Raw genomic sequence first — 51,020 nt, 5'->3', positions numbered from 1 at the left:
ACCAGATGACCTGATTATTATGAGTATTATCTATAATATAAGATTTTAAAGGGTTATAATGCCCTTCAAATGGTATTTGGAGGTTCTCCCAGTGACCTGATTCTTTGTTGGGTAAACTCCCCACAAAAATAGCCATTCCCAGCAATGAGTAGAACACAACCATAATTAGAAACACTATAGAAACAACAGATCCATGATTATTTTCCAGATATTCATATCCTGTTTGCACAGTAAATGAAGCCAAAATTGCCATTGGCAGAGCAGAAAACTGTAAACCTCTTAAGAAATCCCCATTAAATCCGAAGAAACTGAAAATAATCACGATAAGGATGTAAGTTATGAATAATTTAAACTGTCTGTAGTTAATTTTGTACAGTAAATATAACCCAACAGAACCAACTAGAAAAATGGATGTTTGTATGTAAAATGAGGGTAGAGTTGGATCGGCACACATAAATGTGGGGTGCAGGAGTGAATAGAAAAATCCCCCAGTGACTAACCGGTCCCGGAAGTAAATCCAGTATCCCATCCAGAAAAGCCATGAAGGCAGGAGTATGGCAATAATCTTCAAGTTGGTTTTATTCCTATAATTATCAGCCAAAAATAGAGGTATAAATGAAGTAATTGACATCATATGCGTCCATAAAGCTATTAAAGAAGTGATAAGTGCTTTTTTCTTATCTCGCAGGATGTAGTATATGGTAAGCACTGCTAAAATTGGGACGAAACTTGCAGGTATTGGCACACTTAATGGGAGGACTGCTGGTACAAATAATGCAAAAAATCCTGCAAAAAATCCTGCCATATCCCCATATTCTTTTTTAGCAAAGCAGATGGCAACCCCCACTGTTATTAAAATTTGCATAAAACACATCACAGTTTGAGCGAATCTCACTCCACCAATATACCAAAAAAATGCACAAACTGCATTAAATAATGGCTGGTGCCATATCGGCCTTCCCATAGGGTAATAAGTTAAATTACTCCAGAATAGACCAATAAGTGGATTTTCAAGAATTTCACGTGCCCGGAGAAGGTGAAAGTCTGTATCACCCCCCACTGGAAAAAGATAATAAGGACGTAGAATGAGGATTAAGAAAACTGCAATTAAAGGAGTGAAAGGAATTAACAGTTTTACCTTATCCATAATCTTCAATACATCACCGTATTAATTTTTTAAGCTATTAACAAATTATTGGGATCATATTATTTATCAATATACTGGTCAGTGAATTATACTCCCATGGTAAAATTGATTAAGTACCAGTTAGATAATATAACAATTACTGTATGAAAATTGAAATGAATATTTAAATCTGAGGTATTATGGCATTATTTAAAAATCCATGGGGATCCAGTGACAAGGTTAACTTTAAAAATATATTTTTTGGAGTTGACTCACAAGAAAATATTAACCAACCTAAAGTCTATGATAATGTTACCCTAGGGGTTAGCTATAAATTCAGATCTAAACCTCCCATAATTGGCAAAAATGCTTTACTTCGATCCAACACCGTCATCTATAATGATGTAGAGATTGGTAATGATTTTCAGACCGGCCATGGAGTACTGGTTAGAGAAAAAACATACATTGGAGATAAAGTACTCTTGGGAACAAATACTGTGGTTGAGGGTCACACAGAAATGGGAAATAATATAAGTATCCAGTCCAACGTTTACATTCCCAAGAATTCATTAATTGAGGATCATGTATTTGTAGGTCCCTGTGCCTGTTTTACCAACGACCGATACCCCCTGAGAGTGGATTATAAACTTAAAGGCCCCATAATACGTAAAGGAGCATCAGTTGGAGCTAATGCAACTTTCTTATCAGGGATTGAAGTTGGAGAAGGAGCTATGGTAGCTGCAGGTGCTATTGTAACCAGAGATGTTCCCCCGTACTATTTAGCCATAGGTGCACCTGCCAAATTGAAGCCCCTGCCTAAACATTTCAAGACTTTGAATAAAATTTGAACTCTCTTATAACTATTTTCTCCAAAAATAGAACTCTTTTTTACTCTAATAATTGATTAAGGAATCGGATTTAAACTATACTACATTTTTTTAGAAATTTATATTAATTAATTAAGACTCTATTTGTATTATATGAAGATCTCTGTAATAATCCCCATGTTTAATGAGGAGGAAAATGTTCAGAAGACATTAAAAACCGTGGAGAAAGTTCTTAAAGAATTTTATAATGATTATGAAATTCTGGTGGTGAATGACGGTAGTGAGGATAATACCAGCAATCTGGTAAAAGATTATGCTGCCGAAAACCCCCATGTCATTCTTTTAGAACATCCCATTAACATGGGAATGGGCCGGGCACTTATCACTGGTTTTGAATATTCAAGTGGGGATGTAATTGTTACTTTAGACGCTGATCTAAGTTACGATCCATCATACATTCCAAGATTAACCGAAACTCTCGATTCTGCTGGTGTGGATATTGTAATTGGGTCGCAGTACATGTCCGGGGGGAAGACTGAATCCATACCATTTCACAGACTATTCATTAGTAAAATGGCCAATAAAATCGTGGGTTACGCACTCACAGGAAATATTAGCACAGTTACAGGCATCCTAAGAGCTTATCGCAGGGAAGTATTGGATTCTGTAGATTTAGAATCTTCAGGTACAGAAATTAACCCGGAAATACTTTCAAAAGCCAATGCAGTTGGTTTTAAAATAAAGGAGATCCCTGTGGTTCTGAAAGGAAGAAAATACGGCGAATCCAAGATAAAAATCAAATCAACAACCATAGCCCACCTCCTATTTACATTCTACGAAAAACCAATGCTGCTATTCGGATTAGTAGGGCTTACTTTATGTATTATTGGAATAATTAGTGCACTATACCTATTTTATTTATATTTAATTGGTGGTTTGGACCCTACCCGTCCGTTAATGCTCTTCATGGTGTTAACCATCCTTTCAGGGATTCAAATATTAATATTCGGATTTGTAGCCACCCAAATAAGTCTTTTGAAGAGGGAAATTTATCTGGTTCAAAAGGAAAATAAGTTGCTTAGAAAAAAAATAAAATAGAAAATCGTTTTTTCAATACGATTAAAAGAGATTTATGCCACATATCCGAAAAACCGGTGCTACCAGGCATTTTGAATATTATTTAAATAGTATTAGTGATCCTTATGAATTATCCTCATGTAACCATAATTATCGTGAACTATAATGGTTGGCAGGACACCATAGAATGCCTGGAATCTGTTTACGGGATAGAATATCCAAATTTTTCACTAGTGCTGGTAGATAACAATTCAAAGGATGGTTCTCATGCTAAAATTGTTGAATATTGTAAAGGGGAACTGAAAGTTGAATCAGAATTTTTTGAATATAACCCTGAAAACAAGCCTATAACTATACAAGAATTTAGTAATGATAAGAGCCAAAAACAAACTATAGATCACCAGAGTCGCACTTTAGATTCTGATTCTTTGATTTTGATAAAGAATAAAAAAAACTATGGATTTGCTGAAGGAAATAATATTGGAATCAGGTTTTCCCTCAAAAATCTGGAACCGGAATATGTTCTACTTTTAAATAATGATACAGTAGTTGGAAAAAATTTCCTGAATGAATTAGTGAAAGTAGGAGAAAAAGAGGAAGAGATTGGTATTTTAGGTCCGAAGATTTATATTTACCACCAACCCAATGTAATCTGGAGTGCTGGGTGCAAAATATCCTGGAAGTTATGTCGGGGCGTGCAAATTGGCACCAAGCAATCGGATCATGGACAGTTTGATGAGCAAAAAAAGGTGGAATATGTTAGCGGCTCTGCCTTCCTTATAAAAACAGAAGTAATCCATAAAATAGGTTTGATGGATGAGAAGTACTTTTTATACTTTGAGGAAAGTGACTGGACCCTCAGAGCAAACCAGGCAGGTTATGAAAGCCTTTATGTTCCCAGTGCCCATGTTTGGCATAAGGTTTCACAATCCGGAGGAGGGATTAGCAAACCAGCAGGTTTATACTACATAACCCGTAACCGGTGGATCTTCATGAAAAAATGGGCAAAAAAGAGTGATTACACAATTTTTGTAATTTACCAGATAGTGGGATTAATCCTACTCCCGATCTCACTCAGTATCTATTATCATAATAAACACCTTTTTTCCACCTATTATCGTGGATTTTTTGATGGAATAAAATCTTAAATATATTCAATTACTGCGAATAAAGACTATTAAAGTTGATAGAAGTTGATAGAAATTTTTGACACCAAAAAAACCATTAATTAATTAATGAGGGTTTAAATGGGAAAGTTACCATTAATTTCTGAAAACCAGGATTTAATTGTGGTTTTAATCATTTATTCAATTCTTGCTTTATTTTCCATTAATTACTACCATTTTAATCTCGGTGCCGATGGGATATCTTATATTTCCATTGCATTGAAATATGTTAACGGAGACTGGGCCAATGCCATTAATGGTGTCTGGAGTCCTCTTTATTCATGGTTAATGATTCCTATACTTTTAATCAGTTACAAACCCGCTTATGCACCATATGTAACCAGGATTGTATCCTTAATTGTTGGATTTTTCACCATAATAGGGATCAGTCGGTTGAGCTCAACTTTTAATTTAGATACTCCTATTAAAAGAGCAGTGCTAATGACTTCAATTCCCATGATTTTATTTTTCGCCATATTCTACGACACTCCTGATTTGCTAGTGGCATGTTTGCTAACCTATTATTTTAGCATAATTTTCAAATCAAATTATGTCGACAAGTGGATTAATGGTGTTTCATGTGGCTTTATCGGAGCTATGGCTTTTTTAAGTAAAAGTTATATTTTCCCTTTCTTCTTGGTTCATTTTACCCTTTTCAACATTTTATTCTATTTTAAATCTTTGAATAATAAAAAAAAGGTTAAAAAGAATCTTATTCTAGGTTTGTCAATTTTTGTGATTATTAGTGGGATTTGGGTGGGTCTTATAAGTGAGAAGTACGATAAAATAACTGTCAGCACTGCAACAGACTATAATCATGCAGTTATGGGTCCAGATTATCCTGATTATCCCATTTATAATATGGGCCTAATTAAACCTACAAATCCAACTGCTAACAGCATATGGGAGGATCCTTATTTTGTAAAATTGAAAGATTGGAGTCCATTTGAATCCTGGGAAAATTTCTCCTACCAATTAGAACTAATTTCTAAAAATCTCTACCTGGTAGTTGTGACTATTGAATACTATTCCATTCTATCATTAGTTATAATCATAATCAGTTTTTACCTTATTTTGAAGTCAGAGATGAATAAATCTTTTAAAAATAAATTAACATACATATTAATTACTATTGCGATTTATTCTGCGGGATACTGTTTAATATTCATTCAAGAACGTTTCTTATGGCCTGTTATTATCCTGATAATGTTAAATGGTTTCTATTTGACAAAAATTCTTTACGAAACTGAAAAAATCGATTCAAGATTAAGAAATGTTCTTCTAATAATTTTGGTGTTTTCATTCATGTTAAGTCCAGCCTATGAATTGTTTGTGTATCCCCACACTGATGATGGTATCTACTCTTTAAGTCAAACATTGCAGAGTGATTTTGGTATTCACGGGAATATTGCATCCAATGGTAATTGGGAAAAAACCTTGCAGATTTCTTATTATTTGAATAGCCAATACTACGGACTTCCCAGGAATGTTAATAACTCTGCAGAATTAGAGAAAGAATTGTTGGCCAGTAATATTACCTACTACTTTGTTTGGGGTGATTCCAGCAATGTTCGATTTTTAAATTATAATGAAATTACTAATGGTAAAATAAATGGACTGCGAATATATGCTCAAATTTGACGAAATCATATAAAAATGATTTATTTTGACTATTTTCCTAATCCCAACCAATAATAGAGTTTTTGGTATGCAATCTGCAAAAATAAAGGGTAAACTGTACTCCAACTCCCAGTTGAAGTGTATATCCATTTGTAGTCGCCCTTATATTTTTGGACGAGTTTCTTCAGAGTTGAATAATATCCTTCCGGAGTGAAGGAATAGCCCGGCGATGCATGGTAACCTCCCAAAGGAATCACATAAACATCATAACCAGCTTTTTTAACACTTAAACAGTAATCTACAGCATATAAATGCCAATCGTCACAAACCTCTTCATCAAACTTAATTTCTTCGAATATTTTTTTGGGAATGATAAATAGACATTCATCCAGTGTTTGAACTTTTACAGGTTCTTCTATTTGAATTGGACCTGCCAATTCTGGTGGATGCCCAGTAGTAATGTTTGAAATCATATTTCTATCATATTTACCTGCTAGCCCAACTATTCCCACATTTTCAAGATTTTTGATAATCTCTTCCGCATCAGCTAACCATGTGTCAGACTCCAAATCGTAATCTTGATGAATGAACATCAGATAATCACCTTTGGATTTGTTTCCACCATAATTAAGGGCTTCTGCAGCTGAATTAAAATTTTTATGCTTGTTATCTAATAAAACTAATTCATAATTAGCTGTCTGAGAATCTAAACTCTTTAAAAGGCATTTTTCAAGCAAAGTTCTATTATTATAAACAGTAATAATTGAAATCATTATTCCTTCCCGATTGTAATAAATTTTAATTAAGTTTCTAATTGGTTCAATTTCCCTTCACTAAGTAAGTCAAAAAATTTAAACTGATCAAAAGAATAGTTCTCAATTGATTGTGTCAAAACTTTTTCCAAAACATCCGTACAACTTTCCCAATCGTATTCTTCAGCTGTTTTTAAACCATTTTTAACCATTTTTAAGGATTCATTGGGATTTTCTATTGCATAGATAATTTTGTTGGCTATATCCAGAATTTTTCGAGGCATTGTTACCAATCCGTTTTGATAATCAATAACATAATCTTCAGTCCCAAAACTTGTTGTAATAATTAAACTCCCACAAGCCATAGCCTCTATTGGTGGAAGTGGAAAACTTTCGTACCACGATGTAAGCAATACTATATCTGTTTTTGAATATAAATAAGCTAAATCTTTATTAAAAATTGCACCAATATATTTAAAATCTGTTTCATATTTTTTAGAAGGAGGATCAATCCCAAATACTTCCCATCTCAATTTTATGCCCTTTTCCTGAAGATATTCTCGAGCAATTTTAACTGCTTTTACAGCATCATTAAAACCTTTCCATTCCCTTTTTTCATCCAAATAACTTAAAATTCTCCACTCATTTTTATAGACATACTTATTCTGAGGGTTTTCATATGGTTTAAAAATCTTTAAATCGATACCAGGTTTCACTAAATATGCTTCTTTATTGAATTTTTCTTTCATTATCTTTTTAAGCCAACTTGAATTTGCAATTTTTATTAAAGGAAGATAGTATGTATTTCTCGCGATCAAGCGATTTTTTTTATCAGAAACAAATAATTCTTCAAAATGCTGCATATGGTACAAAGGTACAGTTCTATCTGATAAGTAATAAGCAGCATATGCAGTAAGATAAAATGTGGCTACAGTGATATCAGAAGTTTGCCAATTATCTATAAGGCCATTTAAGTTTCTCTTATCTATAATACTTTTATAATATTCCAAAATACTATTGGGAATAATATTAAAAAGATTTTTTTTAAAAAAGTTTAAAAAATTATTATTTTCAGATTCAGTTCCCAACTTATATCTCCAAATCCCAACTTCCCATTTGATATTTTTATCAGGAAAGACAGCATGAACTTCATGCCCTCGTCTTACTAAATTATCCATAAAATTATAAAGAACGATAGAACCACCTTTATTTCCCCAGCCCAATAATAAATATGATATTTTCATTTAATTTTCTCCTCAAAAATTCTTAATGCCCTTTGAACAACAATATCCATATTGAAATATTTGAATTCAGCTAACCTACCTACCAAAATTAAATTTCTTACATCTTGTGCTCTTTTAGCATATTTTTTATAAAGTTTTTCGTATTCAGATTTAGGAATAGGATAATAAGGTATGTCCTGTTCATTGTCACAAAACTTTGGATATTCTTTGACAATTGTAGTATCTGGCTTTTTTTGGCCAGTGATGTGTTTGAACTCTGTGATTCTAGTAAAATTGAAATCATTAGGATAATTAACTGTTCCAACTTCCTGGTAAAATTTCTGCTGAATATTTTCAAATTCAAAATTCAGAGACCTATAAGGTAATGGACCAAATTCCTTATCGAAAAGTTCGTCAATTCTACCTGTGAAAACTAATAAACCTTTGAATTCAGTGCCTCTTATATAAATATTTCCATCTTTTATTTTTAAAAGATTCTTAGAATCCGTATTAAGCTTTAAAATTATATTAGAATGATTCAACATTCTTTCGAACATTAGGTGATAACCTTCTTGAGGTACACCCTGAAATATGTCTTGAAAATAACGGTTATCATAAGAAACAAATATGGGTACTCTTTCAGTGACAGAAGGATCTAAATCTTCAGGTTTCATCCCCCATTGTTTTTTTGTGTAGTTAAGAAATATTTTATCATAAACAAAATCAGCAAGAAACTTCAAATCCTTATCAGGGGATTTTTTAAGTTTCAATATCGAAATTTTTGCACCATAACCAAATTGATTGATCAACTTGTTCTTCAAATTGTCTGCAAAATAATTTGAAAAAAGTACATGTAATGAGTTTAAATTAAAAGGTATCGGCACCTTTTTCTCATCTACAAACCCTAATACTCTATGCTCATAATCATGCCATTCTGTAAATTTTGACAGATATCTCCAAACATTTGTATCATTAGTATGAAAAATGTGAGGCCCATATTTATGCACTAATATTCCATTTCCATCATAGAAATCATAGCAGTTACCACCTATATGATTCCTTTTTTCTATAACCAGTACTTTTTTGTCCAATACATTGGCTATTCTTTCTGCAATAACTGAACCCGCTAGTCCCGCTCCAATTACAATATAATCAAACAATTTATCTACACCTCAGCATTATAAAAGATTTGAAAATTATTATTCAATCTTTATATTTATCGAGATTTTAATTACTTTTTGTAAGTAGATGATATTAACATTTATGAGATGAAATTCTTAAGAACTCGAAAAGTGCGAATTATAATTATTATCCCATCACACCCACATATTAAAAATAATCCAAAATAATTAGATTAAGTGACAAATAATTAATCTAAAAATTTAACGAACTTCACAGATTTCAAAAGAAATTAGTATATAAAATCTAACTATAAGAAATCTAAAAATAGGATTTCTTAAAAACCTTTTAAATTATTAATAATGTTAAAAAAAAAGATTTAATTGTTTATTCTCTGCAAATAACCGTAATTGTCGAAAGATGGATTGAACTTATTATTTAATGTCGAAGTAGTGTTTAAGGAAAACACTACAAAATAAGATCCACTTTGAAAAAGCACATTGAAAAGACCTTATTCGATATAAAAATAGTGCTCCAAGTCAGATCCAGTTATCTCACCATAATTAAATACTTATTATTTAAAATATTCTTCTCCAGCTGATTAGATTTATTCCTAGAACAAAACAAATAAATAATCAAAAAAAAAAGGTTTCTAAAGATGATGAGCATATAATAATTGCAAATAGGTAAAAAATCAAAAATAACAATAAAACAATCTATAATATTTTTAATCTTCTTAATGAAAGATACATTAATAGACAGATAATGAGTTCAGTGATTACAACAGTAATAGCAGCACCCATAGCTCCTAGTATAACTATCAAAAATATTAATAGGAATATGTGAATAATTCCTGTAAATATCACAATTTTTGTGAATTTCTTTTGATAACCAAATGCTACCAGTCCCTGTATCCCCAATATATTGTTCACTCCTACCGCAAAGACAATGAAAACCATTACTTGTAATAGAGGTATGCTTGATGTGTATGCACTGCCTGCCAAAAGTTCTACCAATAAAGGTGAGCAGAAGACAAGAAGAACCGAAATTAAAAAAGATAATAATCCAATTAACATTAAAATTTTCTTAAATTGTTTTATTGCTTTTTGTTTGTTTTCTGATTGAAGTTTAGAAATATATGGATAAATAGCTTGACTTATTGGTGATATCAAGCCCTGTAATGCCTTGACAATTGTTTCAGCCACTGCATAATATCCTAGAATATAGTTACTTACAAAAAACCCTAAAATGAAACGGTTAGACGTGGTATAAAGACTTATAGCCATATTGGAAATGAATAAATGCCAACCATCTTTAAGTTGGTTTTTAATACTTTCCATAGAAGGTTTGCAAAATTTTATATTGAATTCTCTATGAACGAGACTCAATGCATATAACCCCACAATTATGGTGCCCATAGAATTTATTAACGGGACATAGATGTAATCAGATTTATTTCGCACAAAAATGAATAGGAATATTGTGTAAATCAACCCAATACAAATATTTAAGATACTGATGTATCTCATCTTCTCCATCCCTTGAAAAAACCAAGTAGGTAAAAGCAAATTACCAAAAACAAGACCAAATGTAAAGAAATACAATAACCAATCATTTCGAAACTTATCAAAACTAGAAACAATAAAAGTCATAAGACAAAAACTTATAATCATTAAAATAGCTTTTGAAACCATTACAGAGCTATATATCTCTGAAACTTTGGAATTATCATTTCGATTTATAGAAATTGCCCTTGTAGCTGATAGGTTAAACCCATAATCAGTTAAAATTTGGAAGTAACCAATAAAAGCTAGTGCAAATGCTAAAAGACCATAATTATCTGGCCCTAAAACTCGAGTTAAATAGGGGAAAGTGATTAAAGGCATAAGATAATTAAACCCCTGCAAACCAAACAATGAAATAATATTATCTATAATTCTCTTGTAATCATCATTACTGAAAATTTTTCTAATGTAATTAAACATATGCAGACCTTGGGTTACCTTAGGATATTTAAATAAATATTCTGATAATAATTAGCAATTTTATTCCAACTAAACTTATTTTTCACTGATTTGTAACCATTATTTGAAAGACAACTTAAAATCCCTTTATCATTGATAATTTTTATAATGCAGTAACTTAATGCAGTAATATCTTTTTCTTTCACCAGAAAACCATTTTTCCCATTTTCAATAATATCAGAAATCCCCCCTACATCCGACCCAATAACCGGCAACCCACAAGCCATAGCTTCTAATAAAACCACACCTAACCCTTCCGTGTTCCCCTGTGAATCCACAATGGAAGGTAAGACAAAAAGGTCTGCGGAATTGTAAATCATTAATAGTTCTTCATCAGAAACATTCTTAACAATTTCCACCTTATCTGCAAGCTCCAGTTCATAGATCAGTGATTTCAATTTTGATTCCAGTGGCCCGGATCCCACTATTTTTAATCGGACATTTTCATGTTCCTTTAAAACCAGTGGCATGGCACGTATTAGATACTCGAATCCTTTCCTTTCAATTAAATATCCAACTGAAAGTATTTGAAATATATCCGGGTCTTTGTAAACTTCCAGTGGCCTGAAAAAGTCTGTTTCCACCCCGAATGGTATTACATCAATCTTTTCCCCATCAAGGCCGGCTTCTATGGAGAAATTCCTGGTTGCAGTGCTGTTGGTAATGGTTTTAGAGGAATTATTCACCAGCCAGCGCAGAGCAAAAAGCATATGGTAACGTTTAGATAGATGAACCTCCTCTCCGTGGATGGTGTTAATGTAGGGAATTCCATAGACTTTTTTAAGGAACAAAGCCCCCAGTCCATTGGGGATAGGCCACTGGACATGTATAATATCCATATTCTTCAGTTTCCTTAGTGAATAAAAGACATTGAAAAAGAGGTAAGTTAATACTTGAATTTTAACCAAAAACCCCTCTTTAACATTATCGATCATTCCCGACCTTCCAGAAAGCTTTTGGTATCTTCGGGGGTAGAAATAGTGGAATCTTTCCACATGTACCCCCTCCAAGTGGTAATCTGTTTCACCACCAGTGTAAGGTGCCAGCACGTGCACTTCATGCCCCTTTTTGGCTATTTCTCGCATGAGTCTGTGAACGAATATTCCATGAGGATCATCCTCAAAATCAGGGTAAGCAGAAGTTATAACTCCTATTTTTATTTTAAACACCACTTAATCAATTGATTATCACTGCACTCTTTTAAATATTGTTACTGAGCCAAATCTGGCCACGACTTGGTAATTTGTGAAGTTCATTCCTTCCCAAGCACACATATAGTAATCAGGACGAATTCTATTAAGTTCATTATTCAAGGCATTTTTATCATCAGCAGTGAAGTTATAGTCCTTCACACCCTGGTATAAACTCTGATTGTCCCTGAACATTGGCATTTTCCCTACATTAGTCTGCAGGTACCATCCAAAGTAGGGCCAGTAATCTGCATAGATCACTTTAGATTTATATTCTGGGTCATTTACCTTTAACCATCCACTGGCATCAGAGACATCCTGGTTGAATACTTTATTTTTCTGATTAACATGTTCTATCTCTGAAAGTTGTATGGCTACCTGTGATAGCATGAGCAGCACCAGAAATGCTGAAAAAATATACAGGGTTAAATTTTTATTTTTATAGTTGAACTCAAATTCCTGGGTGAAAAAATTCAGTCCTCGTGTCAGGAAATAAGCCACTGGTGGTGCCATGGCTATGAAATATCGGTGGTCCTTGGCAATGTAAACACTTTGGAATATGAAAAATGCCATGAACCATGAAAAGAAGAGGAGATCCCATCCCAGATCAACTTCCAGATTTGAAACAGTTTCATAGATTAGAATAGTAATGGCAAAGAAAATTATTTCACTTACCATATAATGCGTCTTTCCAAATGTTAAAATGAAAACTGCTAATAAAACGATAGTTAAAATTAATTTTAACTCAATTCCTTTCTTCAAACTTTTAATTTTTTCTAAAAACCCTGGTTTAACTTTTTTGTAAGAATGAACAAAGAAAGCAAATATACTTAAAAGGATGATAATCCATGATGCGGTACCAATGTAATAGGGCATATTTTTAACAAAATAAAGTGAATCAGGGTTGTATGCGAAGTGCATTGTACTGCCAGAACCACTGGAAGTACGTAAAAAGTCCAGAAAAACATATAACACATTTCCAAATTTTGCACTGAAAAAGATGAACAGGGGAACTAAAATCATGATTCCCAAAATAAAGGCTAATAGAATATTTCTAGGATTCTTAATTTCCTTGCGATTTCCTATAATATAGGCAAGTATAGGGAAGATAACCAGAGCCATGTTAAAACGAGTTAAAAAAGCCATTAAAAACACAGGTAGGACTAAGTAAAAGAATTTAGAATTTTTCCTAACTCCTAGATAAGTTAAGTAAACAGCCCATATGGTGATGCATACACTGGAAACATCTGTAAGACCTGCTCCTGCAAAGGTGATGATTATGGGAAATGTGGCAAATAGTAAAGACCCAACACAACTTATAACTGCATTGAATCGTTCTTTTAAGAACAGGTAAAGTCCGATGCAACCAAAAATGTATATAAGCCCATCTATTATGGAACTTGCCCCATAATATAATCCATCAAAACGGAAGTAAAGGGAAGTTAAAAAGGGTAGAAAAGGCGGTCTTAGAATATCTGAATAACCTATAGACTTTCCGGCAAATAAAGCAGCATTAGAAAGGAAATCAAACCCATCAAACTCAGGACCCACAATTAACTGAATATTAACACGAAAATAGGTTATCAGACAGACAGTTACTATTAAAAGCAAAAGGAAAACAATTTTGGAGTTATTATCCTCAAATTTTTCAGTTTTCATATAGAAAGCACCCAACTATCATAACTGTCTTTTGTAAATGGTTATATACCCAAACTGTTTTATTAACCTATAATTAGTTAAATTTAACCCTTCCCTTACTGTCAAGAAATAATCAGCATTATCAGAGTTCAAACTGTTTTCATAATCCTCTTTATGGTTAAATAATTGAACTGCCCTCACATTTGTCTTCAGATACCAGCTGAAGTAAGGCCACTCATCAGAGGATATAGTTTTCTCAATGTAGTGAGGATCATTAACTTTTAGCCATTCACTGGCCATCTTAATATTCTTTAATTTTTCTGCATTTTGAGATTCACTATCCAGTATTCCCTGCATATAATCTACTGCTGATATTAACATCATAACAACCAGCAGCAGGACTAATATATTGTATATAAGGTTTTTATTTTGGTTTTTGAATCCCCATATTTTTTTAATTCCACTAAAACCTACAATTAGAAAATAGCTTAAAGCCGGAGCCATAGTGATAAAGTAACGATCATCTTTTATGGTGTATACGCTGTGGAATATGAAAAATGCCATGAACCAGGACAAAAACAAAAAATGAAAGTCCAAATCATGAATATTACTATTTCTCAATAGATCATATGATAGAATGCACAGAAAAAGAAATAAAATCTCACTAAACAAGTAATTTACACTTGCAAAGGTTAAAATAAATAGCGAAAAGAGCAGAATGAGCGCTGAAATCTTTAATTTTGCCTTAAATATTATTTTGGACTTGAATAAATTACTAAATTTTAGTTTAATACGATTAAAGTTAGTTATTATCCATACGAAAATGCTTAAAACTATTATGGAAATTATGGTCATCCCTGCAACCCCTATGTAGGATAGAATGTTTTTTATGAAATACAGGGAATCAGGGTGGTAATATACGTAGTTAGTGGGCCATGCTTTTTGTGTGGTAGCATAAAATGAAGAAAAAGGTTCTAATGGATTGCTAAATTGGTGGTAAAAGAACAATAGAACTAGCAATCCAGGTAACAATGATACTAACACACCTCCCAGGAAGTGCTTCAGGTTTATTTCATGACGGTTTACTGCTAAGTAGAAGAATATGGGAAAAATAATGAATCCTGCAGGATAACGAGTTAAAAATGCCAGTATTGCCAGGGGAAATGACAGGTAAAAAAACTTTGGATTATTTTTAACTGCTAAAACAGTAGTGTATAATGCCCAGATTGATAAAGACACGCTGGGAATGTCTGAAAGCCCGACTCCAGTAAACAAAAGAACTATGGGAAAGGTGCTAAACAGTAAACTACCTAGAAAACTTTCAAGAGCCTTGAATTTCATTCTTAAAAATAAATAAAACCCATAAGCACCTAAAACTAAAAATAAAGCATCTAAATAGAATATTACAGATTCAGATACTGCAAAGAAACGGAAAAATATCGAAGTGAAAAATGGAAGTAGGGGTGGTCTGGTTAAATCGGAGTATCCGAATCCCTGACCAGCAAAGTACATGGCATTTGCTAGGAAATCAAATGTATCCCATATTGGGCCGATTTCAATTTGAATCTGTACCCGATGATATGCTAAGAGCGTTACCAAAAGAACTAAGGTAAAGCTATAAATCAATGAATCATGATTTTTAACATATTCTCTGAAATTTTGATCCAAAGCCAAATAATCCCTCATTATCAGATTTATTTCTAATAATCCTGTTTTACGAGTTTATATATTAATTAATTTAAATTATGAAATTTATACCACATAAATTTGAATTACTTTCTTTTAAAAAATTAGTGAGTTGTCTGAATTTAATTATTACGACCTAATTATTACACTGAATTTTTTTAGTTTTGTGATTTGAAGTTTTTTCGTCCATTTTTTGATTATTTAATTATTGAAGAGCCTTAAGAAGATTTTATGTAAATCGAAAGGAAAAATTTGTTATTTGTTAGAAATAAACCCCCTCATTCATCCTGGGAATCATAGCCATCAACACACACTGCTCAGTGTTGCCTGTTCGATCCAGAAGTCCCCTGGTGAGGTGGCTCACAGCTCCTTTCTTTTGCCCCAACCGGTCTACACCAGTCACCTGATCCATAACTTCACCCACTTCTTTACCAGAGAGTACCTCTTCAACCACCAGGGGAGGGTATTCAAAACCAGCACTAACTCCCAGTGTTGATTTATCCCCGTCATAGATGGCACACCACTGCAGATCCAGGTAACCAGTTATGCTGTGGGGTACTTCCAGTAAACCGGACTCAATTCCCACTGAAAGGTCAACTTCCCTGGAGTATGCATTCTTAGCACGGTTAATAGCCCCCTGAACAGTTATTTCCAATCCTATGGGCTGGTCCGGAACACCAGAATCAACATCCTTAGCTTCCACTGAAAGCTGTGAATAAATATTTTCCAGCACATTCCGGGTAGCCTTCAACTTCACCGGATTTTTGGAACCAACTATAACCTTCATATATTTACTCCTTTTTATCTCATAAATCCTTAAAACTAAATAAATACTCCTCTAATCATTACTTAACATTGAATCTATATAAAAACCTTGATTGGATGATAGAACTGGAAAGGTATGTTAATAACACATTTTAATTATTTAATTCTTTCATACAATTTAAAGTCTCCTGACTGTTTGATCAGCTTATAATTGGTTAAATTCAAGCCTTCCCGGCGTGAGAAGTAATAATCCGCTTGATGAGCATCCAATTCGCTGTTGTATGCTATCATATCCTCTATGGTAAAATGGTAATCTTGAGCTCCGGTGTAGAGTACCTGGTTGTTTCTGAAACTGGGCATTTTACTGATATTTCGCTTTAAATCCCAGGCAGTGTAGGGCCAGTAATCAGAATATATGACCTTTGCTTTATATTCAGGGTCATAATTCACCAGCCAGGCGCTAAGTTCTAGGGAATTTTCATTCATTTCCTTTAAATAAACGTTCTCCTCAGGGATGGTGGGTAAATATGCAAAGATAGAAACCAATGTTAATATTATGAGTATCAGGCCAGATATTTGTTTCGTGTTCCTTTTTTTAATACTGGATTTGAATTGAGAAGTTGATAAGGTAAATCCTCGCATAAGGAAGTAGGCAATTGGTGGGGTCATTGACAGGAGGTACCTGAAGTCTTTTATCACATAAACACTGTGGAATATGAAAAAAGCCATGAACCAGGAAAAAAATAAGAAATCAAAGTCTAAATTTTTGAATTTGAAGTTTTTAAGTAATTCATAAAGGCAGAATAAAAAACATAGAAATAGTAATTCACTTATCATGTAATGAACGCATTGCAGTGTCAAAACAAACAGTGCAAACCATAATATAGAGAGAAAAAGTTTCATTTTGCCGTGTTTTGCAGTTAATACAGCTTCTTTATATGTTATATCATTCTTAGATTCTTTAATTATCTTTCTATTTTTAATTTTTCCATATGAAAATGAAATTATCCCCAATATAATGAATATTAATACAAATAATCCTTCTGGCCAGGTCCATTGTGGGATAATCTTTGCGTAATAGAAAAAGTCAGTGTTGTAACAGAAAACCATGGAAGAAGCGGCATTATTTGCAAGCGAGGAAGAACTGCTATGGAAAAAATCAAGAAATACGTGGAAGGGGTTTGCAAAGTTCAGGTAGAGAAATATTGCAAAGGAGGAAATAATTAGAAGAGATATTAAAAATCCAGTTAGAATATCTTTCTTGGGTTTGATCTCATCTTTATTGATTAAAATGTACAGGATTATTGGGAATATCATTAAAGCTGTGGAAAACCGGGTGAAAAAGGCAATTGTTAAAATAGAGAATGCTAAATAAAAGAATTTACTATCCTTTTTTACCGCCATTACCGTGAATAAACCCCCCCATATGGCAATAGATATGCTGGGTAAGTCTGTAAGACCTCTGGCAATGAATGTGAGGGTGATGGGAAATGAAACAAATAATAAAGCACCTATGAAACTGTTTAAATCATTAAAGCGTAATCTGAATAACAGATATAGGCCAATGGAGCCTGAAATAAAAATCACACCATCTATTAGCATGATGGGCCATATTGCCAGGTCATTCACTAGGAAGTATAATGAAGTTAGAATTGGCAGTACTGGGGGTCTTATGAGGTCGTAATAACCTATGCTTTTTCCAGAAAATAATGCTGCATCCGCCAGTAAATCATAGGTATCCCATATTGGCCCCATATTTAAACTAATAAGAATACAGGAGTAGGTAATGTAAATCACCAGCAAGGCGAATAATAAGAGGTATAGAATGCTTTTTTGATTAGTTTTAGAGATTCGAGAGTTGATTTTAATCAAAAAAAACACCATCCCCCCTATAAAAAGAGTGCTTTTCCATATTATTCAATATCAATTTTAAGTAGCTTCCTGGTTCTTAAAATTATTCTAAAACTATTTGAAAAATTTATTTCTGATAATTATTTATGTTCCAGTAACAAATCATAAATTATTCGGGTAGCAGCCTATACCTGCCGATCTCTCATTCTTCACTACCTAATTAAATGAATTTAATTTATATAAGGTAGTAATTTTTAACCAATCAAGCATTAGTTTTGATTATCTTGCCAAGGGGATCAATTTCTCCTTTCCTTATTCTGGTAGATGATATTGGTTTTCCATCCTGGGCTAAAACCATGCCAATGGTTACTATATCCAATGGTTTCATTCCCTTCTCCTTCCGTATCTGGTTGATTTTAAGCGCAGTAGGTTCAGTTTCTGGACTTACCACTATGGCATCTATGGATTCATCATCTACTGTGGGACCGTAGGGTTCTTCAAGACGGGATAAGAGGTAGTTTGATCGATTTTTAAGATGGGCATTTAAGTTGGACATGCGTATGTTGCATGGTTCGATTTCTCCCTTCAAACCTCCGAATTCATCGGAAGTGACTCCAATCAACACCTGATCTCCTATTTCAAATGCCTTTTCAATTAGTAATCGGTGACCTTCATGGAATTTGTCGAAGGTGCCCCCCACTGCCACTTTCTCATATTGTTTGCTTTTCATATAATTAATCCTGAATAATGCATTAGATATTTAAAAATATTGAATAGATTCTTTTATAAAACATGGAAATATTGGATGCTTTAATATTAATTAAGGACCATTCAGGTAAGGATAATTAATTTAAAGATCGAATTCATCTAGTTAAGTTAACTGATCTGGATTAATTTGATAGTAACCTGTTGTATAGTTTAGACATATTACGGGTTTAGACATATTACGGTCTATTTTTATGGGGATAAGGTTTATCTTTTAGGTTATTTAGATATCCTGATTATATTTAAAAGAAGATATAATAATAACTATGCTCCTGGAACATAATGTGGTGGTAAAAGATCCCCTTAAGGTGGAAATGCGTTTTGCCTCGTGTTATCCCAATCTCTACCGCAGTGCCATGTCCTCGATGGGTTTTCACATTATCTACGATTACCTGAACCATTATGATAATATCTACTGTGAAAGGGTGGTTTATCCTTATGGTAAAAGCCTGGAGACTGGTTCGCCCTTAAAAGACTTTGATGTGGTTAGTTTCTCACTGCAGTATGAGCAGGATTATCATCATGTGCTGGAAATGCTGAGGCAGGGAGGTTTGAAAGTACGGAGCATGGACCGGTCTTTAGAAGATCCCCTGGTAATTGCTGGGGGGCCCTGTGCCAGTTCCAACCCTCTTCCCATGAGCCCTTTCATTGACCTATTCTTTCTGGGTGAAGCTGAACCCATTTTTCCCGATTTTCTGAAAATTTTAAAAGAAATGGATAATCCTCGCCAGAATTTAGACCATTTCAGGGAAGTGGAAGGCATTTTTGTCCCGGGGAAAATGCAGGGAAATAAAGCCAAACTGGTTACTGTAGAAAATATGAAGGATGCCTGGCGCCCGTTAAGACAGGTATTCCCAGAAACAGATAATAAAGAATTGATCCCTGCCTTTGGGAAATCTTTCCTCCTGGAGGTTTCCCGGGGATGTGCCAGGGGTTGTCGTTTCTGCATGGCAGGATGCCTTTACCGTCCCAGGAGAGAAGTTGATCTTAGACTCCTACTTAAAACTGCTGAAGAAGGCCGTAAGTCCACCGGGTTAAATAAAATTGCCCTTATTGGTGCGGCAGTATCTGATCACCAACATATTGAAAGGCTGTGTTATGAGCTTATGGAGAGGGGTTTTCAAGTTACCACACCTTCACTGCGGATTGAATCTGTATCCACCAATCTCCTGGGGATATTAAAGCGTAGCGGGCTTAAAACCATTACCATTGCCCCTGAATCAATTTGGAGGCTGAGGAAAGTAGTCAACAAAGCCCTAACTGATGACAATGTCAAGAGTGCAATTAAAACTGCTTTTGAAAATAAAATGAATGTCAAGCTATACTTCCTCACCGGACTCCCCACAGAAACAGAACAAGACCTGAAAGATATGCTGAATCTGATTAGGGATCTGCAAGATATGGCACCGCACTCCAGTTCCCTGCGAATAAGTATCAACCCATTCATACCAAAACCACACACACCCTTCCAGTGGGCGGAATTTAATTACAATGAAATAAAGGGAAAGGTAAACTTCCTTAAAAAACAATTTAAAAATCGACATTTTAAAGTGGAAAGCCCGAAAACAGCCCTTATACAATATGTTTTGTCAGTGGGAGATGCAGATTTAGGCAATCTTATCGAAGAATCATCCTATAGAAAAGTCCCCCTTGGAAGGTGGAAAAAATTCATTCCTAAGAGGAGTGTAAATGATGAACTTCCCTGGCACCTCATTGATGTGGGGGTAACTGATGAATTTCTCTTAAACGAATACGAAAAAGCTTTAAACGGTGATTTAACACCTTGGTGTGAAACTTTTGGTTGTTATAATTGCGGTGCTGGCTGTTAAACAACATTCAAATAGGATTAAATGATATTTAAAATTGAAATTAATAATTAAATACTTGAAACATTCAATACTTGTAAAAATTCTCACAATCCGATTAGATTTTAACATACTCATCATAGTAAATATTCAGCTAATCAATAAATCTAACTACTAATATAGACAAATAGGATAAGATATTTATGAAACCAGCAAAACGAGTTCAATCAATAGATTTGTCTGGAATAAGGAAAATGTTCGATCTGGTGGGAGAAGACTCCATCAACCTGGCACTGGGAGAACCAGACTTTGACACCCCATCCCACATCCGTGAAGCAGTTAAGGAAGCCCTGAATGAGGGTTTTACCCATTACACTGGCAACATGGGGATTTTTGAGCTGCGTGAAGCTTTAGCCCATAAATTACAGCGTGAAAACCACATAAAAACATCCCCTGAAAACATAATTATTACCACTGGGGCCAGTGGCGCATTATATTCCTGTGCCCATGCACTTGTTGAGGAGGGAGATGAAGTTATAATCCCTGATCCTGGTTTTGTAGCCTATGATGCTTGCGTGAAAATATCTGGAGGTAGATCAATCCCTGCACATCTTAAAGATGAGAATGATTTCCGTATGAAACCAGAAGAAGTGCTGGAACTGGTAAACCCCAGTACCAAGGCTATCATTGTTAATTCACCAGGCAACCCCACAGGTGGTGTGCTTTTAAAGGAAGATGTTAAGGGTTTGGCAGATATTGCTGATGACCACAACTTGATAATAATTTCTGATGAGATCTACGAAAAGATCATCTACACTAATAAGCATTACAGTCTGGCCCGTTTTTCGGATAATGTGATAACTATTAATGGATTCTCCAAAACCTATGCCATGACTGGGTTTCGTATCGGATACCTGGCTTCACCCCCTGAATTAACCGAAGAAATCTTAAAAGTTCACCAGTACACTGTCACCTGTGCCACTTCCATTTCTCAGAAAGCCGCTCTAAGAGCTGTGCAGGGACCCCAAGATAGTGTGAGAGAAATGGTAGAGGAGTTCAAAAGAAGGAGAGACCTGGTGGTAGAAAGACTGCAAGTTATGGGAATAGACTGTCGAAAACCAGAAGGAGCATTCTACGTCTTCCCCCCAGTTGATAATCCAGAAAAACTGGTGGATGAAGCCCTTAAAAAAAATGTGGTGCTGGTTCCAGGAACTGCTTTCGGCCAGTACGGTGCAGGGCACTTTAGAATATCCTATGCAACTTCCTTTGAAGATCTTGAAGAAGCCATGGACCGGTTGGAGTCCCTGGATTACGTGAAATCCTTAAAATAATTCCTTTTTTACCCAATTTATCCTATTTTTTTAACCAAAAAAATAGACAGATCCTCCTTAATCTGACATTTTTTTCAATTCTGTTAAATTTAGGCAACTCTATCCCATATTAGATAAACCTAACAATTTATTTATTGATTAGGACCTCCTAACACTTTATTTAGGGAAAAAGATAAATATAGGTCCTCTCATATCTTAATCAATTCTACGATTAACTAATTTAACTCCCAATAATAATTATTTTCATTACAATTACTATTACAATTTCTAATAAAGGAAGTGGGAACTTGGCAGAAGAAATGGATCTCGAAAATATTATAGGGCTTTCTGAGGAGGAAGCTGCCCTGAAAATAGAAAAAGAGGGATACAACGAGCTCCCCTCAAGAGATAAAAGATCGGTTCTAGCCATAATATTTGAAGTGATCCGTGAACCCATGTTCCTCCTTTTAATTGCATGTGGTGCAATTTACCTTATTTTAGGAGATCTGCAGGAGGCTTTGATGCTCCTGGGCTTTGTTTTCGTGATCATGGGTATCACCTTCTACCAGGAACGCAAAACTGAACGTACCCTGGAAGCTCTGCGGGATCTGTCCAGTCCCCGGGCCCTGGTTATACGTGACGGGAAACAGAAGAGGATTGCAGGTAGAGAAGTGGTCACCGATGATATCATAATGCTCAAGGAAGGTGACCGAGTCCCAGCTGATGCGGTTATGTTATCCTGTGGCAATCTCCTTATAAACGAATCCCTGCTAACCGGTGAATCGGTTCCAGTGCGTAAAGTGCAGTGTGGAGGGGTGATGGATATGCATCCTCCGGGAGGTGATGGACTACCTTCAGTGTACTCTGGAACCCTAGTAGTACAGGGACAGGGAGTAGCCCGAGTAATATCCACCGGTCTGAACACAGAAATGGGTCGAATTGGAAAACGCCTGCAAACCCTGGAAACAGAAGACACCTCTCTCCAAAAAGAAACCCGTATCCTGGTGCGTAACATGGCCCTAGTGGGTGCTGTTTTATGCGCTGCGGTGGTGATTATCTACGGGTTTACTCGCCTGGACTGGCTTAACGGTTTTCTAGCTGGTATAACCCTGGCCATGGCCATTCTCCCTGAGGAATTCCCTGTGGTTTTAACCATCTTCCTAGCACTGGGAGCCTGGAGAATATCCCATAAAAACGTGCTAACCCGGCGTTCCCATGCCATCCAGGCGTTGGGATCCACCACCGTCCTCTGTGTAGATAAAACTGGCACTCTCACCCTAAACCAGATGAGAGTGGGTAAAATCTTTGCCGGAGATGATTTTCTCAGCATAAATCCTGAAAGAACGGATCAATTACCTGAGAAATTCCATGAACTCATTGAATTCAGTATCCTGGCCAGTCAAAGAGATCCTTTTGACCCCATGGAGAAATCCATTAAGGAATTGGGAGATTACACCCTCAGGGAAACTGAACATTTACATGAAGACTGGCAACTGGTGCAGGAGTACCCCTTATCCCAGGAATTACTGGCCATGTCCCATGTTTGGCAATCCCCGGATGGTGAGGATTACATAATCGCTGCCAAGGGAGCTCCTGAGGCGGTAGCGGATCTTTGCCATTTAAAACCTGCTGAGCTTGCCCAGTTATCAGAAAACATATCATTAATGGCCAGCGAAGGTTTGAGGATAATAGGAGTGGCCCGGGCTCACTTTAAAAAAGTTGATCTGCCAGGTAAGCAGCATGATTTTAACTTCGAATTTTTGGGACTGGTAGGATTCCAGGATCCTGTGCGTGAAGAGGTTCCACAGGCAGTGGAGGAGTGTTACCAGGCAGGAATCAGGGTGGTGATGATCACAGGCGACTACCCAGGTACTGCTCGTAACATAGCAGAGAAAATAGGGCTTAAAGAACCAGATAAAGTTATAACAGGTCCCGAACTGGAAGAAATGGATGATGAGACTCTCCGAGAAAGGGTTAAAGATGTGAATATCTTCGCCCGTATGGTTCCAGAGATGAAACTGCGCCTGGTGGAAGCCTTCAAATCCAATGGAGAAACTGTAGCCATGACTGGGGATGGTGTTAATGATGCTCCTGCCCTTAAATCAGCCCAGATAGGAATAAGTATGGGTGGGAGAGGTACTGATGTGGCCAGAGAAGCTTCATCCCTGGTTTTACTGGAGGATGATTTCTCATCCATTGTATCCGCGGTGAAGATGGGCCGCCGCATCTATGATAACCTTAAAAAGGCCACCGCCTACATCTTCGCAGTGCATGTTCCCATTATAGGAATGTCATTTTTCCCCGTGTTATTCCAGTTACCCCTGGTCCTTTTCCCTGTGCAGATCGTGTTTCTGGAACTTATAATTGACCCTGCGTGTTCCATTGTCTTTGAAGCAGAGCCTGCTGAAAAGAATGTGATGAAAAAGCCTCCACGGAGTTCAAAGGAAGCATTATTCAACAGGGGAACCATTGGGATGAGTATTTTGCAGGGTGTTGTGGTTCTTTTTATAGTAATGGGAATTTACATATTCACTCTCAATAGTCAAGGAGAAGAGCTAGCCCGCACCCTAAGCTTCACCACCCTCATCTTCGCCAATCTAGCTTTGATCATGACCAATCGTTCCTGGTCCCTCACCATCCTAGAAACCATCAATTCACCTAACACTGCCCTGTGGTGGGTTTTAGGGGGTGCTTTGTTGTTCCTGGGAATGGTACTCTACTTCCCACCCCTGCAGCAGCTCTTTCAGTTCAGTCCCTTGAACCTGCAGGAAATATTACTGTGCCTGCTAGCCGGTTCTGTGAGTATATTCTGGTTCGAGGGGCTGAAATGGGTGAATTCACATAGAGAAAGGAAGTATATTTCATAGATCGAGAAATCATCCACTTGAAACGTGAAAGGTCTAATTAGAAATTATGAAAATTCAATTTTTCCATAATTTTTATGCACTATCCTTGCCAATATAATAATATGGATGTTTGAAATAATTGAGACCCCCCCCTTAAAAAAAATTGTTTCTAAAAGGTTTCGGATATTGATTTTCATGAAATCAAAAGAACCCCTAACTCTTAAAAACCAAATCAGAAATAGATGTCATGAATTGGGAATATCTATGGTGGGTTTCGCCCCAGTGGACAGGTGGGAGAATCCACCAGATAAACTTCCACAACAATTTCAAAACTGGATCCCCTCTGATTTCTGGCCACAATCCATCTATCCAGAAGCCAGAACCGTGATTGTGATTGGTTTACCTGTGCAACTTCCCATTGTAGAAACAGCACCCTCCATCTATTATCATGAACATTACCGAACAATTAACATCCTTCTGGATGTGAAAGCATATGAAATTGCCAATTACCTTACTGGGAAAGGCTATCCTTCCATTAGTCTACCAAGAGATGGTTACGGTGACATAGAAGTACTACTGGAAAAACCCTTATCATTTTTCTCCCATAAACATGCCGCATACCTGGCGGGTTTAGGATCATTTGGGCTGAATAACATCCTTCTCACCCCAAAATTCGGCCCCAGGGTGCGTTTTACATCCATATTCACCACAGCCAACATAGAGGCTGATCCCATCCCTGGAGACGACTTGTGCACCAGATGCCTTTCCTGTGCAGATTCATGTCCAGTGAAAGCCATACAAAATAAAACATCACCAGGGAAAGTAGATCTATCTAAAGGTGAAACCATACTCCTGGAAGATGAATTGGCAGCAGTGAATGATTTCCCACCTCTGATAAATAAGATGAAGTGCGCCAGGCGCATCAGAAAACTCAGAAAACAGTACTCCTCACCGTGTGGTATCTGTATTAAAGTCTGCCCGGTGGGTGACGATCGTGGTGTGTTTAATCGTGGAGATTCATCCATGTACACCCATAAAGAAGGTTTTGAGAAATATCATGATGCCTGGAAACATGTGCGCAGGTATGGTAGTAAAAAACCATAATAAGATGGGTGATGAATATGACATTTATTCATCCATAGCTAAAATTGAAAACTTATTAATTCTAAATGGAAAATAGGACTAAATGCAAAATAAGGAAGATATTTAAGGAATATGAACCAGATTTAATAGGAAAAAGATTGAATTGTTTTTGAGGAATTTTTTATGAATTACCCTTTTGCCCGTCGCATGAATAACATACCCCGATCCTTTGTCAGAGAGACTCTGAAGGTTACCGAAGACCCGGATATGATCTCCTTTGCTGGAGGCCTGCCCAACCCCTTAACCTTCCCTGTAGAGGAGATTAAAAAGGCCACTTCCAAGGTTTTAGATGAGGAGGGAGATAAGGTCCTCCAGTACAGCACCACCGAGGGTTATGGCCCTTTAAGAGAACTCATAGCCCAGCGATACCACAAACAGGGCTTAGAGGTGGGTGCTGATGATATCCTGATCACCAATGGATCCCAGCAGTGCCTGGACTTGGTGGGAAAAATTTTCATAGACCGTGGTGATGGGGTGATAATGGAAAGACCCACCTATCTAGCGGCAATACAGGCTTTTGGTCTATACGAACCAGATTTCCATTCTGTTGCTCTACTTGAGGATGGAGCCGACACCAAGGTATTGAGGGAATTGCTTGAATCTGAAGATATTAAAATGTTCTACAGTGTAACCAGTTTCCAGAACCCCACTGGTATAAGCTATTCCAAGGAGAAAAGACGGGAAGTTGCTGAAATCTTAGAGGAAAACAACACCATCCTGGTTGAGGACAATCCTTACGGTGATATTCGCTTCATGGGTGAAGAACTGCCCCCTATTAAATCTCAACTAGCAGACTCCATACTTTTCGGGACATTCTCCAAAATCGTTTCTCCTGGGATGAGGATGGGGTGGATTGTAGCTCCTCCAGAGATTATGGATAAACTGGTAACTGCTAAACAGGCTTCAGTCCTCCACTCTAACTATTTCACCCAGAGGGTGGTTCATCAGTATCTCTCTGACAACGATGTTGACAGCCATATTCAGAAGATAAGGCAGCTTTACAAGTCACAGAGAGACCAGATGGTGGATTGCATCAAAGAATTCCTGCCCAGTGGGGTTGAACACACAGAACCCGAGGGAGGGATGTTCCTCTGGGTCACCCTACCTGATGGTATGTCCTCCCTGGAGTTGTTTGAAATAGCTCTTGAAGAAAAAGTGGCTTTTGTTCCAGGTGAGGCTTTCTACACCGATAATCCTGAAACTAATACCCTGAGATTGAATTTTTCCAACTGCAGTGAGGATGAAATCGTAGAGGGAATGAAGAGGCTGGGAAGAGCTATTGAAAAAATGAAAAATTCATGAATTTATATTGGAAAAATGCAATTAATTATATCTTATTTCCATTTATCACAGTTTGGAGCATTCATAAATCCAAAAAAAATCTATTATAAGTACTCAATCAAAAATTAAGCAAAAATTAAGAATCACCAACGTTAATGTAACTTCATGGTTGGTTTTTGTCATTCAAGATAACCAGAATTTATAGGTTCAGGGACTGTTGAGAGTATTCATTCTTCAATTAACATCACCCTTAAAGAAATTTCATGGAGCTATATTTCAAAGCATATAAATCTGGAGGGAATTTCTGAAAAACTAGAGATATTCTGGTATTAGGATTAATAAAAAAAAAGAAAAAGGGAATGTTTATTTTCGAAGAGGAAAGATTCCACCTATTATCAGTAGAACGGCAAGTGCCAGTAGTCCTAATGGTAGTCCGGTAGGTTGCATTCCAATTGTGCCGGCTGCGTTTACTGTTTCAGATGAAGCTGCTAATATGTTAACTATTGCATGTGGTGAAGTTGTATAGCGGTCCACAGTTGCAGTTACATGTGCTATGCCTGGTATGTTTCCCAGTAAGGATGCAGTGGCGATTCCATTCAGTGTGTATTTGGTTATGGTTGTACTTCCCAGTATCCCTATATCTGTATTGAATACTACAGGTATGTTATTGGGCACGTGGTAGAAATCAGGTGCGAGATACGTTAGTTCATCGAAGTTGTTGTAGGTTAAATCAGCAGTTATGGTGGATGATTGGCCAACCATTATAGATGTGGGATTGGCATAAATTTTTAGAACCAACCATTTTGTGACGTCAAGTGTCCCTTTCTTTTTAACATTTACATCATTTGGTAATGCTGGTCCGCTGTTATCTCCCCACCAGTTGTTTATGGCAACTCCATTCGCATCACTATCCCAGAGGATCCCATATTCAGTGTTACCAACGATTCTGTTGTGGGATATGACTGGATTGGCATCTTTAACATTGATCCCGTTTTTTCCATTGTTATGAATGTTGTTTCCAATTATTTTATCATCTGCTTTCTTTTTCTCAACTTTAATACCGTCTTTGGTGTTACTGTAAATATCGTTGTACAATATAGTTGCTGTACCATCTTTCACGTTTATACCGTTTTCTCCATTGTCATAGATTTTGTTATTAGTTATTTCAGCACTGGCCTCCTTTCCATCAACATTTACACCATTCTTCTTCTTGTTACCGAAAATTTCGTTGTCCTTGATGGTAGCTTTACCACTTTGCACGTTTATACCGTTTTCTCCATTGTCATAGATTTTGTTATTAGTTATTTCAGCACTGGCCTCCTTTTTCTCAAGATTTACACCATTCTTCTTGTTACCGTAAATTTTGTTGTCCTTGATGGTTGCTGTACCATCTTTAATTGTTACACCGACTTCATTGCCATAAATGAGGTTATTTATTATAAAGATGGATGTGCTGTCTTTGTTTTTAACTTCTACACCAGAAGATTTGGTTGCACCAGTAATGCTGAAACCATTGATTACAATATTATCTGCTTTCTTATCCACTTGGAATACAGGTTTGTCGTTCTTTGCAGATCCTCCAGTAGCACTAACAATTACCGTACCATCGGATATGATGCTAAGACCATTTATATCCTTTATTTTGATATTTTCATTGTAAGTGTACGCTGATCCGGCATTATCGTGTACTATAATAGTATCTCCATCAACTGCAGAGTCAACAGCACTTTGGATACTATCACCAGGGTTTACATCAATGTTGGCTGCAGATACCGTACCTAAGCTTAGTGTTAGAACAATGGTTAATACTGCGAAGAAAAGAAATTTTTTGGATTTTAGGTTATTTTTCTCCAATATTTTCACCCCCCTTTACATTTTTAATGCAAATACTTAATTAAACTGCCCTATGATTTCTGATTTAATCAGTCTAATCATTTTGGCAGATAATATATTTTTTGTATTCAAATTTATTAAAACTATGTATATTACTAATTAGTTCTAAAGTTACTAATTTCTTCAAAAGTTGATTTTAACCAATAACATTATTACTCAAAATTAACATATTAGGATAATAATTTGAGATCAATCAAATAGATTTATTCAATAAAAGTTATCTAATGAATCTTTAGGTTCTTAAACTCAATTTTGTCCCTTAGCTTGGTATTAATTAAAATGTAATGTAAACCAATTTTTGAACGAACAGCAATCAAATTTAATTAAAAAAAATATGTGAATACTACTTACTTATAAGAATAAAATTTAAGAAACCCAGTTATTATTAGAAGAAGAATTCAGGACGCTTCAATGGTTTGAAAATCGTTTCAAAATCTTTATTTGATTAATTTTGAACATCAGATATGAGGATGGTAATGAATTACAAAATAATTGGGTATGAATAAAAAAAAAAAACATATTTTTCACACCCACTGCTAAAAAAAATGTTTGATAGAAAGTTTTATTCTATGGTTATCTCAGTTCCTTCCTCTTTTTCTTGTTTGGGAATTTCCACCTTGAGTATACCGTTCTCGTATTTGGCTTTAGCTTCTTCGGCTATGACTTTTTTGGGTAATCGGACAGTTCGGCGTATGTAACCGCTTTTACGGTCTGATAAAGTTACATAGCTTCCACCCATTTTGTGTTCAAAGTCGAATTTGGCTTTAACCTTTAGTTTGGTCTCGGTGAGTTTGAGATTAATATCTTCTTTCTTGATACCTGGAAGTACAATATTCACGATTATACTGTCATCAGTTTCTATAATATCCTTACCTGGCAGGAATGTGTAGTCTACCACGGATTTTTCGATGTCGAAGCGAATTTTATCAACTGTTCGAGCAGTATCTTCCAACATATCCTTAACTACTTCCTTCATTTCTTCTAAACTATCTTTTCTACGCATTTTTCTCACAACCTCATTCTTGAGTCATTTAAACTTTTGATAAGAAAAAAATATAAAATTTTCTATAAAAATTTCCTCATATCCTGAAAAAATGATCATTTTATACTAGAAATTATTCCAGAAATGATTAAGGTATATTAAGATTGCTATAGGATATGACCTTTTGAATTAAATGATCTCTGGATGTATACCTGGTTTACTGAGTTAATTATTTGCTAAATCCTAAATTAACAAAATTCTATCCCTTATGTAGGAGCCTATAGAGCCCCCCACTGATCCTATAATCCCATCCAGCATTATGCCTATAATTATTGCCAGAACTCCCATTTCCATCATGTTAGTTCCAATCCCTCCCTGATAATTAGCCATTATAATCATTGCCACCGCGAAGATAATTCCTGTGGACATGCCTACCAGTGCCCCGTGGATGGCTCCCAGGGCAATTTCATCTCCCACACGATATCCTACCAGAATAGTGGATAAAATAAAACCAGCATAAGATCCAGGGCTGCCCAGTAACAATCCCAGCACTATACTTAAAAAAAGGGTTAATAACAGACCATATAATATTTCAAGATAATATAACACTCCTTGCAGCCCCGTGTAATTTATAGTATATGAAAACTCATAAAAAATTATTTATATTAAATCTATTTCGATTAAGATTCCTAATTATCAGAGATGTTATTAATCATGGAGTTATAATCGCCGGATAAATGATATTACCAGTGCTATAGCTAGTGATGCTCCAATAAGGAATATGATAATGCCAATGGTTGAAAATCCTAGTCCTGGCATGGGCATGCCCTTATCGGTTTGTAAGATAAGGGAGGATCCTATGATTAAGGAAGACACAATCATGGCCAGGGCCACACGGTTGGTTATGGTTTCCAGATGAGCTGAAAATTCATCAAGTTCTTTGTGTTCTATTTCCATTTTGATTTTACCATCTTCAAACCGGAGGAAAATGCGGTTGATGGTCTCTGGAAGATCTTTGAAAAGGTGTTCCAGTTCAAAAAGGTATCTTGTCTGGTAATCTGCCAGGCGAAGGGGGTTCATGCGACGGGCGATCATCTTTCTAATTAGGGGTTGGGCGACCTCAATTCCATTGAATTCTGGGTTTAGTCTTCTTCCCAGGTCTTCAGCCATGCTGAGTACTCTTCCCAGTAAGATGAAATCCCTGGGTAGTTTTATTTTATTTTTAACCATCACTCCGGGCATGCTGAACTCGTTGATCATACCTCCCACATCCTGAATTTGTGCCCCGTAAAAACGGTCTAGTAGATCCATTAGATCGTAGCGTAGTGTTTCCAGGTCAGTGTCATCATCAACCAGGCGCATGTACATCATCTGGTTTATCATACCCCGCACATCATATTTAACCGTAAATATGAAAAGTTCAGCCAGGTTTTCCCGGAAATCTCGCTCCAGGTTTCCAGTCATTCCAAAATCTACAAAACATAATTTGTTACCCGGTAAAACCATGATGTTACCCGGGTGAGGATCAGCATGAAAGAATCCAAATTCAAATATCTGTTTAAAGTAGCATTCAGTACCTAACTCTGCAATAATCTTGCCATCCACTTTCAGGTCAGATTCCAGGGCTTCACTAATCTTCACCCCATCGATGTATTCCATAGTGAGCACTCGGCTGGTGGAATACTCACGAAAGACTTCCGGGGCTGAGATACGAGGGTCATCCTCAAACATGGACCTGAATCGTTCTATGTTGCGTGCTTCCTGGGAAAAATCTAGCTCCTTAAAAATTACCCTCTCAAATTCATCCACAATACCAGGGAGATTGTAATATTTAAGGGTTCCTATTCTCTTATCAGCCTGATTGGCCAGGTAACGCATTATGGCTATATCCTGTTCTATGAGTTTGGTTATCCCCTGTTTTTTCACCTTCACAGCCACATCTCGTCCATCAGGAAGTCTGGCACGGTGAACCTGAGCAATGGATGCGGATGCTATGGGCTCTTCATCAAAATCAATGAATATTTCTTCCAGGGGAAGATCCAGATCAGCTTCCACCACACTCCTAATTGATTCAAAAGAGACTGGAGGTAGTTTATCCTGCAGTTTGGTTAGTTCATCAGCAATGTCTTTACCCACCAAGTCAGGGCGTGTGCTTAAAACCTGTCCCAGTTTAATGAAAGTTGTTCCCAACTCCTGAAGGACCATTCTGAATCTTTCAGGAGCAGTGCTGTCCAGTTCATCATCTTCACCCCTGGAAAGTATGGTGGGTATGCTGAATCCACTTCGAATACCTAATTTAACCAGTGTATTTCCAAAGCGATATTTGGCCATCACACCCAGAATTTCCCTCAAACGTTTAATATCCGGGTTTTTGTTCTGGCCCAAGGGAGTTATCATAAATTAAAATAGCTTTTTATATCATAATAAATTTTTCTCTATTCGGGACTGGAAAGTTAGTGGATTTTTGACTTTCATCAAAATTTCAAATTCGTTTATTATCCTTTTTTCTCCGAAAAGACAAATTTATTCAAATTTTTTTGGCGAATACCTCAAAACCCCCTATCACTTTAAAACCTTCTTTTTCCGAAGTTGAAAGTAGATAGTTGTTGGAATTCTCATCAAGATTTCAACTGAGGATGGTTTAGGATGTTGAAGTTTAGGATGTAAAAAAAACATTGAATATTAATTTAAAGAGAAAAGTTTAATTCTATTGGTTGATGTAAGTTTATTTGTAACAAAGAATTTGTGAAATCAGGGTGAAGTTATGGTGGGGGATTATTCTAGGTATTTGTGGATTACAGCTCTAATCCTGGTTATTGCTGCTTTCTTCACGTCTAACGTTGAAATAAGTCCTGGAATGTCCATTATTTCTGTTATGTTCATAATATTCCTATCCATTCCCTGTTTTGCCTCTGTTATACTGTGGCTGGGATGGAAAAAGGGATTAATCACCATTATCATTTTAAGCATTTACGCCTTTTCCATTGAAACCTTTGCCATCATCACTGGCTTCCCCTACTCCCCTTTCCATTATACTGATATGATTGGCATGAAAATTTTTGGTTACACTCCTTTTACCGTACCTTTTGCTTATGTGCCCCTATTTTTGGGATGTATTTATCTGGCCTCAAAAAGATGGAGTGAAAATCTTAAAATAATATTAGCCACTGCTTTTTTGGTCCTGGTGGTTGATCTGGTTTTGGATCCGGCTGCTGTTTCCCTTAATTTCTGGGTGTATGAACATACCAGTATTTTTTATGGAGTTCCTCTGCAGAATTTCCTGGGTTGGATACTCACCGGAGCTATAGCAGCTTTAATAGGATTATTAATTTTAAAAAATGAACTAAAAAGTTATAAACCTCCAGCAATGGTGTCAAGCCTTTTTTTGATTATGTGTTTCTGGACAGCAGTCTGCTTCTACCGTCAGTTATGGGTTCCCAGCGTCATAGGTATGATCTTCTTGATTTTGATCCTGAAAGAAACAGAGGGTAGAATTGGAGATTTCAGACTAAAGAACGCGAATTCTGATTAGAATTTCTGTTTAAATTCTATAAATCCTTTAGTTTTATTAGAATTCCACAAGTTTCATTAAACTTAAAATAACATTTTAATGTTAAGAATAAGACTTAGAAAATAAATATCTAAAAGTAGGATGAAAATTACCAGGGCAGGAATATTTAGATTGACAAGACGGGTCGCAGCATCCTTTATGTCTGTGCGCCTGATTAGAGCGTTTAAACCAACAATTAAAGGTATTAATGAGGCCATTATAATCATCTTGAATGTTATCTGTGAATAAATTCCGGAATATGATAAAAAAAACAGGGATAATGTCCCTAAAACTCCGGATAAACCTATTAAGATGAAGCCAGTTTTTCTCCCCTTTTTAACAATAAACGTATTTTTGTTCCCTTTTTTATCTCCTTCCATATCAGGTATTTCCACACTTAAAATAAAAAATAACATATAAATCATGAATGGTATGGCAAAAAGGACTATTTTCAAGTCTATATAACCTGTCATAGCCACATAACCAAATGTTGGTAAAATAAATCCACTTAATATGGTTGAAATCTCACCTAATCCCTTGTAGGATAATTTCAGAGGGGGAGCCGAATAGTACCAGGCCAGAGCACTTCCCAATAGGGCCAGTGCCAGGAAAGTGAGGGAAGAATAAATTAACGCGAAGATTAAAGCCAGTAAAAGCGATGACAAAATTAAAAATATGGAAAATCTTTTGGCAAAAGGCCTTAGTTCTGGATTTTCCACTAAAATCCCGCTACCTCCAGTAAAACGGGTGGGCTGGTTGAAATGGTCCACTTCAAAATCCCAGTAATCATTACTGTAGGAAACAGATAAATGAGCTAGACCCAGAACTAGGTATCCTAGTATAAATCTTTGCCATGAAAAGGGTTCATTGAATAAAACCGCCAGAAAAGCACCAGCAGAAAAACAAAGAAACCCAAATACTAAAAATTGAAAACGACCTAAATCAATAATTAGGCGGATTTCAGCCCATTTAATAAATTAACCCCCCCTTTTAACCATGTAATATTTGTGAAAAACTATTTTTCAGCATGAGATTTGAAGATTTATGATTATAAGATATTTTTCAATGTTTATTCTTATTCGTCATATTTATTAAATGTTTAGCCATCAATTAGCGTACGAACAATTCGTATATGATAATTAATATATAGAATAAATGAACATAATGTAGTTATTGACATTAAAGTATAATATTTTAAAATAGAAAAAAATAATCCGATGATATCATGAAAGTTTTAATAGTGGGGGCTGGATTTGGGGGGCTTTCTGCAGCTGCTCTGCTGGCCAAAGATGGATATGAGGTCACTGTCATTGAAAAGAATGAAGGACCTGGTGGAAGGGCGAGTGTTTACAGTGAGAAAGGTTTTTATTTTGATATGGGGCCCTCTTGGTACTTGATGCCTGATGTTTTTCAACATTTCTATGCCAATTTCCATAAAAAGCCAGAGGATTTATTTCAACTTGACAAGCTGGACCCGTCCTACCGGGTTTTCTTTGATGACACCAAAGTGGTGGATGTTGCCTCTGATCTGGAGAAGAACTATGAATTATTCGACAGTCTGGAGGAAGGTGGAGCTGAAAAACTTAAAGAATACCTTGCTTCTGCTGAGGAACTTTACGATCACTCAGTTAAAGAAATGCTCTACCGTGATTACACTTCCATACTGGACTTTTTAAATGGTAAAATGTTACTGGCCGGAATCCGGATGAACATTCTTGAAAATCTGGAACACTTTGTAAACCGGAAGTTTTCCAGTGATGAAGCACGTAAAATTGTCCAGTACTCCATAGGATTCCTGGGAAGCTCACCCCAGAAGACTCCCTCTCTTTACCATATCATGTCCCATATTGATCTCACCCTGGGGGTTTGGTATCCTCAGGGAGGTATGAGGGAAGTGGCCCGTACCATGATGGAACTGGCCCAGTCCTATGGGGCTGAATTCAGGTTCAATGAACCAGTGGAACTTTTAGAAGTTCATGAAAAAAATGTTAAACGAGTAATAACCAGTGAGGGAGTTTACGAACCAGATATCGTTATTATGAATGCTGATTATGCTCATTCAGAACTGGATCTTCTCACTAAAGAAAATCGGACTTACGATGAGGATTACTGGGAGAAGAGAGTTTTAGCACCCTCAGCACTGGTGGCCTATGTGGGGATTGACCGGGAGATGGAAAGCCTGGTGCACCATAATCTGTTCCTGGAGAAAGACTGGGCTGAAGGTTTCGACACACTTTTTGACCCTGAAAAGGCTGATTGGCCTGAAAATCCATCATATTACGTGAACATACCCTCAAAAACTGATAAAACTGCTGCTCCACCAGGTTCAGATACACTATTCATACTGATCCCCTTACCTCCAGGAATAAAGGACACCACTGAAAAACGTGAGGCACTCTACAATAAGATTTTGGATGATCTGGAGGCTAAAACTCAGGAGAACATACGGGATCATATCGTGGTTAAACGTATATTCGCCCTGGAAGACTTCAAAGATCGTTACAATGCCTACAAGGGAACTGCGCTGGGATTATCCCACACTCTGATGCAAACCGCACTTTTTAGACCGGCACATAAAAGCAAGAAGGTTGAAAACCTATACTACTCCGGGCAATTCACCCACCCTGGAATCGGGGTCCCTATGACCTTAATATCCTCTGAAATTGTTGCCCAGGAAATAAATGATAGATACGGTTGAAAATATATGAAAAAACAAAATAACCGGATAAATAAAACCATATACTCCATATTTAAAAAAGGTAGTAAAACCTATTACTACAGCACTATCTTTTTCCCTAAAAGGGTAAAAAGAGACGTTTTCATACTTTACAGCTTCCTTAGGAAGGCTGATGACTATGTGGATCAGATCCCCCAAGACAGTGAGGGATTCTATCAGTTCCGTGACCGTTACTACCAGGCCCTGGAAGGTGAGGAAACTGGTGATGTAGTAGCTGATTCATTTGTGAAACTGGCCCGTCGTAAAAGATTTGAAAATGAATGGGTTGAGGCATTCCTGGAATCCATGGCCATGGACATCACCAAATCCACATATAAAGACCTTGATGAACTTCAAACATATCTTTACGGTTCATCAGAGGTGGTGGGACTTTTCATGGCCCGGATAATGGATTTGCCTGAAGAATCATTCCCTGCTGCCCGACACTTGGGTCGTGCCATGCAATACATTAACTTCATCAGGGATATAGCTGAAGATTTGGAACTGGGAAGAACCTATTTCCCCCAGAATGATCTGGAAGAATTCAACCTAAAAAGTCTGGAAGAAAAGGATGCAGCTGTCAATCCTGATGGATTCCGAGGATTCGTACGTAAACAGTTAAAAACTTATCAATCCTGGCAGCAAGTAGCGGAGGAAGGTTTCAAATACATTCCCTACCGTTACCTGATTCCCATAAAAACTGCTTCAGATATGTACAACTGGACTGCCCAGCAGATAGCAAAGGATCCCTTCGTGGTATACCAGAGAAAAGTTAAACCATCTGCCCCTAAAATCGTGTCCAATATTTTCGGTAACTCAATAAGATTAGGTTTAAATTGAATCATATCATCACATATTACTAAACAGGAAAAATGATGATGGATAAATGGTTTCTAGCTAGTAATTAAAACCATTTTTCAATCGAAATAATATGGGATCTGGATGCCAGATGAATCTCTTAAAATTTATTTTTAAAATATCCAGGTTCCGTTTCTGGATATACACCGGAGGAACCTATGTTGTGGGTTATGCTCTGGGATTCAGTGTTTTCGGAGATTTTCTAAGACCTGAATATTATATTTACCTTTTCTATTTCTTTTTCCCAGCCAATATCTTCATCTACGGAGTTAATGACTACTGGGATGAAGAAACAGATAAATTAAACCCCAAAAAGGATGAAAAAGAACACAGAGTATTGTCTGATGAGCGGAAAAGACTTTTAAATATTATTATTACAGTTGCAGGTTTGAGCCTGGTTTTAATGCTTTTTCAGGATAACTTGGAAAGAATAATATTTGCCGGTTTCCTATTTTTATCCTATTTCTACAGTGCACCCCCTCTGCGCTTTAAGGACAAACCTTTTCTGGATTTTTCATCTAATTACCTTTACATAATGCCGGGCATATTTGCCTACTATCTGGCATCACATACTGTTCCACCCCTTATTTATATGTTAGGTGCTTTTATGCACATATCTGCCATGCACATCTTTTCTGCTATTCCTGATATAGAATACGACCGAAAGGCAGGGATCAATACCACTCCTGTCTTCATAGGGATGCGACCCTCCCTCCTATTATGCTTGATATTCTGGATGGGACTGTCATTCATAGTTGTTTATCTAACCCATTTTTTCCCCATTAGCTTTTTAGTATTCCTTTACCCCTTATTCCCCCTTTTACTCCTCATTAAAAGGGATCTGAGTATTGATGATCTCTACTGGTATCTGCCCTATGTTAACACCGCTTTGGGAGGTTTACTGTTCACTGCACTGGTGGTTTATAAGCTTTTATTCCTGCATTGAACTCCATATACCCTAAAATTAAGGTAATCATTGATTGAATCTCCCCTTTCCCAAGATATTGTTCATAAATGGATTTATTCGGAAAATTTGTTATGATGTTGTGAACTATAAAGGAGTGATGTGTAATGAAAAATGTTACCGTGGTTGGAGCGGGATTTGGAGGACTTTCGGCTGGTGCATTACTGGCTAGAGATGGTTTTAAGGTAACTGTTCTGGAAAAAAATGAAGGACCTGGTGGAAGGGCGAGTGTTTACAGTAAAGATGGTTTTTATTTTGATATGGGACCATCATGGTATTTGATGCCTGATGTTTATGAAAAATTCTACCATGAATTTGGGAAGAAGGCTGAAGATTTTTTCAAGCTGGAGAAACTGGATCCATCCTACCGGATATTTATCTATGATGAAGAAGTCTTCGATCTTAGAGCGGACGTGGAAAAAAATTACCAGCTTTTTGACAGCTTTGAACCTCATGGTGGGGAGAAGTTGAAAGAGTACCTGGAATCCTCAAAAGAGTTATATGAATTTTCCATTGAAGAAATGCTCTATAAAGACTATAAATCCGTTCTGGATCTTTTAAATGGAAAATTACTTATCAAATCATATAAACTGCATTTATGGGAGAATCTTGAGGATTATATCAACAAACAATTTGAGAGTGATGAAGCCCGGAAGATTTTAAAGTATGCCATTGGATTTCTGGGCGGGGCTCCTAAAAACACTCCTTCCTTTTACCACCTGGTATCCCATGCAGATCTGGCCATGGGAGTCTTTTATCCGGAAGGAGGGATGAGGAAAGTGGTTAGTTCATTATATGAACTGGGTGAATCATTAGGGGTGGAATTCAAATTTAATGAACCGGTGAAAAAATTAGAGATTAATGAGAATGTGGTTAAAAAAGTTATTAGCTCCCAAGGAACCTATGAACCTGATCTAGTTATAGTCACCACGGATTATCCTTATGCAGAGCTGGAACTGTTAGATCCTGTTTATCAGAGTTATAATCAGAAATATTGGGAAGATAGAGTTATTTCACCTTCTGCAATGGTGGTTTATCTAGGAGTGGATTTTAAGGTGGATAAACTCTTACACCACAACCTTTTTTTGAATAAAGACTGGGAAACTGGTTTTGATTATATCTTCGATCCTGAAAAAGCCGAGTGGCCGCAGCATCCATCATATTACGTTAACGTACCGTCAAAAACTGATGAAACTGCTGCTCCTGAAGGTTCTGATACTATTTACATCCTGATACCACTGGCTCCAGGTATGGAAGATAATTCTGATTTAAGGAAAAACCTCTACAATAAGATCCTGGATGACCTGGAAAGTAAAATTGGAGTAAATATAAGGGAACACATTTTAGTGAAAAAATTATTCGCTATCAACGATTTTAAAGAACGATACAATGCATATAAAGGAACTGCTTTTGGCTTAACCCATACTTTAAGGCAGACTGCTCTCTGGAGACCGGCACATAGGAGTAAAAAAGTCAGGAATCTTTATTATTCCGGTCAATACACACATCCTGGTATTGGGGTTCCCATGGTAATGGTGTCATCCCAAATCATTGCCCGAGAAATAATTGAAGAATATGGGAAGTGAGTGAAACAAAAATTTTACAAAAATTTTTTAGTAATCTGGTGATGATGGATTGTGAAAATGAAAGCGCAGGGGACGGGATTTGAACCCGCGAGATCCAAAGGATCATGGGATTAGCAGTCCCACGCCGTACCAGGCTGGGCCACCCCTGCAATGGTTTATTTAGTCTATTTATTTTTTTAATAAATTTATTTAATATTAAAAAAGTTTTATTTTCCAAAAAGTGGTGATCAAATGATTGTTTAATCTACTATTTAAAGATTTAATTTTTATGTCTTATCACAAGTATTTCACCTAAATCTTCATAAATTTATCTTAAAATCACTTCTAACATCATAAACCAAATCAAGTTTTGATTATATCTTTTGATCTAAATTTTCATTAAAGTTTGAAGTGGGCATGTTCAAGGGTGGACAGTTCTCCTGGAAACTGGTGATCCAGAATCTCAGCTCCACCCCGCGAGTCCGCAAGCATCAGCTGTCTGAAGTAGAGCTGCTTCTTTCCAGACCTGACCCGTTCCCCCAGTTAAGACAGTTTACCCCGGCCCTCCAGCCGGGACCCTGCCACCACTGATCCTGCGGGACGAGGTTTCTACACTAATATCCTGGGCCAGCAACCATTCGAAATGCCGCCCCTTGAACTTCAACCGCGCCATATAGGGGATGTGCGCTTACAGAGGACCCCTGACCCTCCGGCCTAGCCCAGTTATTATTAGTTTTGATGGTATTTTAAGGTTGCGATTGCTACTATTAACTCACCTAAACTCCTTGAAAATGGACCGATAATATTTCAATTCTAACCATCATAAATTCTTAATATTCTTAATAAATCCTTATTATCCCGTGACTGGAATACTTTCTAATCCTTCCATGCCTTGGAGATTTCACTGGATTTGGAAATGTTACCATAAACATTAAAATAAATTTTTTTCTATTATAAAACATAACCCCCACCTTTATTATGATTATTCCATCTTAATATGTCTAATTTCAAAATTTTACGCACGGAAACTATAATTTTTTAAAATCAAAGTTTTGGAAGAATAACTAGATTATGGATAATTATTTGCTTAAAAGGGAGTGATGATTTAATGCATTTCATTATAATCCGAACTGTCCGGGATAAAAAATATATGAAACCAAGTAAATATAGTAAATAAGACTTTATTCAAAAGCGATTACTTTGGAGGGTTTTTATGAAAGCAGATTCTGTTAAAATTGGTGATGGAGTGTACTGGATTGGAGTTATGGATTGGGATATTCGAAACTATCATGGTTACACCCTGAAGGGGACAACTTATAATGCTTATTTAGTTTTTGGCGAAGATGAAGTGGCCATAATCGATAATACTTACCCTGGTTCTTCAGCCCAGTTATGGGGTAGAGTGGAGGACGCCTTCCAGAAGGAAGGAAGAAATTTAAAAATAGATGTTATAGTTCAAAATCATGTTGAACGTGACCATAGTGGCTCTCTTGTAGAAATTCATAAACGATTCCCAGAAGCCCCTATATATTGCAGTCAGGTGGCAATTAATGGCTTGAAACAGCATTACCCTGGACTGGAAGGAGCTGAATTCCGTCCAGTGAAAACTGGTGATACAATGGAAGTGGGAGGTAGGACTCTGGCCTTTTTAGATGCTAAAATGCTTCACTGGCCGGACAGTATGTTCACTCTCCTGTTAGATGAGGGAATCCTATTTTCTAATGATGCCTTTGGGCAGCATCTCTGTTTCAGGGAAAGATATGATCATGAAATACCAGAATATGTGTTGATGAATGCTGCGCAGAAATTCTATGCCAACCTGGTTACACCCGCTTCCATGCTGGTTATGCGCAAGTTGGAAGAAGTTAAAGAACTTGGTTTACTGGAAAAGATTAAAATGATCGCCCCTTCACACGGTCAGATCTGGACTGATCCCCTAAAAATTATCACTGCTTACAGTAACTGGGCTACTGGTCAGTGCAAAGACAAAGCCACCATCATCTATGACACCATGCATTACTCTACCCGTATGATGGCCCATGCCCTGGCTGAGGGACTAATGAGTGAAGGAGTGGATGTGGCCATGTACTTCCTGCATGATGATGAAAGGAGTGAAATGGTGAATGATATTCTGGACAGTAAAGCGCTTCTGGTGGGAATTCCAACTCTTTTCAACGGACCATACCCCAGTGTTGGAGATCTGCTTTACTATCTGGAAGGACTGAGCTTCCAGCGTACTGGAATTAAAAGACTGGCCACCACCTTCGGTTCCAAAGGGTGGAGCGGTAAAGGTGCAGTGAAGGTTGCTGAAACCCTTGCTAAATGTGGATTCGAAGTTATAGACACTTACGAGGTTAATTACGTCCCTAGCGGTGATGAACTGGATAAATGTTACCAGATGGGGCAGGAAATGGCCCGAAAGATCAAAGAGATGTAGAAACAATTCTGTTTGAATAGAGGAAAAAAACGTGTGCATAGAACTATTGCAAAAAAAAGGGGCTTAGAGGTGTGAATATGAAATCATTGGAATTTGAAAGTGGTATGGATAATGAGAGGAAAGTGATGGTGGCCATATTCTGGACTAACCGGAAGGCTGCCAGAACTGAAGGATGCGCTCCATTTAAAATTAAAAAAATAGAGACTTCTAGGGAAACTTACACTCCTCAGGGAACTAAATTGCTTAAGATAAGTGATGAAATCTTGGAGGATATGGTTCAAACTCTGGATGAGGGCAAATCAATTCCCATGGAGTTCAGTATTGGGGAAGAGATTATTAATGTGAATCTCTCTTCTGATTCATTCTCAGTTTCTGTAAAGAAGAGTCCTGAGATTGAAGAGGAAATTATTGAAAAACTGGAAATGGAATTTCCCAAGAAGTTCGCCAATATATGTGACTCCTTCAAACCACGGGTTACTCCCCAGAAATAAGGATAAAAAAAAGATGATTTGAAACCTTTATTTTTTTATTTTTCCTACGATTTTAGATGTTTCCCTAATAAGAAATTTCGAAGAAATTTCGAATAATAAAAAAAGCCAAAAAGAGAACCCTTTGAGGAATAATAAAAATAATAAGGTCAGATATTTAGTAAGGAAACCCCCATTAGTAGGAAAATAAATATTAACATAATCCTTTAATATGAGCAAAAATTGGTGGTTGGATTTTTTTTATTATACCTTTATGGCCCTTATTATATCACCATCTGAAACAATGCCCACCAGTTCATGATTGTCTAAAACCACTAACTGGTTTATTATGCCACCATCTTTACCATACTCATGCATCTTGCGCACTGCAGTGTTAAGCTCATCTTCAGGAGATACGTATATGACTTGATTAACCATCACTTCTTCTACTGTGGTGCCCAGTTCGTACTTGTCCAGGATGAGGTTGTGGCCCAAATCTGTGGCAGTTACAATTCCCACCAATTCATCACCATCAACCACTGGTAATGAACTAATTTTGTGTTTCATAAGCTTTTCAAAGGCGAATACAACATCTTCAGAGGGAGGAACAGTCACAACTTCCTTACTCATTACTTCCTTAACTTTTATCTTCGGCAACATTTTCTTCACTTCCATAGTTCTTGGTAATCTCTTCAATAATTGATTCAATAGTGGTGGTGATGTCTATGTTTTCTATAACTGGCACATGGTACTTGTTAGCCTGACTTTCGAAGTATTTGTGAGTCCTTCTAATAGCTCCGAAATAGTTCATGTATCTTTCAAGTGGCCTTCTAGCCCACTGTTGCCTGCATCTTGAATAGAACCTACCTTTATGAACTTCTTCATCTTCCAGGGTTAATATGAACATGTTTACATTATCCCTGGATACTAGATCTTCTCTGATGAATCCTGGTACGATGTGAACTCCTTCAATTACTATGCTGATTCCTTCGGTGATGGATCGTTCAATTACTGCTTCCACACCTACGCTGACTGTGTCCACATGGTCCCTGAAACCAATGAGGACTTCGTCCAGTTCAGGTGGTGGAGGTATACGCAGAGATCGGTAAGCAGTGTAGCTGGATTCGTAAATAGTGGGTAAAAGCTCTTTAGAGGAAGTTTTCCGCATGACTTCGCGTATCATGTCTGTACTGATCATGTTACGTATTCCCAGACGGTTTGCTACTTCGAATGCTATGGAGGATGTGCCCACACCTGAAGAACCACCAATAAGAATGACCAGGGGATCCTGACATTTCCTGATCCTTTTCCACAAACCATACTGGGCTGCTATTTCCGCATCTTCCTCTTTAAGTCTTTGGCGAACGATTTTAACCAGGTCATCCAGGTTAATAAGCTTGATGCCATCTTTTTTAAGTTGAGCTTCTATCTGGGAAGAGAAGGTGTAGGCTTTATTGGGATCCATTTCTGCACGGGTTAAAGACCTGGCTAAAACTCCCTTTGAAAAAGGTTCCCGATATTTTTTACCACTCACCTCTCCTTCAACCATAATCATAATAATCACACCTAGGGACTTGTAGAGATTTAAAAAAATCAAAGTTATTATTAGTCAACATCACTTAAGTCAGTTTCTTATTTTCTTTGGGAGTTTGCTTAACTAGAATATATGATTTAAACCCTTAAATATTGGAAGTAATTAAATCATTCATGTTGATATTGGAGCTTGGCTTCATATTTTTATAATTTCTGTCTCTATTTCCTCTTCTTCTGAAGTATCTGAAGTTTTAATTAAACAGGCATGGCCCTCTGACATTTGCCCCGGGTTTATTATTTTAGTTTTACCAATCTGATCCGTACCCCGTGCTTCGTGTATATGTCCACAGATATTAAGTGTTGGTTGCACTTCTTCAATTATTTTACGAAGACTTTTACTTCCCACATGCATCCCGGAAGGAAGTAAATCAGTTTTAGTACCATAAGGGGGTGCGTGAGTAATAAATAGAGTTATTTTTTCTTCTTTAATTCCTTCAAGGGCCTTTTTAGCCTCATCATAGATTTGTACTTCCTCGAATTCCAGAGGGGTGTCGAAGGGTGTTGGGTTTGAACCTCCAAATCCACAGACCCCTATGTTATTAATTACAATGTTTCTAGCATGGATGTTGATGGCCTGAGTATTATCCATGTTGATGTGCATGGAACCAGGGTCGCAGTTTCCGGGTATGGCCAGTACAGGAACCTTAAAGGAACTTATTTCATTTAGAATATCTTCACCCAGCTCCACTGGACCGAAATGGGTAATATCACCGGCAATGACAATTAGATCTACTTTATTATTATTAAGGTAATTGATTAGAGGTTTTATATTACCGTGAAGATCACTGACAGCTAATATTTTCATAAACATAAACTCCTCAGAGATTATTTAAAAAATGGCCCCATAATGTATACTTTTTTATGAGATTAAAACATCCGGTAACCTTGTGATTACCAAATCCCTCAGTATTTATTTCATCTCTTTTAACTGTTCCTTGAAGAATGAAGATAGTTCCTGGAGACTTATCTTAAGGTTTTCTTTATCCCCGTAAACTGCTATAAGATTATCTTCCTCAAATTCTATAATTACATTATGGTACTCGGCAATTTCCTGAACCCTATCCTCTGATAGGGGTGCCTTGAAGTTAACCCGGATCATGGAAAATCCAGAAGGTGCTCCCACCACAAATTTTGAATCTGTTCTCTTCTCAGGATACACTTCTTCCCCTTGGGAAGCTCTTAATAGTTTGTTTAACCATTTAGCACTGTATTTATCTCCCTGCTCATCTGCAAGGTTCATTAAAGAATCCTGAATTTTAGTTAAAAATTCGTTTATTCTTGCTACTTCAACCTGTCTTTGCGGGTCAGTGGGATCCACTTTATAGAAGTTGATGGTGGTCTTGGCCATCTGAACATTTTTAGTGATCCCATTGGGAATTTTTACTCCCTTTTTTCTAAGGTCGGTTAATAGTTCCACCAGCACCATCCAGGTTTGCTCTGCTGGGAGTTGACTCATAAATAACCTTCCAGTACTTGTTTGGAACGATGATTGAGCTTGGCATCGGCAGCATTAAGTTCCTGGTCGATCTCCCCCATACTCTTATATGAGTCTAAAAACAGCACATGGACACTTTCTGTGCCGACAATATCCAGAATTGCAATGTCATCAGTGTCTTTGATTGATCTATTTTCAATAGTTGCTTTGTACTGTACAAAAGGACCGTATTTTTCAGGTAATTCTGCGAATTTAAAAACTCCAGCAAGAGTAGCTACGAACAAAAGAACACCTCTTATATATTGTAGTTAAAATTAGTATTTTGAAAAATAAAAAACTTTGGATGGTAAAAAAAAGTTAGAGGGAGAATGTGTTTATTCTCCACCAGTTACTTCATCCAGTTCTGAGAAGTCCCAGCACTTCTCCATGGCAGAGTCTGTGCATACCTGGTGGGCATCCAGGGTTAACTCATCTCCACCCAGTCCCATGGCCAATCCGAAGAGTTGGGCTAAATGGAAGACAGGGATTTCAAAGTCAGTGCCGAATTTATCATTAACTTCAACCTGACCCACATCGAACTGAAGGTGACAGAATGGGCAGACATTTACAATGGCATCTACACCTGCTTCTCTCATGTTGGTGAGTTTTTCTCTGGTGAAATCTGCGGTTACATCGATATCTCGAGATCTTAGACCTCCACCAGCACCACAGCACATCATTTTGTCCTTGTAAGGTACAGACTTGGCTCCAGTGATTTCTACCAGTTCGTCCAGAATGGTTGGTTTTATTGGGTCGTCAATGTTGATTTCAGCGCTTGGTTTGAGGAAGTGGCAGCCGTAGTGCACTGCAACATTAAGGTTCAGTGGTTTAGTTACTGATTCTGCCAGTTTTTCCAATCCTACATCGTTATAGAGAATTTCAGCGAAGTGTCGTACGTTAATTTCACCTTTGTATTCACGTCCAACTTCTGCGAGAACCTTGTTGATTTTCTCCTTCATCTGTTCATCTTCATGTAGCATGTGGTTGGTTTCAAATAGGGATCCGAAACATCCATTACACTCGGTCATGATGTCATTTCCCTGTTCTTCAGCGATGGTTATGTTCCTGGCAGCTATGGAAGCCCAAGTGGTTCTGTCAAATGAACCGAATACTCCTGGTGCTGGACAGCATGATGCTCCTTCCATGTCCTTAAGACCTACACCAAGATTCTCAAAGAGTATTCGTGTGGCTTTTTCGATACCTGGGTATCGGTTATTCATGATACATCCTAAGAAGTATGCAAATTCTTTTTCAGCCATATTATCACCTTATTCTATTGTTTCTGTTTCCCAGTTGTAGCCTATGAGGTTGTCGAATCCTGTGGCCTTTACTATGCCCTGTACTTCTTCTAAGGCTCCAGGGAAGCTGTGCGTGGTTGGTGGTAATTCTCCCAGCCCCACTTTTTTCCTGAGTTCTTTTGTTTCTGGGTTGATGGGTACACCGTGACCTGTTTTGATAACGAAGCTTCCCACCATTTTATGTGCCTGTCCCATGTAACCTGCTTGGGCAGCGTAGTTTCGCACGATTTTCACAATATCCACGATTTTAATACCTCGGGGGCATCTTTCCTGGCATTCATAACAGGTGGTACACATCCAGAGGGTGTCGTCTGATATAACATCTTCTTTCAGGCCCATTACAGCCCTTCTGACTATTCCTCTTATTCGGTAAGGGGTTCTCCTACCAGATGGGCAGGCTCCTGTACAGGTACCACACTGGAAACATATGGCCACTGACTCAGCGCCAGCATCCATGATATCCTGTTTGAAATCTTCGTCTACATCTGCACGGGTTACTAAGTTTTCATCCTTTTGCAGTAAAGTCATGCTTTCACTCCTTTCTTTTTTTGGCTTTTCTTCAGTTTTAACAGATTCTTCAACTTCAGCCTTGTCCGGTTCTTCTTTTTTAGTCTCAGGTTTATCTTCTTCGGTTTTTTCTTTTTCTGGAGCAGGTGTTTCTTTAGTTTCTTCCTGAGTAACTGGTTTCTCTTCCACCGGTTCATCTTTTTGTTCTTGTTCTTCCGGTTTCGGTTCTACTGATTTTTCTGGAACTTCCTTGGCGGTTTCTTGTGGTTTTGTTTCTTCTTTTTCAACCGGGGGCTTTTCTGTATCAGATTTATCTGCTTTTTCTTCCTTTTTTGGCTCTTCTTCGCCAGTAAACACATTTTTTAAGCGTTTTAGAAAGCTCATTATATTCACGCCCCGGTCATCCTACGGTTCTCTTGGAAAACCATGTGATTTCCAGTTCAAAGTCTAGAGGTCAGTATATATAAAGGTTACTAAAAAATGCTTAACTGTAACCTTTTAGGTTACACTACTTGAGTTTGACCAATTAAGATCAATCCAAGAATATCTGGTGGAGATGCTTAAAATCAACACAAAGGATATAGGCTATTATAAAGGATATAAAAATGATCATATGATGGAAGTAAGAAAGCAAAATTGTTATATTTACTATGAATTTTTATATAAACTTAGTTGTATTAGTAATATTAGAAAATCTCCAATTTTCTATACTTTCCCTTACATTGGCACAATATGCCACAATCTTTCATAAAAAATTAACATCCAAATGATGCGAATAAATTTAAAAAAAACTCACACGGATAAACCAAAAAAGTCTAATCTTAAAAAATTCCTGTAAGAAAATATTTCTTTTATTTTAAACAATCCCAATTAGTCAAACATTAAAATCCAAAAGACAACCAAGGGTGTCTAAACAATTAATACTATCCTTCGCCTGAACAATATGATTCCTTTATAATATCCTTATTTTTACTCCTGCATTATTATCTTTTCATAATAATATAGTAAAATTTATAAAACAACATAATTATACTATTATTATCATTATTGTAGTTATTACTGTATTATATCCAATGGAAATAAATAAGGGAAATAGGCTGCTAAAACTTGAGATTTTACATAAAAGGAGAGATTAACTCTTTGTTTTATGGATACTAATATTTCAGTTTTTACAAGGCTGACTGGGGAAAATGGTGTGAGAGGAATGAAAAATAAAGTTCTACTACTAATGCTCGTATTATTTTTGGTTTTAGTAACCTGTGGAACAATAGTAGCAGCTGATAACACCACAGAAAGGATAAGTGTTTCTAGTGATGGAAGTCAATCCAACGCTGCCAGTTCCAACCCATCAATCAGCGCAGATGGACGATACATCGCATTCACATCATATGCTGATAATTTAGTCCCGGGTGACACCAATGGATTTTCGGATATTTTCATCCGTGACAATGTTCTAAACACAACTATAAGAGCAAGTGTATCAAATACTGGTGAAGAGGGCAATGGTGATAGTAACGAACCTGCAATCAGTGTTGATGGACGTTATGTGACTTTTACCTCAAATGCAAATAATTTAGTGCCAGGAGACACCAACGGTGTTTCTGATATCTTTTTACGGGATATATTATTGGGAATCAATAAACGCATTAGTATAACCAATACAGGTAAGGAGAGCAATGGTGATAGTAACGAACCTGCAATTAGTGCAGATGGACGTTTCATAGCTTTCAGTTCATATGCAACTAACCTTGTCCCCTCTGACAATAATGGAAAATGTGATATTTTTTTATATGATAATGATTCTGGCCAGATCACACGATTAACTGTTTCAAACACAGGTAATGAAGCAAATGGCAACAGTGAGAAACCTACAATAAACGGTGATGGCAGTTTAATTGCTTTTATCTCGTCTGCAAATAATCTGGTTGAAAATACTGTTAACAGTTATTCTGGAGTATATATTTACAACAGAAATTCAGGCATCCTGGAAAAGGTTAATACCTCTAGTTTTGAAGGAGGTTTTTATAATTTTAATTATCCTTCAATCAGTGCTAATGGCTCTTATTTGGTCTTTACCTCAGGAGGTAATAGTCTTTTAATTTATAACACCTCATCAAAAACTATAGAACAAGTGGAAATCTCATGGAATGGGGTACCAAATTCCATGACAATTGAACCATCAATAAGTGCTGATGGTCGTTACGTGGCAGTTTCAAGTGCAAATCACGAGATCAGCGACACAATTGACAGATGGATGGATGTATATATCTATGATCAATTTTCCAAAACTACTAAATTAATATCCAGTTCCACAGGAGAAACATCATTTTACAGCAGTTACCAGCCCTCAATAAGTGCCGACGGACATACAGTAGCATTCAGCTCCCTCTCAGATGTACTTATATCAGACGATACCAATAACTGTAAAGACATCTTTGTGTACACAGAAAATTATCCACTAACTGCCACTATCAATCCAGATTGCACAAAGTCTGGTGATATTGTCACCATACAAGTTAGTCCCAGCCCCAATATTGCAAGTGTGTCTGCTACTATTCTTGATACATCCTATTCCCTGATCAAGGGAAGTAACGGTTTTTGGATCTTAAGTTATCTTGTTCTATCACTTGCTAATGGTTTTTATCCGGTTGAGTTAAATGTAACTGATAATGCAGGGAATCAAAGAAATATTTCACTTGGATTCACAGTAGATAACACACTCCCTACAATTTCGGCCACAATTACACCTGATTTAGTTAAATCAGGCGATTACATTTCTATTGATGCACTTACCAGTTCAGATACCCTAAAAGCCACTGCTTTAATTAATGGAGAAACATTTGACTTATACCAACAGACTACAGGGTGGAATCTTTCTTACTTAACTCCAAACATTCCTGATGGAACCTATACAATTCTTCTAACAGCAACTGATAAATCAGGGAATCAAAATACAACCATCCTCTATTTCACAGTGGACAACACACCTCCAGTATTATCCGGTTCGGTAACTCCAGGTACTGCGAAAACAAATGATAATCTAAACATAAATGCCACTTCTGATTCTGATACAACCAGCATATCCGCTTTAATCATAAATCAAACCTATGACCTAATAAAACAAGATGATGGTACCTGGATTCTTAAATATTGTGTTCCATATGTTTCAGATGGTAATTATCCCATCCTATTAACAGCAACAGATAGAGCAGGTAATCAGAATACTCTTTCACTCAATTTCAATCTTTTCAACCCATTAGATAACCAGGCGCCAATAGTTTCGGGAAATGTAACCCATTGTGATATGATGTATGGGGAACTTCCAACTAAGCCTTGGATATATTTCCATGTTTTAACGGATTCTGATGTTATTGGTGTGACAGCAACAGTTTTGGGCAATGTATATATTCTCGAACGTCAGGAAGACGGCTCATGGGCAGCTGAATATTCCAGTTGGTTAACAGAAGGAAACTACACTGTTCTATTAACTGCTCAAGACTGG

The 51,020-nt window shown here is 36.9% G+C and carries 40 protein-coding genes, 1 tRNA gene and 1 other RNA gene (1 of these 42 only partly in view); 17 read left to right on the top strand and 25 right to left on the bottom strand.

The genetic code is table 11. From position 1 onward, the window contains the following. A partial coding sequence (locus tag HVN35_05505; GenBank protein NYB51994.1) for a hypothetical protein occupies positions 1-1,156 on the bottom strand: 1,156 nt, incomplete at its 3' end. Between the two features lie 170 nt (positions 1,157-1,326). Between HVN35_05505 and HVN35_05500 the strand changes: the two genes are divergently transcribed. The 4 genes from HVN35_05500 to HVN35_05485 all read left to right on the top strand — a co-directional run bounded on the left by HVN35_05500 (position 1,327) and on the right by HVN35_05485 (position 5,837). Then, the gene (locus HVN35_05500) at positions 1,327-1,974 is read left to right on the top strand and encodes an N-acetyltransferase (GenBank protein NYB51993.1); all 648 of its coding nucleotides are present in this window, start codon (positions 1,327-1,329) and stop codon (positions 1,972-1,974) included. A 132-nt stretch (positions 1,975-2,106) separates the two neighbouring features. Then, entirely contained in the window at positions 2,107-3,051 is a 945-nt protein-coding gene (locus HVN35_05495; GenBank protein NYB51992.1) for a glycosyltransferase, read from the top strand. Between the two features lie 104 nt (positions 3,052-3,155). Next, a complete protein-coding gene (locus HVN35_05490; protein NYB51991.1) occupies positions 3,156-4,178 on the top strand; it encodes a glycosyltransferase family 2 protein in 1,023 nt (340 codons plus the stop codon). A 99-nt stretch (positions 4,179-4,277) separates the two neighbouring features. Next, positions 4,278-5,837 carry a hypothetical protein gene (locus tag HVN35_05485; protein ID NYB51990.1) on the top strand — a complete coding sequence of 520 codons (1,560 nt, stop codon included), beginning with the start codon at positions 4,278-4,280 and terminating at the stop codon, positions 5,835-5,837. Between the two features lie 29 nt (positions 5,838-5,866). On the opposite strand, the gene HVN35_05480 is transcribed toward HVN35_05485, so the two are convergent. From HVN35_05480 to HVN35_05435, 10 genes are all read right to left on the bottom strand, one after another. Beyond that, the gene (locus HVN35_05480; GenBank protein ID NYB51989.1) at positions 5,867-6,589 is read right to left on the bottom strand and encodes a family 2 glycosyl transferase; all 723 of its coding nucleotides are present in this window, start codon (positions 6,587-6,589) and stop codon (positions 5,867-5,869) included. Between the two features lie 29 nt (positions 6,590-6,618). Continuing rightward, complete coding sequence (locus tag HVN35_05475; protein ID NYB51988.1) at positions 6,619-7,812, bottom strand: glycosyltransferase family 4 protein; 1,194 nt, start codon at positions 7,810-7,812, stop codon at positions 6,619-6,621. Then, entirely contained in the window at positions 7,809-8,951 is a 1,143-nt protein-coding gene (glf, locus tag HVN35_05470) for a UDP-galactopyranose mutase (protein ID NYB51987.1), read from the bottom strand. The genes HVN35_05475 and glf overlap by 4 nt, the downstream gene beginning before the upstream one ends. A gap of 675 nt (positions 8,952-9,626) precedes the next feature. After that, on the bottom strand, positions 9,627-10,895 hold the full coding sequence (locus tag HVN35_05465; protein NYB51986.1) for a flippase: 1,269 nt from the start codon (positions 10,893-10,895) through the stop codon (positions 9,627-9,629). Between the two features lie 14 nt (positions 10,896-10,909). Then, positions 10,910-12,094, bottom strand: a complete 1,185-nt coding sequence (locus tag HVN35_05460; GenBank protein NYB51985.1) for a glycosyltransferase — start codon at positions 12,092-12,094, stop codon at positions 10,910-10,912. Positions 12,095-12,121: 27 nt separating this feature from the next. Then, positions 12,122-13,783, bottom strand: coding sequence for a glycosyltransferase family 39 protein (locus HVN35_05455; GenBank protein ID NYB51984.1), 1,662 nt, complete (start codon positions 13,781-13,783; stop codon positions 12,122-12,124). 18 nt (positions 13,784-13,801) lie between these two features. Beyond that, positions 13,802-15,436 (bottom strand): glycosyltransferase family 39 protein, encoded by a 1,635-nt coding sequence (locus HVN35_05450; protein ID NYB51983.1) that lies wholly within the window; start codon positions 15,434-15,436, stop codon positions 13,802-13,804. Between the two features lie 274 nt (positions 15,437-15,710). Then, positions 15,711-16,235 carry an inosine/xanthosine triphosphatase gene (gene yjjX, locus HVN35_05445; GenBank protein ID NYB51982.1) on the bottom strand — a complete coding sequence of 175 codons (525 nt, stop codon included), beginning with the start codon at positions 16,233-16,235 and terminating at the stop codon, positions 15,711-15,713. 134 nt (positions 16,236-16,369) lie between these two features. Next, positions 16,370-18,085: a glycosyltransferase family 39 protein gene (locus HVN35_05440; protein ID NYB51981.1), complete on the bottom strand. Its 1,716-nt coding sequence runs from the start codon at positions 18,083-18,085 to the stop codon at positions 16,370-16,372. Between the two features lie 241 nt (positions 18,086-18,326). Continuing rightward, on the bottom strand, positions 18,327-18,794 hold the full coding sequence (locus HVN35_05435; GenBank protein ID NYB51980.1) for a phosphopantetheine adenylyltransferase: 468 nt from the start codon (positions 18,792-18,794) through the stop codon (positions 18,327-18,329). A gap of 301 nt (positions 18,795-19,095) precedes the next feature. On the opposite strand from HVN35_05435, the gene HVN35_05430 reads away from it, so the two are divergent. From HVN35_05430 to HVN35_05410, 5 genes are all read left to right on the top strand, one after another. Then, on the top strand, positions 19,096-20,658 hold the full coding sequence (locus HVN35_05430; protein NYB51979.1) for a radical SAM protein: 1,563 nt from the start codon (positions 19,096-19,098) through the stop codon (positions 20,656-20,658). A gap of 179 nt (positions 20,659-20,837) precedes the next feature. Beyond that, positions 20,838-21,965, top strand: coding sequence for a pyridoxal phosphate-dependent aminotransferase (locus HVN35_05425; GenBank protein NYB51978.1), 1,128 nt, complete (start codon positions 20,838-20,840; stop codon positions 21,963-21,965). A 299-nt stretch (positions 21,966-22,264) separates the two neighbouring features. Next, entirely contained in the window at positions 22,265-24,811 is a 2,547-nt protein-coding gene (locus tag HVN35_05420; protein NYB51977.1) for a cation-translocating P-type ATPase, read from the top strand. 174 nt (positions 24,812-24,985) lie between these two features. Further along, positions 24,986-25,894 carry an epoxyqueuosine reductase gene (locus HVN35_05415; protein NYB51976.1) on the top strand — a complete coding sequence of 303 codons (909 nt, stop codon included), beginning with the start codon at positions 24,986-24,988 and terminating at the stop codon, positions 25,892-25,894. 162 nt (positions 25,895-26,056) lie between these two features. Next, the gene (locus tag HVN35_05410; GenBank protein NYB51975.1) at positions 26,057-27,235 is read left to right on the top strand and encodes a PLP-dependent aminotransferase family protein; all 1,179 of its coding nucleotides are present in this window, start codon (positions 26,057-26,059) and stop codon (positions 27,233-27,235) included. A gap of 342 nt (positions 27,236-27,577) precedes the next feature. On the opposite strand, the gene HVN35_05405 is transcribed toward HVN35_05410, so the two are convergent. The 4 genes from HVN35_05405 to HVN35_05390 all read right to left on the bottom strand — a co-directional run bounded on the left by HVN35_05405 (position 27,578) and on the right by HVN35_05390 (position 32,486). After that, positions 27,578-29,068, bottom strand: a complete 1,491-nt coding sequence (locus HVN35_05405; GenBank protein NYB51974.1) for a right-handed parallel beta-helix repeat-containing protein — start codon at positions 29,066-29,068, stop codon at positions 27,578-27,580. A 601-nt stretch (positions 29,069-29,669) separates the two neighbouring features. Then, a complete protein-coding gene (locus HVN35_05400) occupies positions 29,670-30,110 on the bottom strand; it encodes an Hsp20/alpha crystallin family protein (protein ID NYB51973.1) in 441 nt (146 codons plus the stop codon). Positions 30,111-30,332: 222 nt separating this feature from the next. After that, positions 30,333-30,698 carry a DUF5518 domain-containing protein gene (locus tag HVN35_05395; GenBank protein NYB51972.1) on the bottom strand — a complete coding sequence of 122 codons (366 nt, stop codon included), beginning with the start codon at positions 30,696-30,698 and terminating at the stop codon, positions 30,333-30,335. Between the two features lie 111 nt (positions 30,699-30,809). Beyond that, complete coding sequence (locus HVN35_05390; GenBank protein NYB51971.1) at positions 30,810-32,486, bottom strand: AarF/ABC1/UbiB kinase family protein; 1,677 nt, start codon at positions 32,484-32,486, stop codon at positions 30,810-30,812. 367 nt (positions 32,487-32,853) lie between these two features. Between HVN35_05390 and HVN35_05385 the strand changes: the two genes are divergently transcribed. Continuing rightward, positions 32,854-33,621, top strand: coding sequence for a carotenoid biosynthesis protein (locus HVN35_05385; GenBank protein NYB51970.1), 768 nt, complete (start codon positions 32,854-32,856; stop codon positions 33,619-33,621). A gap of 62 nt (positions 33,622-33,683) precedes the next feature. Here the strand turns inward: HVN35_05385 and HVN35_05380 are convergent, their stop codons facing one another. After that, positions 33,684-34,613, bottom strand: coding sequence for a prenyltransferase (locus HVN35_05380; protein ID NYB51969.1), 930 nt, complete (start codon positions 34,611-34,613; stop codon positions 33,684-33,686). 251 nt (positions 34,614-34,864) lie between these two features. On the opposite strand from HVN35_05380, the gene crtI (HVN35_05375) reads away from it, so the two are divergent. From crtI (HVN35_05375) to crtI (HVN35_05360), 4 genes are all read left to right on the top strand, one after another. Continuing rightward, the gene (gene crtI, locus HVN35_05375) at positions 34,865-36,337 is read left to right on the top strand and encodes a phytoene desaturase (GenBank protein ID NYB51968.1); all 1,473 of its coding nucleotides are present in this window, start codon (positions 34,865-34,867) and stop codon (positions 36,335-36,337) included. 6 nt (positions 36,338-36,343) lie between these two features. Beyond that, positions 36,344-37,195 carry a phytoene/squalene synthase family protein gene (locus HVN35_05370; protein NYB51967.1) on the top strand — a complete coding sequence of 284 codons (852 nt, stop codon included), beginning with the start codon at positions 36,344-36,346 and terminating at the stop codon, positions 37,193-37,195. A gap of 109 nt (positions 37,196-37,304) precedes the next feature. After that, complete coding sequence (locus HVN35_05365; protein ID NYB51966.1) at positions 37,305-38,159, top strand: prenyltransferase; 855 nt, start codon at positions 37,305-37,307, stop codon at positions 38,157-38,159. Between the two features lie 125 nt (positions 38,160-38,284). After that, positions 38,285-39,763, top strand: coding sequence for a phytoene desaturase (gene crtI, locus HVN35_05360; GenBank protein ID NYB51965.1), 1,479 nt, complete (start codon positions 38,285-38,287; stop codon positions 39,761-39,763). Positions 39,764-39,827: 64 nt separating this feature from the next. Here the strand turns inward: crtI (HVN35_05360) and HVN35_05355 are convergent. Continuing rightward, positions 39,828-39,912 (bottom strand) — tRNA-Ser (locus HVN35_05355). Positions 39,913-40,151: 239 nt separating this feature from the next. Continuing rightward, positions 40,152-40,467: signal recognition particle sRNA (ffs, locus tag HVN35_05350), an RNA gene on the bottom strand. 488 nt (positions 40,468-40,955) lie between these two features. On the opposite strand from ffs, the gene HVN35_05345 reads away from it, so the two are divergent. Together HVN35_05345 and HVN35_05340 are read left to right on the top strand one after the other, a co-directional pair. Then, positions 40,956-42,179 (top strand): FprA family A-type flavoprotein, encoded by a 1,224-nt coding sequence (locus HVN35_05345; protein NYB51964.1) that lies wholly within the window; start codon positions 40,956-40,958, stop codon positions 42,177-42,179. Positions 42,180-42,256: 77 nt separating this feature from the next. Beyond that, on the top strand, positions 42,257-42,670 hold the full coding sequence (locus HVN35_05340; protein ID NYB51963.1) for a hypothetical protein: 414 nt from the start codon (positions 42,257-42,259) through the stop codon (positions 42,668-42,670). A gap of 240 nt (positions 42,671-42,910) precedes the next feature. On the opposite strand, the gene HVN35_05335 is transcribed toward HVN35_05340, so the two are convergent. The 7 genes from HVN35_05335 to hdrC all read right to left on the bottom strand — a co-directional run bounded on the left by HVN35_05335 (position 42,911) and on the right by hdrC (position 47,902). Continuing rightward, positions 42,911-43,306 (bottom strand): CBS domain-containing protein, encoded by a 396-nt coding sequence (locus tag HVN35_05335; protein ID NYB51962.1) that lies wholly within the window; start codon positions 43,304-43,306, stop codon positions 42,911-42,913. Next, on the bottom strand, positions 43,284-44,201 hold the full coding sequence (locus HVN35_05330; protein NYB51961.1) for a 2-phosphoglycerate kinase: 918 nt from the start codon (positions 44,199-44,201) through the stop codon (positions 43,284-43,286). The genes HVN35_05335 and HVN35_05330 overlap by 23 nt, the downstream gene beginning before the upstream one ends. 174 nt (positions 44,202-44,375) lie before the next feature. Next, the gene (locus HVN35_05325) at positions 44,376-45,044 is read right to left on the bottom strand and encodes a metallophosphoesterase family protein (GenBank protein ID NYB51960.1); all 669 of its coding nucleotides are present in this window, start codon (positions 45,042-45,044) and stop codon (positions 44,376-44,378) included. 105 nt (positions 45,045-45,149) lie between these two features. Next, positions 45,150-45,695, bottom strand: coding sequence for a DUF2096 domain-containing protein (locus HVN35_05320; protein NYB51959.1), 546 nt, complete (start codon positions 45,693-45,695; stop codon positions 45,150-45,152). Then, entirely contained in the window at positions 45,692-45,958 is a 267-nt protein-coding gene (locus HVN35_05315) for a DUF749 domain-containing protein (protein NYB51958.1), read from the bottom strand. Before HVN35_05315 ends, HVN35_05320 begins: the two co-directional genes overlap by 4 nt. A gap of 90 nt (positions 45,959-46,048) precedes the next feature. Continuing rightward, entirely contained in the window at positions 46,049-46,972 is a 924-nt protein-coding gene (hdrB, locus tag HVN35_05310) for a CoB--CoM heterodisulfide reductase subunit B (protein ID NYB51957.1), read from the bottom strand. Between the two features lie 9 nt (positions 46,973-46,981). Continuing rightward, positions 46,982-47,902, bottom strand: coding sequence for a CoB--CoM heterodisulfide reductase subunit C (gene hdrC, locus HVN35_05305; GenBank protein NYB51956.1), 921 nt, complete (start codon positions 47,900-47,902; stop codon positions 46,982-46,984). 820 nt (positions 47,903-48,722) lie between these two features. On the opposite strand from hdrC, the gene HVN35_05300 reads away from it, so the two are divergent. Further along, positions 48,723-51,020, top strand: partial view of a PD40 domain-containing protein gene (locus HVN35_05300; protein NYB51955.1) — the 5' portion only. The gene runs 1,341 nt beyond the window's last position; 2,298 of the gene's 3,639 nt are visible here — the first part of the coding sequence; it begins with the start codon at positions 48,723-48,725; its stop codon lies off the right edge, out of view.

It is taken from the genome of Methanobacteriaceae archaeon (assembly GCA_013403005.1).
Classification (GTDB): Archaea; Methanobacteriota; Methanobacteria; order Methanobacteriales; family Methanobacteriaceae; genus Methanobacterium.
This window is presented reverse-complemented; position numbering and strand designations above follow the sequence as displayed.

Bases quoted from the DNA above. Each gene is read 5' to 3' on its own strand.
- HVN35_05430 (NYB51979.1), top strand. From the start codon at position 19,096: ATGCTCCTGGAACATAATGTGGTGGTAAAAGATCCCCTTAAGGTGGAA.
- hdrB (NYB51957.1), bottom strand. From the start codon at position 46,972: ATGGCTGAAAAAGAATTTGCATACTTCTTAGGATGTATCATGAATAAC.
- HVN35_05485 (NYB51990.1), top strand. From the start codon at position 4,278: ATGGGAAAGTTACCATTAATTTCTGAAAACCAGGATTTAATTGTGGTT.
- HVN35_05370 (NYB51967.1), top strand. From the start codon at position 36,344: ATGAAAAAACAAAATAACCGGATAAATAAAACCATATACTCCATATTT.
- HVN35_05320 (NYB51959.1), bottom strand. From the start codon at position 45,695: ATGAGTCAACTCCCAGCAGAGCAAACCTGGATGGTGCTGGTGGAACTA.
- HVN35_05385 (NYB51970.1), top strand. From the start codon at position 32,854: ATGGTGGGGGATTATTCTAGGTATTTGTGGATTACAGCTCTAATCCTG.
- HVN35_05390 (NYB51971.1), bottom strand. From the start codon at position 32,486: ATGATAACTCCCTTGGGCCAGAACAAAAACCCGGATATTAAACGTTTG.
- HVN35_05415 (NYB51976.1), top strand. From the start codon at position 24,986: ATGAAATCAAAAGAACCCCTAACTCTTAAAAACCAAATCAGAAATAGA.
- crtI (NYB51965.1), top strand. From the start codon at position 38,285: ATGAAAAATGTTACCGTGGTTGGAGCGGGATTTGGAGGACTTTCGGCT.
- HVN35_05480 (NYB51989.1), bottom strand. From the start codon at position 6,589: ATGATTTCAATTATTACTGTTTATAATAATAGAACTTTGCTTGAAAAA.
- HVN35_05340 (NYB51963.1), top strand. From the start codon at position 42,257: ATGAAATCATTGGAATTTGAAAGTGGTATGGATAATGAGAGGAAAGTG.
- crtI (NYB51968.1), top strand. From the start codon at position 34,865: ATGAAAGTTTTAATAGTGGGGGCTGGATTTGGGGGGCTTTCTGCAGCT.
- HVN35_05335 (NYB51962.1), bottom strand. From the start codon at position 43,306: ATGTTGCCGAAGATAAAAGTTAAGGAAGTAATGAGTAAGGAAGTTGTG.
- HVN35_05400 (NYB51973.1), bottom strand. From the start codon at position 30,110: ATGCGTAGAAAAGATAGTTTAGAAGAAATGAAGGAAGTAGTTAAGGAT.
- HVN35_05490 (NYB51991.1), top strand. From the start codon at position 3,156: ATGAATTATCCTCATGTAACCATAATTATCGTGAACTATAATGGTTGG.
- hdrC (NYB51956.1), bottom strand. From the start codon at position 47,902: ATGAGCTTTCTAAAACGCTTAAAAAATGTGTTTACTGGCGAAGAAGAG.
- HVN35_05475 (NYB51988.1), bottom strand. From the start codon at position 7,812: ATGAAAATATCATATTTATTATTGGGCTGGGGAAATAAAGGTGGTTCT.
- HVN35_05435 (NYB51980.1), bottom strand. From the start codon at position 18,794: ATGAAAAGCAAACAATATGAGAAAGTGGCAGTGGGGGGCACCTTCGAC.
- HVN35_05325 (NYB51960.1), bottom strand. From the start codon at position 45,044: ATGAAAATATTAGCTGTCAGTGATCTTCACGGTAATATAAAACCTCTA.
- yjjX (NYB51982.1), bottom strand. From the start codon at position 16,235: ATGAAGGTTATAGTTGGTTCCAAAAATCCGGTGAAGTTGAAGGCTACC.
- HVN35_05410 (NYB51975.1), top strand. From the start codon at position 26,057: ATGAATTACCCTTTTGCCCGTCGCATGAATAACATACCCCGATCCTTT.
- HVN35_05425 (NYB51978.1), top strand. From the start codon at position 20,838: ATGAAACCAGCAAAACGAGTTCAATCAATAGATTTGTCTGGAATAAGG.
- HVN35_05495 (NYB51992.1), top strand. From the start codon at position 2,107: ATGAAGATCTCTGTAATAATCCCCATGTTTAATGAGGAGGAAAATGTT.
- HVN35_05455 (NYB51984.1), bottom strand. From the start codon at position 13,783: ATGAAAACTGAAAAATTTGAGGATAATAACTCCAAAATTGTTTTCCTT.
- HVN35_05330 (NYB51961.1), bottom strand. From the start codon at position 44,201: ATGATTATGGTTGAAGGAGAGGTGAGTGGTAAAAAATATCGGGAACCT.
- HVN35_05420 (NYB51977.1), top strand. From the start codon at position 22,265: ATGGATCTCGAAAATATTATAGGGCTTTCTGAGGAGGAAGCTGCCCTG.
- HVN35_05465 (NYB51986.1), bottom strand. From the start codon at position 10,895: ATGTTTAATTACATTAGAAAAATTTTCAGTAATGATGATTACAAGAGA.
- HVN35_05365 (NYB51966.1), top strand. From the start codon at position 37,305: ATGAATCTCTTAAAATTTATTTTTAAAATATCCAGGTTCCGTTTCTGG.
- HVN35_05345 (NYB51964.1), top strand. From the start codon at position 40,956: ATGAAAGCAGATTCTGTTAAAATTGGTGATGGAGTGTACTGGATTGGA.
- HVN35_05500 (NYB51993.1), top strand. From the start codon at position 1,327: ATGGCATTATTTAAAAATCCATGGGGATCCAGTGACAAGGTTAACTTT.